The organism is Serratia sp. 121840015-1, from assembly GCF_053627655.1.
In genome coordinates this window covers 1-57,671 of sequence record NZ_JBSEYF010000004.1, presented here as the reverse complement: position 1 = coordinate 57,671, position 57,671 = coordinate 1, and the positions used below count along the sequence as shown (strand labels likewise).

The following is a 57,671-nucleotide window of genomic DNA, read 5'->3' as shown; positions in this document are numbered from 1 at the left end:
CGTGCCACACCTTGCGCAGCTGGCTGTCGTCCCGGGCACCGTAGGCGTGGCCCGAATGGGCTTCCACCGCATAAGCGAAGCCGTCGAGCGCATAGGCGGTGAACGTCAGCAGATTCATCAATACCGCGTTGACCGCCACCACGTCGCTCCCCAGACGAGCGCCGAAGATGGTCAGCGATGCAAAGCACAGCTGCAGCAGCAATGAACGCAACATGATGTCGCGGTTAAGCGCCAGCAGCCGACGCAGATCGCCACGCCAGGCCTGGCGCAGCATCGGCAGGGTGATACCGCGCAGGCGCATCACCCGCCACGCCAGCCACAGGCCGAGCAGCAGCGTGGCGTATTCGGCGATGGCGGTTGCCGCCGCCGCCCCTCGCACGTTCCAGCCCAGGCCCATCACCAGCCAGATATCCAGCACGATGTTCAGCAGGTTGCCGACAATCAGCAGGATCACCGGCGCACGCACATACTGCACGCCGAGCAGCCAGCCCAGCAGCACCAGATTAGCCAGCGCCGCCGGCGCGCTCAGCCAACGGATCTCAAGAAAACGCCGCGCCTGTTCCAGCACCTCGCCATTGCCACCGACGATCCGCAGCGCCAGTTCGATCAGCGGATAGCGCAACAGGACGATCGCCACCCCGGCCAGCAGCGCCAGCAGAAGCGGCTGCATAAAGGCGCGCGCCAGCGCCTGCGGGTTCTGTGCCCCCAGCGCCTGCGCCGCCAGGCCGGTGGTGCTCATGCGCAGGAACAACAGCAGCATGAACAGGAAGCTGGTCGCCACCGCGCCGATCGCGACGCCCCCCAGGTAGATCGGGCTGTCGAGGTGGCCGATCACCGCGGTGTCCACCAGCCCGAGCAGCGGTACGGTGATATTGGAGAAAATCATCGGCAGAGCCAGGCGCCACAGGGCTTTATCGGTGTCGCTGGTGAAGGCGGAAATCAAGCGCATGATGAGATGTTCCCGTAGCAGTGGCGAAGGGCAAGGTCAGAAACAAAAACGCCCCAGAACAGGGGCGATTGATACAAGAGGCGGCACTGAGAGTGCGACGATTAAATCCAGTCACCGTTGCGGATCACGCCGACCGCCAGCCCTTCGATAGTGAAATTCTGCTGGCGCAGATCGACCACGATCGGTTGGAATTCGTTGTTCTCCGGCAGCAGCTCGACCACGTTGCCGTGTTTTTTCAGGCGCTTGACCGTCACTTCGTCTTCGATGCGCGCCACCACGACCTGGCCGTTGCGCACGTCTTGCGTTTTGTGCACCGCCAGCAGATCGCCGTCCAGAATGCCGATGTCACGCATCGACATGCCGTTCACCCGCAGCAGGAAATCGGCGCTCGGTTTAAACAGGGAAGGATCCACCTGGTAGTGCCCTTCGATGTGCTGCTGCGCCAGCAGCGGCTCGCCGGCGGCGACGCGGCCGATCAGCGGCAGCCCTTCTTCTTCTTCCATCAACAGGCGGATACCGCGCGAGGCACCGGAGACGATTTCGATCACGCCTTTGCGTGCCAGCGCCTTCAGGTGTTCTTCGGCGGCGTTAGGCGAGCGGAACCCCAGACGCATCGCGATCTCGGCACGCGTTGGCGGCATGCCCGTTTGCGAAATATGATCGCGAATCAGATCGTAGACCTCTTGCTGTCTGGTAGTTAATGCTTTCATTCCGCCCCCTGTTTGTTTATACAGTCTTGCTGTGAGTATATACAGGTAAGCGCGGATTGGGAACCGAAGAATAAATAAAAATCAGTCAGTAGGCGCCTTTCGTCAGCCAAAATGCTGCCATAAGACCGTGCCCCAAACGAACAGCGCCAGCACGATCGCCAGCGACACCGCCGCCGATCCCATGTCCTTGGCCCGGCCGGACAGTTCGTGATGTTCGCTGCCGATGCGATCCACCACCGCCTCGATCGCGCTGTTCAGGATCTCGACGATCATCACCAGCGCTACCGATCCGATCAATAAAATGCGCGCTATCGCACCCACATCCAGCCAGACAGCCAGTATGATAGCCAGCAGGGTGACCACCAGTTCCTGGCGGAAAGCCGCTTCGTGCTGCCAGGCGGCGGAAAGCCCTTTATAGGAATAGCCGGCGGCCTTGATGATGCGGGTCAGTCCGGTTGCTTGGTTTGCCATGTTTTCGTGCCTTTCTCAGAGGTCGGTCATAATAAAAAGAGTCTAGAACAGTCCGCGCTGACGGCTCTCGGTTTTCGAACACCACAGATCTGCTACCCGGTTTCTGGTATGCTTGCGGCGCATTGCTAACAAGAGGCTTCACGTTGTTTATGTCAGGTTGGCGTAAAATTTATTATAAAATATTGAATTTACCACTTAAATTGTTGGTAAGAAGTAAGGTCATCCCTTCAGATCCGGTTACCGAGCTAGGGTTGGATCCCTCACGGCCGATTTTGTATGTTTTACCTTACAATTCCAAGGCGGATTTGCTGACGCTGCGCACCCAGTGCCTGGCGCAGGATCTGCCCGATCCGCTCAACTCGCTGGAGATCGACGGCACCGTGCTGCCGAGCTACGTGTTCATTCACGACGGCCCGCGCGTGTTCCGCTACTACACCCCGAAAGAAGAGTCGGTAAAGCTGTTCCACGACTATCTGGATCTGCACCGCAGCAATCCGGATCTCGACATTCAGATGCTGCCGGTTTCGGTGATGTTCGGCCGCTCGCCGGGCCGCGAAGGCCACGGCACGCCGCACCTGCGTCTGTTGAACGGCGTGCAGAAATTCTTCGCCGTGCTGTGGCTCGGCCGCGACAGCTTCGTGCGTTTCTCCAACACCGTTTCGCTGCGCCGCATGGCCACCGAGCACGGCACGGATAAAACCATCGCGCAGAAACTGGCGCGCGTGGCGCGCATGCACTTCTCGCGTCAGCGCCTGGCCGCGGTAGGCCCGAGCCTGCCGGCCCGCCAGGATCTGTTCAACAAGCTGTTGGCGTCCAAAGCGATCGAAAAAGCGGTCGAGGACGAAGCGCGCAGCAAGAAGATCTCGCACGAAAAGGCCCAGCAGAACGCCATCGCGCTGATGGAAGAGATCGCCGCCGATTTCTCCTACGAAACCGTGCGCCTGTCCGACCGCGTGCTGAGCTGGACCTGGAACCGGCTGTATCAGGGCATCAACGTCACCAACGCCGAGCGCGTGCGCCAGCTGGCGCAGGACGGCCACGAGATCGTCTACGTGCCCTGCCACCGCAGCCACATGGACTACCTGCTGCTGTCCTACGTGCTGTATCACCAGGGCCTGGTGCCGCCGCACATCGCCGCCGGCATCAACCTCAACTTCTGGCCGGCCGGCCCGATCTTCCGCCGCCTGGGCGCGTTCTTCATCCGCCGCACCTTCAAGGGCAACAAGCTGTACTCGACGGTGTTCCGCGAATACCTCGGCGAGCTGTTCACCCGCGGCTACTCGGTGGAATACTTCGTGGAAGGTGGCCGTTCCCGCACCGGGCGTCTGCTGGAGCCGAAGACCGGCACCCTGTCGATGACCATCCAGGCGATGCTGCGCGGCGGCACCCGTCCGATCACGCTGGTGCCGATTTACATCGGTTACGAACACGTGATGGAAGTGGGCACCTACGCCAAAGAGCTGCGCGGCGCCACCAAGGAAAAAGAGAGCCTGCCGCAGATGCTGCGCGGCCTGCGCAAGCTGCGCAATCTGGGCCAGGGTTATGTCAACTTCGGCGAGCCGCTGCCGTTGACCGCTTACCTCAACCAGCACGTGCCGCAGTGGCGCGAGTCTATCGATCCGATCGAAGCTCAGCGCCCAAGCTGGCTGACGCCGACGGTCAACGATCTGGCCGGCCAGATCATGGTGCGCATCAACAACGCCGCCGCGGCCAACGCCATGAACCTGTGTTCCACCGCGCTGCTGGCTTCGCGCCAGCGTTCGCTAACCCGCGAACAGCTGGTCGAACAGCTCGAGTGCTACCTGCAGCTGATGCGCAACGCGCCTTACGCACGTGACGTCACCGTACCGACGCAAACGCCGGACGAGCTGCTGGATCACGCGCTGAACATGAACAAGTTCGAGGTGGAAAAGGACAACATCGGCGACATCATCATCCTGCCGCGTGAGCAGGCGGTGCTGATGACCTATTACCGCAACAACATCCACCACCTGCTGGTGCTGCCGTCGCTGATCGCCAGCATCGTGATGCATCATCGCCGGGTATCGCGCGCCGAACTGCTGCGTCAAATCGGCATGATCTACCCGATGCTGAAAGCCGAGCTGTTCCTGCATAACGACAAGGAACAGCTGCCGGAGGTGCTGCAGCCGGTGATCGACGAGCTGATCCGCCAACAGCTGATCTGCGACAAAGGCGACGAGCTGGTGCTGAACCCGGCGCGCATTCGCCCGCTGCAGCTGCTGGCCGCCGGGGTGCGCGAAACCCTGCAACGCTACGCCATCACCATGTCGATCCTCAGCGCCAACCCGAGCATCAACCGCGGCGCGCTGGAGAAAGAGAGCCGCATCATGGCGCAGCGTCTGTCGGTGCTGCACGGCATCAACGCGCCGGAGTTCTTCGACAAGGCGGTGTTCTCCACCCTGGTGGCGACGCTGCGCGAAGAAGGCTATATCAACGATAGCGGGGATGCGATCCGCGAGCACACCCTTGAGGTGTACAACATGCTGAGCGAGCTGATCACGCCGGAAATCAAGCTGACCATCGAAAGCGTCAACATGCCGGCAGAGACCAACGCCCTGCCGCAAGCCGACGCGGAAGAAGAGCAGGACGAGTGATGTCGTCCGGCACCGAAACACAAAAGGCACCCCCTGGGGTGCCTTTTTTCTTGCTTTGCGAAACCGTTACGCCGGCAGATAGCTCAGCGCGATGCCGATAAATACCACCAAGCCGACATAGTTGTTCTGCAGGAAGGCCTTGAAGCAGGCTTCGCGCTCGCGGCCGGCGATCTGTTTTTGCTGGTGAATGAACAGCGCGCCCGCCAGCAACAGCGACCAGTAAAACGCCCCGCCGAGCTGCGCCAGATAACCGACCCACACCAGCAGCAGCAGCGTCGCGAACTGCAGCAGCCCGACGATCAGCTTGTCATAACGGCCGAACAGGATAGCGGTGGATTTGATGCCGATCTTCAAGTCATCGTCGCGATCGACCATCGCATACAGCGTGTCGTAGGCCACCGTCCAGCAGATGTTGGCCAGCAGCAGCAGCCAGCAGCTGAGCGGCAGCGATTCGCTGACCGCCGCATACCCCATCGGAATGCCCCAGCCGAACGCGGCGCCCAGCACGAACTGCGGCAGGTTGGTCACCCGCTTCATGAACGGATACACCCAGGCCAGCGCCAGCGCCGCCAGCGACAGCCAGATGGTCATCGCATTGAGCGTCAACACCAGGCAGAACGAGATCAGCACCAGCACCGCAAACAGCACCTTGGCCTCTTTCACGCTCACCCGACCGCTCGGCATCGGCCGCCCGGCGGTGCGTTTCACGTAGCCGTCCACCGCGCGATCGGCGTAGTCATTCACCACGCAGCCGGCGGCGCGCATCAGGAACACGCCGAGCACGAACACCAGCAAAATCGACAGCGGCGGCACGCCTTTCCCGGCCAGCCACAGCGCCCACAGCGTCGGCCACAGCAGCAACAGCGTGCCGATCGGTTTATCAATGCGCATCAAATGGCTGTAAGCCCGCCATTTACTTTGAGTCACGCTTCCCTCCAAGGTCTTGCTCTCCTCTCTTATGCAGGAACCGCTGAATACAGCGGCGAAGCCGGTAAAAACAATTCGGTCAGCAACAGCGGTTTGCCCGCCAGCCGCAGCCGTGAACGGCGCGCCCACAGCGCATCCTGTCGGCCGATATGGATATAGTCGCGGGTCAGATCGCCGCTGCTGAACAGGTAGCGCCCCAGCGGCAGCGTGCCCAGATCCACCAGCGCCTGGTCGGGGCCGGTCAGCGTATTTTCCGGGATCACCGTGCGCCCCAGCAGCCAGGGCTGGTCGTCGCCCAGCAGCACCACTTCGCGCAGCCAGTAGCGCGGGCTGTCGGGCAGGTGGTTCGCCTCGTCGCCCAGCGCCTCGCGCGTGACGAAGCATTCGCGCTGCGGTTCGACGCGCACCTGGGCACAATGGCGTTCAAATCGGCGGGTCATGGAGCCTAACTCCATCAGCCAGTCGCTGACGGCGGCGGGCGCCGGAGGATCCTGTTCGGACAACCACTCCAGCGGCGGCAGGATGGAATCCCTGATGCCAGACATTGCTTTACTCCTCGCCTGAACCGCGGCCGGTACGGCGCGCCAGACGATACAAACTGTTAACAGGCCCCCATTGTAGCGCAGAAATACGAAAGCGGCAGGCTGATTCGTGGCGAAAACGGCGGTGGCTTCCGCCGGAAAAACCGGGCTCCTGTCATCTTTTTGCCATCCGCGTTCTCTATCTTCGTTCCCCGGCACGATGACGATTCTGTGATCGCCTGCAAAGTTTCATCTTTGTCGCGTTGTTTTATCTACGCGCGTAGATACTCTGACACCGCAGCGTTGAATCGCCATGCGTCCGACATCATTTGTCGGCACACCTTTGTTGCCGGCACCAGGGAAACCATCTTTAACCGCGCCCCTCCAGGCGCAGAACAAAAGAGGATAGCACTGCCATGAGCGAAACAACGCTTGCCACTCCACAGACCGCCGACGCCGCGCTGGCGGCCGATGAACGCCTGGCAACCAAAGAGGGGCGCAGCCAATTTTGGCGCGCCACCTTCTCCTGCTGGCTCGGCACCGCCATGGAATACGTCGATTTCGCGCTGTACGGCCTGGCGGCCGGCATGGTGTTCGGCGACGTGTTCTTCCCCGAGGCCACGCCGCTGGTCGCCCTGCTGGCCAGCTTCGCCACCTACTCCGTCGGCTTCGTCGCGCGGCCGATCGGCGCGCTGGTGTTCGGTTGGATCGGCGATCGCAAAGGCCGCCGCGTGGTGCTGATCACCACCGTGGCGCTGATGGGCCTCTCCACCACGCTGATCGGCCTGATCCCGTCCTATGCGCAAATCGGCGTCTGGGCACCCACCTGCCTGGTGATCCTGCGCTTCGCGCAGGGGTTCGGCGCCGGCGCGGAGCTGTCCGGCGGCGCGGTGATGCTGGCGGAATACGCGCCGGCCAAGCGGCGCGGGCTGGTGGCGTCGATCATCGCCATCGGCTCCAACAGCGGCACCCTGCTGGCGTCGCTGGTGTGGCTGCTGGTGCTGCAGCTCGACAAGGAAGACCTGATGAGCTGGGGCTGGCGCATTCCGTTCCTCGCCAGCATTCTGATCGCCGGCGTGGCGCTGTACCTGCGCCGCCACGTGCGGGAAACGCCGGTCTTCGAGCGCGAGCTGCAGCAAAACCACCAGCGCATGCTGGACGCCGCCCAGGCCGCACCGGATACGCGCAGCTACCTGCAGCGCACCAAGGCGTTCTGGGTGATGCTCGGCCTGCGCATCGGTGAAAACGGCCCTTCCTACCTGTGCCAGGGCTTTATCGTCGGCTACGTCGCCAAGGTGCTGATGGTCGATAAATCGGTGCCGGCGCTGGCGGTGCTGATCGCCTCGCTGTGCGGTTTTCTGGTGATCCCGCTGGCCGGCTGGCTGTCCGATCGCTTCGGCCGCCGCGTCACCTACCGGTGGTTCTGCCTGCTGCTGGTGCTGTACGCCTTCCCGGCGTTCTGGCTGCTCGACAGCCGTGAGCCGGCGATCGTCATCTCGGTGATCGTGGTCGGCATGTGCATCGCGTCGCTGGGGATCTTCGGCGTGCAGGCGGCCTATGGCGTCGAACTGTTCGGCGTGAAGAACCGCTACTCCAAAATGGCGTTCGCCAAGGAGCTCGGCTCGATCCTCTCCGGCGGCACCGCGCCGCTGATCGCCACCGCACTGCTGTCCGGTTTCGGTCACTGGTGGCCTGTCGCCTGCTATTTTGTTGTAATGGCGGGCATCGGCTTAATCACCACCTTCTTTGCTCCCGAAACCCGCGGCCGCGATCTCAACCTGCCGCAGGATGCCGCGTAGCGAGAAGGCGAACAGGACCTCAATGTGGATAATCACTCCGCGCGACGCGTTACCCGCGCCGACGTGGCTCGCGTAGCGGGCACCTCCGTCGCCGTAGTCAGCTATGTGATCAACAACGGCCCGCGCCCGGTGGCGGAAGCCACCCGGCTGCGCGTGCTGGCGGCGATCGAGCAGACCGGCTACCGGCCGAACGACATCGCGCGGGCGCTGGCCTCCGGCAGCACACAAACCTACGGGCTGGTGGTGCCGGATATTTCCAACCCGTTCTTCGCCACCCTGGCGCGGGCACTGCAGCAGGAAGCCTTCAGCCGCGGCCGTGTGCTGCTGCTAGGCGACGCCGGCGACGATCGTCAGCGCGAGTATGAACTTATCAACAACCTGCTGCGCCGCCAGGTCGACGGCCTGCTGTACACCAGCGTCGATCGCCATCCGTGGTTCGATCTGATCCGCGCTTCCGGCACGCCCTGCGTAATGATAGACACCATCGACAGCCAGGCCGGCGTCTGCGCCATTCGCGTCGACGAGCGCGACGCCGCCTGCCAGGCAACCCGCCATCTGCTGCAACACGGCTACCGCGATATCGGCATTTTTATCGGCCCGCTGACCATGCTCAACGCGCAGGATCGCCTGAACGGCTGGCGCGATGCGCTGCTGGAGGCGGGCATCGCGCCACGCGACGAGTGGATTTTCGAAGTGCCCTACACCCGCCAAGGCGGTTACCAGGCCACCCAGCGCCTGGTGCAAGGCCCACGCCCGCGCGCCGTTTTCACCTCTAACGAGCAACAGGCGCTCGGCTGTCTGTCGGCGTTGGCGGAGCATGGGCTGCGCGCGCCGGACGATCTGGCGCTGATCTGTTTTAACGGCACGCAGCAATCCGAATTCAGCGTGCCGCCGCTCAGCGCGGTCGAGCAGCCGATCGACGCCATGGCCAAGCGGGCCATCGCCATGCTGGCCGCCGGTGCCGCGCCCGCCGAGCTGCATGAATTCGCTTTTCAACTGCGCATCCGCCGCTCCTGCGGCTGTTAGCGGTTTTTCAGGACACCTTATATGCGTTTAATCATTGATTGCGATCCCGGCAACGGCGTGCCCGGCGCCAACGTCGACGACGGCCTGGCGCTGGCCCTGGCGCTGGCGGCCAAACCGCAGCTGCAGCTGGAGCTGATCAGCATCGTGGCCGGCAACACCCCGCGAGAAGTGGGCTTCGCCGTCGCCACCGATCTGCTGGCGCAGAGCGGCTATCAGGTGCCGGTCGCCCTCGGCGCGGCGCGCGCCCTGAGCGAGCCGCCGGAGCCGTGGCGCGCACATCTGGACCGCCCGATCGCCGATCCGAAGCTGGCGGCGCTGTGGCGTGACCTGCCCGCGCCCTCGCTGGCCAACGCGCCCGCACCGGACGCCGCCATCGCCATCGGCGAACTGATCTGCCGACATCCCGGCGAGATCACGCTGGCGGCGATCGGCCCGCTGACCAACGTTGCGCACGCCATGCAGCTTTACCCGCAGATGGCGCAGGCGGTGAAAGAGATTGTGATCATGGGGGGCGTATTCAACGTCGACGGGTACATCAAGGACACCAATTTCGGTTTGGATCCGGAAGCGGCGCGGCTGGTGTTGAACAGCGGCGCCACCATCACGCTGGCACCGCTGGATGTCACCACCCAGACCATGCTGACCCAGGCGGATCTGGCCGCGTTGACCCAGCCGGATACCCCGCTGTGCCGCTATTTACGCGCCACCACGCGGCCGTGGATCGACTATTCGCGCCATACGCGGCACCTGCCGGGCTGCTGGATCCATGATGCGTTAGTGATCGCCTGGCTGCTGGCGCCGCAGCTGGTCACCACCGAGATGTTCCATGTGGATGTGGCGCTGGAAGGGACGTTGACGCGCGGCAGCTCACGCCGCTGGCGGCCGGACAGTCTGCGCCTGACGGTCGGCATGCCGCCGCCGCAGGGCAAGCCGGTGCGTGTCATGCAGCAGGTAGACAACGCCCGTCTGTTGGCGTTGATCGGCGCAACGCTGGCCCGCGGATGAAAAAAGGTGCGCCAAAGCGCACCAATCATCGAGCCAGCATCGGCAGCGCCGGGTGTTACCCCTTGCCTTTAACGCTGCTGATAAACGTTTTACGCGCGGTGGTCGAGCCCAGTTTCTCGGCCTCATTCATCAGTTTCAGCGCCTTGTCGATATCGCCCGCCTTCACCGCCTGTTTGATGCCGTTATTGAAGTAGCTTTCGGTATCGTTGAGCATCGGCTCCGCCGGTTTCTCCGGCGCCGGTGCCGGTGCCGCCACGGCGGCAGGGGCGGTCGAGCCCACCACCACCGGCGCCACGGTCGGCGCAGGCTGCAGCATGCCGATCATCACGTTGCCGGTGCCCTGTTCAGCGGTGACCTTAAGCTTCAGCGTGCCGGTCGTCGCGTGGCCGGCGATCGGATCCGGGATATCCGGTACCGCGTTGCCCACGCCCTGCGCATAGGCCTTGGCCGGGTTGGTCAACTGAGTGGTTTTCGCCAAGTCCTGGCGGGTGGTGTACACCAGCAGGTAAATCTGTTTTTGGCCGAGCGCCGGCGTCAGTTTCAGCGTACCTTCGAGGCGATCGGAGGACATAGCCCCCGGCGGCTGATACGGGAAGTAGCTGCTCGGGTAATACGCCGCCGGGCGCAGATGCTCGTCCAGCACCAGCACGCTCGGCGCATAAAGCGAATTGTTTTTGGCAAGGCTGCTCAGCGTCACTTCCAGCGAACCGCGATCGGCCGGCAGCGTATAGGCGGCGATCGCCCCCTGAATCTCGCCCTGATTGAGCTGCGGGCTGACGGCGTCCAGCTTCACCTCTTGCGACACCGGCGGCTGCAGCGGCTGCCACGGCAGGCTTTGCAGCGTGGCGGCGCTGATGGCCGGCGCGACGGAAACGTTGGCCGGCGTCTCGGCGTTGGCCGCCAAAGGCGCGCCGACGGTCAGCGCCAGCGACAGGCAGAGTGACAGCAGATTCTTTTTCATCGTTATATCCTCTTTCAGCGCTGCGGCGGATCAGGCAAGAGATCCGGCCGCGGCGAATGCGGTTGGGGGAGAGCCGCTGGCCCTCCCCGCCCTGTCGTCGTTACCACCAAATTTCCATCTGGGCGCCGAAGGTGACTTCGTCATCCTTGCCGCGGCTGAAGGTATGCATGCTGGTGTCGTTGTAAGCGGTGCCGGCGTTATACCCGGTGTCGTCACCGGTGGCGTAGCCCCACTTCTCATCCCACTTGGCGTAGGTGGCGAACAGACGGATGGCCGGGCGCGACCAGATGCTGTTGCCGGCCTGCCATTGCTGCGCCAGGGTCACTTTATACTGGCCGTTGCGATCGCCGGTGCGCTGGGATTTGACGTTGTCGTAGCCCGCTTCCAGCAGGGTGCTCATGATCGGCGTCCATTTGTACATCGGGCGCACGCCCACGGTGTACCAGGTGGTGCCGTTGTTGTTGTCGCGGTCGATGTCCTGGAACATGGCGACGTACATCAACGCCCATTGATCGTTGAAGTCGATGGCGCCGTGATCCAGCACGCGGATCATCTTGCCGTTGTTATCGATGGTGGCGCCTTCGTTGCGGCCGTTGTTCTGCGAGGTCATCGAGTCGGTGGCGTACTGCACCACAAACTTGTTGTAACCGTTCAGGATGCTTTGGGTGTGTTCCGCGGTGAACATCCAGCCGTCTTTGCTGGCGCCGTCGGCCAGGTGGTAGTGGTCCTGCGCATTGGCGCGGCCGTAGTCCACGCCCAGCTCCAGGGTGCCGCCCGGGTTCAGCTCCAGGCCGGCCAAGCGCACGTCGAAGGTGTCGTTGACGGTCGGACGCTGTTTCCATTCGTTATCCAGGTAGCCGTAAGAGCCGCCGGACTCCGAGTTGCGGGTCACGGCAGCGGAAAGCTTGCCGAAGCCCAGATCGATGTTTTCCAGACCGGCGCCCGGGCCGGAGATATCCCAGTAGTAGAAGTCGATCATGTGAACGTCATGACGCTGATAGAAGCGCTTACCGGCCCACAGCGTGGAGCCCGGCAGCCAGTCGATCAGGTTTTTACCCTGCACGTTGACTTCGCGGAAGCCCGGGGTCACGTCTTCCCAGTCGGAACGTTGCGAGACCGAATAGGCCAGGTTGGTGTCGAAGTAGAAGCTCTTGTCGCCTTCTTTCCACACTTCCTGCCCCAGTTTCAGCTCGGCGTAGGTTTCGCATTCGTTGCCGAGACGGTATTTGCTCGCGGCGCCGGTGGCCTTGAAGCACTGTTGCTCACCGCCGCTGCCGGTCCAGCCGATGCCGGAACGGGCGTAACCGTGGAAATCCACGGCCAGCGCCTGGGTAGAGAGAACACCGGCGGCGACAGCCAGTGCCAGAGGAAGTTTGCGCAGAGTAGTCATCATTATTCTCCTGTTATACCGACTTTGGTGCTTTAAACGCCCGGCTCCTGGTGCAGCCGTTTACATGCCGTACCGTCTTCACGGAACAGGTGGCAGCGGTGAGGCGGCAGGCCGATGGCGAATGTGGCACCTTCTTCTACCAGCACCACGTCATTCTGGCGGTACACCAGGTTTTGACGGATAGCCGGGATTTGGATGTGGATTTGCGTCTCGTTGCCGAGTTGCTCCACCACCTGTACGTCGCCGGTAAGCCGCACTTCAGAGGCTTCGCCAGGCAGCAGATGTTCAGGGCGAATGCCCAGTGACAGGTTGGCGCCGGGCTGAACGCCCGCGCCTTCCACCGGCAGCCAGACCAGCTGGCGGTTGGGCAGTTCGACCTGCACCTGTTGCGGCTGCGCCGCGGTCACCTTGACCGGCAGGAAGTTCATCTTCGGCGAGCCGATAAACCCGGCGACGAAGCGGTTGGCCGGGTAGTGGTACAGTTCCAGCGGCTTGCCGACCTGGGCCACGCGACCGGCGTCGAGCACCACGATCTTGTCGGCCAGCGTCATCGCTTCGACCTGATCGTGGGTGACGTAAATCATGGTGCGCTGCAGGCGCTTGTGCAGACGGGAGATCTCGATGCGCATCTGCACCCGCAGCGCGGCATCGAGATTGGACAGCGGTTCGTCGAGCAGGAACACGTCCGGCTCAGCGACCAGCGTGCGGCCGATCGCCACGCGCTGACGCTGCCCGCCGGACAGCGCCTTCGGCCGCCGATCGAGCAGGTGTGCCAGCTGCAGCACCTCGGAAACCTGGTTCACCCGTTGATTGATTTCCGCTTTCCTGGCGCCGGCCAGCTTCAGGCCGAACGACATGTTGTCCGCCACTGACAGGTGCGGATACAGCGCATAGGATTGGAACACCATGCCGATGCCGCGCTCGGAAGGCGGCACCTCATTCATACGTTTCTCGCCGATCAGCAGCTCGCCGGAGGTGATGTCCTCCAGCCCGGCGATCATGCGCAGCAGCGTCGATTTACCGCAGCCCGACGGCCCGACAAACACCACAAACTCGCCGTCTTCGATGGTCAGATTGACGTCTTTGGAAATCACGGCCTCACCGAAGGCCTTATAAACGCTGCGCAGTGTGACGCTAGCCATGCGTTACTCCCCTGCTTTCGCAGTTAACATGTCGTGTGAAAATGGCGGAGGCAAAGCCCGCCAAAACCCATTGATGACCCTCTTGCTGCGCGCCGTGCTGCCATGCCAACGGCAAGGTCGCCTCAGACGGCGCGGCCGCCTGAGTATAAGGCTGCAGGTTTATCAGCGCTTCAAGGCATTGATCCTGATGGGTAATAAGTAAGCGCACCACGCCGTCTCGCTGGCTGACCGCGCTCAGCTCGCCGCGCTGGATGAGCGGCGAACGGCGCAGGGCCAACAGCGCCTGGCAGTAACGTAAGGTGGAGTGGCTGTCATGCTGTTGGCGGCTGATGGCCAGCGCGCGGTGTTCGATCGCCACCTGCTGATACCAGCTGATTTCGCCGGCGGTGACCTGTTCGGGGGCCTCATGCCACGGCATCGGCGTTTGCGCGCCGCGCGGATCCTGCAGGCCAGCGGCATGCGGCAGCCCCAGCTCTTCGCCCTGATACAGGCAGATCGGCGCCGGCAACATCGCCAGCAGCGTCAGAAAGGCGGCGGCGGAGCGCAAATCGCCCTGCCCCCAGCGGCTGACCACTCGGGGCTGATCCGCGTCGCCGGTGCTCCACAGGCTGTCCGCCAACGAGGCGCGGCGGGCATGCAGCACCGCCACCAGCTTCTCCGCGCTGAACGGCATCACGTCCAGCGCCAATGCGCCGTGGGCGAACCGCTGCGGCGCGGCCGCATTGCGAACGCGGTTGGCTTCATCGGCGTACCACAGCGTCAGCCCTTCGCCCGTCACCGTCGCCTCGGTCTCCGGCGCCAGCGTCTGCGGCAGCAACAGGCCGTCGATCGACAGCGCTTTCAGGTACGGCAGCGCCGCCAGCATGCCGTGCGCGTCGCCCACTCCGTCCCCGTTTCCGTCACGGAAACTGGCCGGATGGATCCGGTACAGGGTGGGCTGGGTGGCGATAGGCATTGACGACATAAATCCGGTATCCCTGCTGCGCGTGGCGTTGAAAATCAATGGGCCGATAGTGCGGGAGTCGCCGGAAAGGGTAATCATCCGTAACAGGATTTTTCATGGGGGAGGAGACGGGAGGATGAGAGAACGACCACAGCGATGAGAAGTTCCGCGCTTAAGGCAAATCTGTGATCCGGCTGGCAAAAATCGCCCCCCTATTTTGTGCCTGACGCCACAGAATAGAGCGCAACGTTAACTGGATCACACTCCTCATCACAGGGGCGTAGAGGGGGGGAGGATGAGAATATGTCGCGTTGTGACCCACTATTACCGCGAAACGTCTCTCCTTGATTTATGTGCCCACAAAAAGAAGGACTGGATTATGACTCGCAGCATTACCCTCGCCCGCACGCTGGCGCTCTCGGCACTGGCCACCCTGGTGCTCTCTTCTTCCGCCTTCGCCAAGATCGAGGAAGGCAAACTGGTCATCTGGATCAACGGCGACAAGGGCTATAACGGCCTGGCCGAAGTCGGCAAGAAATTCGAAAAAGACACCGGCATCAAGGTCACCGTCGAGCACCCGGACAAGCTGGAAGAAAAATACCCGCAGGTGGCCGCCACCGGCGACGGCCCGGACATCATCTTCTGGGCCCACGACCGCTTCGGCGGCTATGCGCAGTCCGGCCTGCTGGCCGAAATCCACCCGTCCAAAGCCTTCCAGGACAAGCTGTTCCCGTTCACCTGGGACGCCGTGCGCTATGACGGCAAGCTAATCGGCTACCCGATCGCCGTCGAAGCGCTGTCGCTGATTTACAACAAAGACCTGGTCAAACAGCCGCCGAAGACCTGGGAAGAGATCCCGGCGCTGGACAAGCAGCTGCGCGCCAGCGGCAAAAGCGCCATCATGTGGAACCTGCAGGAACCCTACTTCACCTGGCCTATCATCGCCGCCGACGGCGGTTATGCCTTCAAGTATGAAAACGGCAAATACAACATCAAGGATGTCGGCGTCGCCAATGCCGGTTCGCAGGCCGGTCTGCAGTTCATCGTCGATCTGGTGAAAAACAAGCACATCAACGCCGATACCGACTACTCGATCGCCGAAGCCGCGTTCAACAAAGGCCAGACCGCGATGACCATCAACGGGCCGTGGGCCTGGAACAACATCGAGCAGAGCAAAATCAACTACGGCGTGACGCTGCTGCCAACCTTCAAAGGCAAACCGTCCAAGCCGTTCGTCGGCGTGCTAACCGCCGGCATCAACGCCGCCAGCCCGAATAAAGAGCTGGCGACCGAGTTCCTCGAGAACTACCTGCTGACCAACGAAGGGCTGGCGGACGTCAACAAAGACAAGCCGCTGGGCGCGGTGGCGCTGAAGTCCTATCAGGAAGCGCTGGCCAAAGATCCGAAGATAGCGGCCACCATGCAGAACTCGCAAAACGGGGAAATCATGCCAAACATCCCGCAGATGAGCGCCTTCTGGTACGCCGAACGCAGCGCGGTGATCAACGCCGTCAGCGGCCGTCAGACGGTGAAAGCCGCGCTGGACGACGTGCAGACCCGTATCACCAAGTAACGACGTCGTGCGGGATTAACATCCCCGAAATAATTGGAGTTACACCGCGACGGCAAGTACGCACATCCCCGGGAGCATAGATAACTATGTGACCGGGGTGAGCGGACGCAGCCAACAAAGGTGTAGCTTCAAGTATGAAGGGGACAAGTGCCCCGCCGTTGCTTCACAGAAAGGAACGCCCTATGCAATTCGCTCACGCCGGGACGCCTGCGCGTAAAAAATCGAAGTGGTGGCAAAGCGACGCGCTGAAATGGCTGGTGGTCGGCCTGTTCAGCCTGGTGACCTGCTACCTGATTGTGTTGATGTATGCACAGGGTGAATACCTGTTCGCCATCCTGACGCTGATCCTGGTCAGCGCCGGGCTTTACGTCTTCGCCAACCGCCGCGCCTATGCCTGGCGCTATGTGTATCCCGGCGTCGCCGGCATGGGGCTGTTCGTCCTGTTCCCGCTGATCTGCACCATCGCCATCGCCTTTACCAACTACAGCAGCACCAACCAGCTGACTTTTGAACGCGCGCAATCGGTGCTGATGCAGCGCCAATTCCAGAGCGGAAAAACCTTTACCTTCGGCCTCTACCCGGCGGAAAACCAACAGTGGCGCCTGCAGCTGACGCCACCGGACAGCGAACAGCCGCTGATCTCCGAACCTTTCCGCCTCGACGCCGCCGCGCCGCAAACCCTGAAGCTGACGGCGCAGAGCGCCGCGCCGCAGGGCGAACGCGCCACGCTGCGGGTGATCACCCAGAACCGGCAAGCGCTGAGCCAACTGGTGGCGCAACTGCCCGACGGCGGGGAATTGCGCATGAGCTCCCTGCGCCAGTTCTCCGGCACCCGCCCGCTGTATGCGCTGGACAAAGACGGCAGCACGCTGACCAATAACCAGACTCAGGTGCGCTACCGGCCGAACGGCGACACCGGCTTCTATCAGGCGATCAACGCCGACGGCGGCTGGGCGCAGGAAACACTGAGCCCAGGCTATACCGTCACCACCGGCTGGAAAAACTTCCTGCGGGTGCTGCAGGACGAGGGCATCAAGAAACCGTTCGTGTCGATCTTCATCTGGACCATCGTGTTCTCGGTGATGACGGTGATCCTCACCGTGGCGGTCGGCATGGTGTTGGCCTGCGTGGTGCAGTGGGAGGCGCTGAAAGGCAAGGCGATCTACCGCGTGCTGCTGATCCTGCCCTATGCGGTGCCGTCATTCATCTCGATCCTGATCTTCAAAGGTTTGTTCAACCAGAGCTTCGGCGAGATCAACATGATGCTCAGCCATCTGTTCGGCATCAAACCAGCCTGGTTCAGCGATCCGCTCACCGCCAAGAGCATGATCCTGATCGTCAACACCTGGCTCGGCTACCCGTACATGATGATCCTGTGCATGGGGCTGCTGAAGGCCATCCCGGACGATCTGTACGAGGCCTCGGCGATGGACGGCGCCAACCCGTGGCAAAACTTCTTCCGCATCACCTTACCGCTGCTGATCAAGCCGCTGACGCCGCTGATGATCGCCAGCTTCGCCTTCAACTTTAACAACTTCGTGCTGATCCAGCTGCTGACCAACGGCGGCCCGGACATGATCGGCACCACCACGCCGGCCGGCTATACCGATCTGCTGGTCAGCTACACCTACCGCATCGCCTTCGAAGGCGGCGGCGGGCAAGACTTCGGGCTGGCGGCCGCCATCGCCACGCTGATCTTCCTGTTGGTGGGCGCGCTGGCGATCCTGAATTTGAAAGCCAGCAAGATGAACTTCGATTAGGGAGAATAACGATGGCCATGGTTCAACCCAAGTCCCAGCGCCTGCGCCTGTGGATCACCCATATTTTGATGCTGTGCTTTATCGCCCTGATCATGTTCCCGCTGCTGATGGTAGTGGCCATCTCGCTGCGCTCCGGCAACTTCGCCACCGGCAGCCTGATACCGGAAACCCTCTCCTGGGATCACTGGCGGCTGGCGCTCGGCTTCAGCGTCACCCACGCCGACGGCAGCGTGACGCCGCCGCCGTTCCCGGTGCTGCTGTGGCTGTGGAACTCCATCAAGATAGCGGCGATCACCGCCATCGGCATCGTGACGCTGTCCACCACCTGCGCCTACGCCTTCGCCCGCATGCGTTTTCGCGGCAAGAGCACGCTGCTGAAAAGCATGCTGATATTCCAGATGTTCCCGGCGGTGCTGTCGCTGGTGGCGCTGTACGCGCTGTTCGATCGCCTGGGCCAGTACATTCCGTTTATCGGCCTGAACACCCACGGCGGCGTGATCTTCGCCTACATGGGCGGCATCGCGCTGCACGTCTGGACCATCAAGGGCTATTTCGAAACCATCGACAACTCGCTGGAAGAGGCGGCGGCGCTGGACGGCGCCACGCCGTGGCAGGCCTTCCGTCTGGTGCTGCTGCCGCTGTCGGTGCCGATTCTGGCGGTGGTGTTCATTCTGTCGTTTATCGCCGCCATCACCGAAGTGCCGGTAGCGTCGCTGCTGCTGCGCGATGTGAACAGCTACACGCTGGCGGTGGGGATGCAGCAATATCTCAACCCGCAGAACTACCTGTGGGGCGACTTCGCCGCCGCCGCGGTGCTGTCGGCGATACCGATTACCGCCGTGTTCCTGCTGGCGCAGCGCTGGTTGGTGGGCGGCCTGACGGCCGGCGGCGTGAAGGGGTAATTTGTGCCACTGCAGTGCGTTTGATGTCTTTCCTTATCTTTTACCCTATGGATTTCAAGTTACAGCGAGTGCAGTCAACAACGCTGTAGCTTGAAAGACGACGGGTAATGATATCCTGTGTCTTTGGCGGCCATTGGCCGCCATTTTTATCTCCGCTATTCCCGTTTCAGCCGATCGGTGTTGGCCAGATAGAGCGTCACCACCAGCACCAATATCGCCGCGGCGTAGATCAGGGTATCGATGGGATTCTTGTGGTCCACGATAATCAAACGAATAATCGCGGTAATGCCAATATAAATAAAATAGCGCAGCGGGAAATGATAACCCGACTCAAAATACTTGACGATCAAGGCGATAAATTCAAAGTACAAGAAATAAATCACGATGCCTTCAATCAACAGGTATGAAGAAGACTCTTCGTTGTTGATAAATAACACCTTCGCCAGGTGGAGGGTCTCCTTGACCAGAAACACCACCAGAATTGCCGCCAGCAGCAGCAAACCTACGTTCAGTACCCGCTGCAGCCCTTTCGCTATCATGATCGAACGCGACGTTTTTGCCATAAAACCTCTCTCTGAATACCGCTAATATGATTCAACCGTGCCAATATAGGCATTGTCTTAAAAATTATGCCCCGCGCGAAAGCACTTTAAACCCCATTTAATTCATAAAGTTATAATAAGATGTTTCTGGCTTATAGATTTGTAGCAAATCGAAATGTCAACTATCATGGGTCACAGAGATCTTTACATAAAACCAATAACCTCGAATTAACAAGGGAATTCTTTATGCGCGCTAAACTTAACGGACTGGTCGCTGCGGGCCTGTTTACCTGTGCATTGTCCGGCCACGCCGCCGGCCTGGTAACCCCTGACAACGATCTGCGTAACGATCTCGCCTGGTTGTCTGACCGCGGCGTTATCAACGTCAGCCTGTCCACCTGGCCGCTGAGCCAGGAAGAGATCAGTTCCGTTATCGCGCAGGCCAAGCCGGTGACCAATACCGAGAAAAACGTCATCGACCGCGTGCAGCGCCGTGTCGATGCCTTGAAAGCCAACATCCGCGTCAGCGGTTACGCGTCGACGGATAAACCCGGTACCCCGCAGGGCTTCGGCCAAAATGAGTACGCCGACGATCGCCTGACCATCGGTGCCGGCGCCAACGGCGAGTTCTGGGACGTACGTCTGCAGGGTTCGGTGGAAGGCGATCAGCGCGTCAGCGATGGCTCCAAATTCAATATGAACGGCTCCTACGGCGCGGTGAAAATCTGGAACCAGTGGCTCTCCTTCGGCGAAGTTTCCCAATGGTGGGGCCCTGGCTACGACGGCAGCCTGATCCGCTCCGACGCCGCGCGCCCGGTGGCGGGCTTCATGCTGCAGCGCGCCGACCAATCGCCGTTTGAAACCCCGTGGCTGTCGTGGATCGGCCGCTGGCAATACCAGCTGAGCGCCGGCCAGCTCTCGCAGTACAGTTCCGTCCCGCACACCAAATTGATCGGTGCCCGCTTCACCATGATGCCGACCGATTTCTTGGAGTTGGGTGCATCGCGCGTCATGCAGTGGGGTGGTGAGGGCCGACCACAGTCCTGGAGTTCGTTCTGGAAAGGCGTTAGCGGCCGTGATAATGATGATTCCGGCAGAGGTGATGATCCGGGCAACCAGCTCGCCGGTTTCGATTTCAAACTGAAAATGCAGCCGCTGATCGGTATGCCGGTTAGCCTGTATGGTCAATTGGTGGGTGAAGATGAGGCAGGCTATCTGCCATCGCAAAACACCTATCTGCTCGGTTTGGAAGGCCACCCGGAATGGGGCCCGACGACCATTAACTGGTATATCGAAGGGTCAGACACCCGTTCGGATATGAGCCGCAAAAACTATGTGTACACACACTATACCTACAAAGGCGGCTACTACCAGCAGGGTTACCCGCTGGGCCATGCCATGGGCGGCGACGGCCAGATGCTGTCCGGCCGCGTAGAGCTGGTGCTGGACGACAGCCAGCGCTGGAGCACCCGCGTGGTTTACGCCAAGGTGAACCCGCTGAGCCAAAGCATCAACCAGGCGTTCCCGAAATCCGATACGCTGAAGGGTATTCAGGTCGGCTGGGGTTATACCTTCCCGTCTCAGGTTAAGTTCGATACCAGCCTGTGGTACACCGATAACGATCACAGCACCGCCGATGACGTGGGCGCGGGCGTCAGCTTCGAAGTACCGATCAACCTGTAATTTGTTACAGACGTAAAAAAACCCGCCGCGGCGGGTTTTTTTATTGGCTTCAGCTCAGACGATTAGCGCCATTCCTTGAAGCGGTTGATCAGCGCATTGGTCGAGCTGTCGTGGCTGCTGATTTTCTCGCTGCCCGCCAGCTCAGGCAGGATGCGGTTAGCCAGCTGTTTGCCCAGCTCCACGCCCCACTGATCGAAGGTGAAGATGTTCAGGATCGCGCCCTGGGTGAAGATTTTGTGCTCGTACAGCGCGATCAGGCTGCCCAGGCTGAACGGGGTGATTTCGCGCAGCAGGATCGAGTTGGTCGGACGGTTGCCTTCAAACACTTTGAACGGCGCCACGTGCTTGACCTGCTCAGGGGTCTTACCCTGTGCCGCGAACTCGGCCTCCACCACTTCCAGCGACTTGCCGAACGCCAGCGCTTCGGTCTGGGCGAAGAAGTTGGACAGCAGTTTGGCGTGGTGATCGCCCAGCGGGTTATGGCTGATGGCCGGCGCGATGAAATCGCACGGCACCAGCTTGGTGCCCTGGTGGATCAGCTGGTAGAACGCGTGCTGGCCGTTGGTGCCCGGCTCGCCCCAGATGATCGGGCCGGTCTGGTAATCCACCGGATTGCCGTTGCGATCGACGTACTTGCCGTTGGACTCCATGTTGCCCTGCTGGAAGTAAGCGGCAAAACGGTGCATGTACTGATCGTACGGCAGAATGGCTTCGGTTTCGGCGCCGAAGAAGTTGTTGTACCAGATACCGATCAGCGCCAGCAGCACCGGCAGGTTTTTCTCCGCCGGCGTTTCGGCGAAGTGCTTATCCATGGCGTGCGCGCCGCTCAGCAGCTGCTCGAAGTTGTCATAACCGATGGACAGCGCGATCGACAGACCGATCGCCGACCACAGGGAGTAACGGCCCCCTACCCAGTCCCAGAACTCGAACATGTTGTCGGTATCGATGCCGAATTCGGCCACCGCTTTGCCGTTGGTGGACAGCGCGGCGAAGTGCTTGGCTACGTGCTGTTGATCGGCGGCGCTGCTCAGGAACCAGTCGCGCGCGCTGTGGGCGTTGGTCATGGTTTCCTGGGTGGTGAAGGTTTTGGAGGCCACCAGGAACAGCGTGGTTTCCGGGTTCAGCGGCTGCAGCGTTTCGGCGATATGGGTGCCGTCGACGTTGGAGACGAAGTGCATGTTCAGGTGATTTTTATATGGGCGCAGCGCTTCGGTCACCATGTAAGGGCCGAGATCCGAACCGCCGATGCCGATGTTCACCACGTCGGTGATCGGCTTGCCGGTGTAGCCTTTCCACTCGCCGCCGATGACGCGCGCGCAGAACTGTTTGATCTTGGCCAATACCGCGTTCACTTCCGGCATCACGTCTTTGCCGTCGACCAGGATCGGGCTGTTGCTGCGGTTGCGCAGGGCAATGTGCAGCACCGCGCGATCTTCGGTGCGGTTGATTTTCTCACCGGCGAACATCGATTTGATGGCGCCTTGCAGATCGGTTTCTTTCGCCAGCGCCTGCAGCTTCTCCAGGGTTTCCTGCGTGATACGGTTCTTGGAATAGTCCACCAACATTTGGTCGTTGAAGGTCGCGGAGAACCGGGAGAAACGATCGCTGTCCTGGGCGAACAGGTCGGCGATCCGTACGTCTTTCATCTGTGCATAATGTTGCTGCAGGGCTTGCCAAGCAGCGGTTTGACTAGGATTGATATTTTTCATAGCAACACTCTTAGGCTTGAGAATAAAAATGACGCGTTTGTCCGATTGTAGCCTGTTCGACTGTGATTATGATCTCTTTTCTTGCGATAGGCGCTAACTGTCAACGCATTGCCGCCTCGTTTCAGCTTTCACTCTATACTTTGGGCTAACGGCCTGTTATCGGGGTTGCCGAATTGTCATCAGGCTGTGTCATCGTTGCTTATTTCGTCATTTGAAAGGGATCTCGCTTATGGAATTATCCGCCCCGCTCATGTTGGTGCTTATCGGCCTGGCGTCGCTGCTGGCGCAGTGGCTGGCCTGGCTGCTGCGCCTGCCGGCCATTTTGCCGCTGTTGCTGTTCGGCATCGTGCTCGGCCCGACGGTGCATCTGGTGCAGCCGGATCTGCTGTTCGGCGATCTGCTGTTTCCGCTGGTGTCGCTGTCGGTGGCGATCATCCTGTTCGAGGGGGCGTTGACGCTGCGTTTCGAGGAGATACGCGGCCTCGGCGGCGTGGTACGCAATCTGGTCACCGTCGGCATGCTGGTTACCTTTCTGGTCATCAGCCTCGCCAGCTGGTGGCTGCTGGATTTCCCGCCGGAGCTGGCGGCGCTGATCGGCGCGGTGACGGTGGTGACCGGGCCGACGGTGATCGCCCCGCTGATGCGCGTGGTGCGGCCGAACGCCAACATTAACCAGGTGCTGCGCTGGGAAGGGATCGTCATCGATCCGGTCGGCGCCATCTTCACCCTGCTGGTGTTCGAATTCATCGTGCTGAAACAGAATGCGGAGTCCTATACCCACCTGTTTTGGACGCTGGGCGTGACCGCCGCCGTCGGCCTGATCGCCGGCGCGCTGTTCGGCTACCTGCTCGGCCTGGCGCTGCGCCGCGTCTGGCTACCGCGCTACCTGCAGAACCTGGCGGTGCTGGCGATCATGCTGGCCGCCTTCGGCGTTTCCAACGCCATCGCCGACGAATCCGGCCTGCTGACCGTCACGGTGATGGGCATCTGGCTGGCCAACATGCGCGACGTCGATACCAGCGATATTCTGGCGTTCAAAGAGGAGCTGTCGGCGATCCTGATCTCGGCGCTGTTCATCATTCTGGCGGCGCGGCTCGACATCCAGGCGCTGTGGAACATGGGCTGGCCGCTGCTCCTGCTGCTGCTGGCGGTGCAGTTCATCGCCCGGCCGCTGTGCATCGCGGTGTCGACCTGGCGCTCTTCCCTGCAATGGCGCGATCGGCTGCTGCTGTGCTGGATCGCCCCGCGCGGCATCGTCGCCGCGGCGGTCAGTTCGCTGTTCGCGCTGACGCTGCAGCGCAGCGGCTATCAGGGCGCGGACCGGCTGGTCACCGTGGTGTTCGCCATCATCATCGGCACCGTGGTGCTGCAAAGCCTGACCAGCGGCATGATGGCGCGCTGGCTGCGGGTACAGCAGCAAAAGCCGCGCGGCGTGCTGATCGTCGGCGCCAACAGCGTGGCGCGCATGCTGGCGCAGGCGCTGATCAAGCTGAACGTGCCGGTGATCGTCACCGACAGCAGTTGGGAATACTACCGCCAGGCGCGCATGGACGGCATTCCGGCCTACTATGGCCACGCCTACTCCGAACACGCCGAGAACTATCTCGACCTGAGCAATATCGCCCAGGTGTTGGCGCTGTCGCCCAATCGCCACCAGAACGCGCTGGCGGTCTACCACTTCGGCCATCTCTTCGGCGAGGATCACGTGTTTGCCATCCGTTCGGGGGCGCCGCTGAAAGGGCGCGGCGCCAGCGCGGAAAGTTCGCGTTTCCGCCGGCATGAAATTTTATTTAATCAGGAAGCCACCTACGGCCGCCTGAGCAGCCTGCTCGCCAAGGGGGCCACCATCAAGGCGACCAAATTGAACGAAAATTTCGGTTGGCTGGAGTATTTGGAGAAACATCAGGGCGTTATCCCGTTATTCAGCCAAAAGGAAGACGGTTCTCTGCAACCGATTGGCGCCGGTTCCACGCCCGCGATGCCCTGTACGCTTATCGCGCTGGTACAAGATGAAAATCCCTCACCGTCTGTACGTTGACAGAATGGCGATAACCGGCTATTCCTAACAGCCTACTTGCGCACCCGGTGCGCAAGCCAGAAGAGGCGCGTCGCCCAGGTAGAGTGTCAGAGGAGCCGTTTCTCCGTTGACGGCACCCGAGGGGGAGCGACGCCGAGGTACGATAATGGCCGGCCATTATCGTATCGACTACAGGGGCTGAATCCCCTGGGTTGTCACCAGGGGATCGCCCACAGGGCGATCGACAAGGTGGGGCGCTTCTGGGTGTATCGTAGCCTGACCTCTACGCCTGCCCCCTGTTTACCGCTCTCCCCTTGTGCCAAGGCTATGGAATTACAGTGCCCCCAAACGGGCATCCCTGACACGAGGTTTCTAGATGAACCAAGCAGCACCCCAGAATTCCACCGTGGTAGCCAAGTTCGGCGGCACCAGTGTCGCCGACTTTGAAGCCATGAACCGCAGCGCCGACGTCGTGCTGGCCAACCCGCAGGTCCGCCTGGTGGTGTTGTCCGCTTCGGCGGGCGTCACCAACCTGTTGGTCGCCCTGGCCGAGGGTTGCGAGGCCGACAAGCGCAATTACCAGCTTGATGAAATTCGCCGCATCCAGTACGCCATCCTCGATCGCCTCACGGCGCCGGCGGTGATCCGCGAAGAGATCGACCGGCTGCTGGAAAACATCGCCATGCTGTCGGAGGCCGCGTCGCTGGCCACCTCGACGGCGTTGACCGACGAGCTGGTCAGCCATGGGGAGCTGATGTCCACCCTGCTGTTCGTTGAAATCCTGCGCGCCCGCAACGTGCAGGCCGAATGGTTCGACGTGCGCAAAGTGATGCGCACCGACGATCACTTCGGCCGCGCCGTGCCGGACAGCGCCGCGCTCAGCGAACTGGCCCGAGCGCAGTTGCAGCCGCGCCTGCAGGAAGCGCTGGTGGTCACCCAGGGCTTTATCGGCAGCGAGCCGAAAGGCCGCACCACCACGCTCGGCCGCGGCGGCAGCGACTATACCGCCGCGCTGCTCGGCGAGGCGCTCGGCGTTGGCCGGGTGGATATCTGGACCGACGTGCCGGGCATTTACACCACCGATCCGCGCGTGGTACCGGCGGCCAAGCGCATCGACAAAATCGGTTTCGAAGAGGCGGCGGAAATGGCCACCTTCGGCGCTAAAGTCCTGCACCCCGCCACCCTGCTGCCGGCGGTGCGCAGCGATATTCCGGTATTCGTCGGCTCCAGCAAGGATCCGGCGGCCGGCGGCACGCTGGTGTGCAACACCACCGAAAACCCGCCGCTGTTCCGTGCGCTGGCGCTGCGCCGCAAGCAAACGCTGCTGACGCTGCACAGCCTGAACATGCTGCACGCGCGCGGTTTCCTGGCCGAGGTGTTCAATATTCTGGCGCGCCACAACATCTCCGTCGATCTGATCACCACCTCGGAGGTCAGCATTGCGCTGACCATGGACACCACCGGTGCCACCTCCGTCGGCGGCAGCCTGCTGACCACCTCGCTGCTGACCGAGCTGTCGTCGCTGTGCCGGGTGGAAGTGGAAGAAAACCTGGCGCTGGTGGCGATCATCGGCAACCAGCTGTCGCGGGCCTGCGGCGTAGGCAAAGAGGTGTTCGGCGTGCTCGATCCGTTCAATATCCGCATGATCTGCTACGGTGCCAGCAGCTATAACCTGTGCTTCCTGGTACCGGGCGAAGAAGCCGAGCAGGTGGTGCGCGCCCTGCACCACAACCTGTTCGAATAAGTCATTATCCCTGATTGCGGGCGCAGCACGCTGCGCCCCTGCGTCTAAAAAATTCGTTCAAAACCTGCAGGGGTTCAGCATGTTGAACCCGCAAAAAACACAACCACACCCACCGTTCTCAATCTGGCTAAGGAAAACCTGCATGTTGGCACTCTTCACGCGCTTATTCCCCCTGTGGGCGATACTGCTGTCCGTCACCGCCTATTACACGCCGACCTCCTTTACCGGCATCGGCCCCTACGTCAGCCCGCTGCTGATGCTGATCATGTTCGCCATGGGCGTCACGCTGCGGCTGGACGACTTCAAACGCGTGCTGGCGCGCCCCGGCCCGGTGGCGGCCGGCATCTTCCTGCACTATCTGATCATGCCGCTGGCGGCCTGGATCCTGGCGATGCTGTTCCGCATGCCGCCGGATCTGTCCGCCGGCATGGTGCTGGTGGGCAGCGTGGCCAGCGGTACCGCGTCCAACGTAATGATCTACCTGGCCAAGGGTGACGTGGCGCTGTCGGTGACCATCTCAGCGGTCTCGACGCTGGTCGGAGTGTTCGCCACGCCCCTGCTGACTCGCCTGTATGTCGACGCCAAGATCAGCGTCGATATCATGGGCATGCTGCTGAGCATTCTGCAGATCGTGGTGATCCCGATCGGCCTGGGCCTGATCGTCCACCACACCCTGACCAAGGCGGTGAAACGCATTGAGCCGCTGCTGCCGGCGCTGTCGATGGTGTGTATCCTCGCGATCATCAGCGCGGTGGTGGCGGGCAGCCAAAGCCACATCGCCTCGGTCGGTTTGGTGGTGATCGTCGCGGTGATCCTGCACAACGGCATCGGTTTGCTCAGCGGCTACTGGGGCGGCAAGCTGTTCGGCTTCGACGAATCCACCTGCCGCACGCTGGCGATCGAAGTCGGCATGCAGAACTCCGGGCTGGCAGCCACGCTGGGTAAAATCTACTTCTCACCGCTGGCCGCTCTGCCGGGCGCGCTGTTCTCGGTCTGGCACAACCTCTCCGGTTCGCTGCTGGCGGGGTATTGGTCCGGCCGCCCTATCAAGAAAAAATAAACCGCCTGTAGGGACGCAAACAATTGCGTCCCCGTTCTTCTCTGCGAAATTTCGTATTTCCCACTGGTCGGATTGTCATAATTCCTCTCATCCCCTATCATCCGTGAAAAATAAAAATTCAGATTCTTCCTAACCATGCCGATAATGTTGGCAAGAGGAAGAGACGTTCTACTTTTTTTAATTAATTAAGTCACCAGGGTTGCCCACCATAAAAGAAGCAGCCTAATTATTATTTAGATCTATACCCACCGTCTTATTTGCCGCGGCAAATCAAGATACCTCGCAATGTGCATGTCGCTCATTATTTCGGGCCGGCCGTCGGCCGCCCGTGGTTAACCTCATGGATTGGGCGGGCTGCCCCGGCGGCCTCTCATAATGGATTACAATGATAAAAAAAATAACCGCCTTGACGCTGCTGGTCAGCACGGCCCTTTCCGCCGAAACCCTGCCGGACGCCCACATGATGCGGGATATGTCGATGGGGGAGTCGCGCCGTGCGTTGCAAGATAGCACGCGTGAAGTCAACCAGTTGATTGAGCAACGCCGCTACCAGCAGCTGAAGCAGCAACGCTTGCTGGCGGAGCCGGAACCGCCCGCGCCCGCCCTGCCGCAGTCCGCGCAGTGCCTGCCAATCGCCGGCGTTTATCTGCAGGGCGTCACCCTGCTCTCGCCGACCGATTTATCCGTCCTGAGCGCGCTGCCGGAAAACTGCATCAGCAGCAATGATATCAATCGCCTGACCCGCGAATTAACGCGCCTTTATGTGCAAAAAGGCTATATCACCGCGCGCGTGCAAATTGTTCGCCCTAATTCACAGGGAGAATTGGGGTTAAGCGTCACCGAAGGATTTATCGAGAAAATAGAAGGCGGCGATCGCTGGGTCAACAGCCGTTTATTATTTCCGGGGCTGGAAGGCAAGCCGTTGAAATTAACCGAGCTCGACCAGGGATTGGATCAGGCCAACCGTTTGCAATCGAATACCACCAAGCTGGATATATTGCCCGGCCACCAGGTTGGCGGTTCGGTCATTCGTTTGCGCAATCAACATGCCAAGCCCTGGCTGATTACCGCCGGCACGGATAATTACGGCCAAAAAAGCACCGGCCAGTGGCTGGCGCGCGCCACCGCCACGCTGGACAGCCCGTTCGGCCTGTCGGACTTCGTCAGCCTGAACGCCAGCAGCACGCTGGAAAACCCGGCTCACCGCTATAACCGCGCCTATACCCTGCTCTATTCGCTGCCGTACGGCGCGTTCACCTTCAGCGGGTTCGCCAGCTTCTCGTCCTATGAGAACCACCAGCAGCTGCCGCACAACGTGGTCAAACTGCACGGCCAGACCCAACAGTACGGGCTGCGCAGCGACTATGTGTTTTACCGCGATCACGATCAGATAGACAGCCTGAGCGGCCAGTTGACCTACAAGCGCATCGACAACTACTTCGAAAGCGTGCGCCTCGAAGTCAGCAGCCCCACGCTGACCCTGGCCGAGCTGAGCGCCAGCCACCTGCAGATTCTGCCCAACGGGGTGTTCAGCGCCAATCTCAGCGTCGAACAGGGTCTGCCGTGGTTGGGGGCCGATCGCCACCCGAGCTCGGTGCACCTCGACAGCCAGTTCACCAAGGGCAAGCTGTTCGCCAACCTCAGCCAGCGCCTTCACCTGGGCGAGGCGACCTATCAGCTCAACAACCTGTTCTATGGCCAGTACAGCCGCGACCCGCTGCCCGGCGTGGAATGGCTGAGCCTTACCGATCGCAGCGCCGTGCGCGGCTTTAGCCGCAGCACCCAGTCCGGCGACAACGGCTGGTATCTGCAGAACACGCTGTCGCGCAGCTTCAATCTGGGCGCCACCACGCTGACGCCGCGCCTCGGCGCCGACGTCGGCCGCATTTTGCCGCGCCAGGACAACTCGGGGTGGCGCAGCAGCACCGGCCTGAGCAGCGGCGCCACGTTGCGCTATCGGCAGGCGCTGGTCGATCTCGAGGTCAGCCGCGGCTGGATCTTGTCAAATCACGCCACGCCGGAAGTCCCGTTCAGGTACTGGCGCGCTTTTCTTACACCTTTTAATTAATCAGCAGTTTTGCAGGACCCCACGGCAATATACGGAGAGACATGGATGAAAAATAATAACTTCAGGCTTTCAGCAGCGGGCAAACTGGCCGCCGCGCTGGCGATTATTCTCGCCGCTTCCGCCGGCGCCTATGCCGCGGAGATCGTGGCGGCCAACGGCGCCAACGGCCCCGGCGTTTCCACCGCCGCAACCGGCGCGCAGGTGGTCGACATCGTCGCGCCGAACGGTAACGGGCTGTCGCACAACCAGTATCAGGACTTCAACGTCAACCAGCCCGGCGCGGTGCTGAACAACTCCCGCGAGGCAGGGCTGTCGCAGCTGGCCGGCCAACTGGGCGCCAACCCCAATCTGGGCGGGCGCGAAGCCAGCGTCATCCTCAACGAAGTGATCGGCCGTAACCCTTCTCTGCTGCACGGCCAGCAAGAGATCTTCGGCATGGCGGCCGACTACGTGCTGGCCAACCCGAACGGCATCAGCTGCCAGGGCTGCGGGTTCATCAACACCAGCCGCTCCTCACTGGTGGTCGGCAACCCGCTGGTGGAGAACGGCCTGCTGCAGGGCTACAGCACCCTGGATAACCGCAATACCCTGAGCCTCAACGGTACCCTGAACGCCGGCGGCGTGCTGGATCTGATCGCACCGAAGATAGACAGCCGCGGTGACGTGATCGTACAAGACTTCACCCACCGCAATGGCAGCGTAACCCCGGCGGCGATCAACGCCATCAGCGGCCATAACCGCGTGGCGCGCGACGGCAAGGTGCTGGCCAGCGTGCAGCCGACCACCGCGCTGGACAGCTACTACCTCGGCAGCATGCAGGCCGGGCGCATCAACATCATCAACACCGCGCAGGGCAGCGGCGTGAAGCTGGCGGGCACGCTGGCCGCCCGCGACGATCTCAAGGTGAAGGCCTACGATATTCGCAGCGAAAGCCGCGTTGACGACGCCAGCAGCAACCGCAACGGCGGCGACAACTACCAGAACTACCGCGGCGGCATCTACGTCAACGACCGCAGCAGCAGCCAGAAGCTGACCCGCACCGAGCTGAAAGGCAAGAACATCAGCCTGGTGGCGGATAACCACGCGCACCTCACCGCTACCGATATTCGCGGCGAAGACATCACGCTGCAGGGCGGCAAGCTGACGCTCGACGGCCAGCAGCTGAAACAGACCCAGGGCCACACCGACGACCGCTGGTTCTACTCCTGGCAATACGACGTCACCCGTGAGCGCGAGCAGCAGCAGCAGGCAGGCAGCACCGTCGCCGCCAGCGGCAGCGCCAAACTCGTCAGTACCCGGGAAGACGTGAACCTGTTGGGCGCCAACGTCAGCGCCGATCGGGCGCTGAGCGTCAAGGCGGCGCGCAACGTGCACCTCGCCGGACTGGTGGAGAAGGATAAGTCCACCGAACGCGGCTACCAGCGCAATCACACTTCCAGCCTGCGCACCGGCAGCTGGAGCAGCAGCGACGAAAGCGAAAGCCTGAAGGCCAGCGAACTGCGCAGCCAGGGGGCGCTGACGCTGGAGGCCGGCAACAACGTCGCGACCCAGGGCGCCAAGCTGCACGCCGGCCGCGATTTGACGGTCAATGCCGGCAACCAAATCCAGATCGGGGTGCAGAAAACCGCCAACGCCAAAGCGGTGCGCGATGACAAAACCTCCTGGGGCGGCATCGGCGGCGGCGACAACAAAAACAACAGCAACCGTCGCGAGGTCAGCCACGCCTCCGAACTGACCAGCGACGGCACCCTGCGCCTGAACGGCCAGCAGGGCGTCACCATCACCGGCAGCAAGGCGCGCGGCAAGGAAGGCGGCCTGGTCACCGCCACGCAAGGTGGCCTGCGCATCGACAACGCGCTGAGCACCACCGTGGACAAAATCGACGCGCGCACCGGCACCGCCTTCAACATCACCAGCAGTTCACACAAGGCCGACAACAGCTACCAGAGCAGCACCGCCAGCGAGCTGAAGTCTGATACCAACCTGAAGCTGATCAGCCGTAAGGATACCGACGTCATCGGCAGCAAGGTCACCAGCGGCGGTGAGCTGAGCGTGACGTCACAGACCGGCAACATCAACGTCAAGGCCGCCGAACAGCAGCAAAAAATCGATGAGCAGAAGACCGCGCTGACCGTCAACGGCTACGCCAAAGAAGCCGGCGACAAGCAATACCGTGCCGGTTTGCGCATCGAACACACCCGCGACAGCGAAAAAACCACCCGCACCGAAAACCACGCCTCGACCCTCAGCGGCGGTAGCGTGAAGCTCGAGGCGGAGAAGGACGTGACCTTCAGCGGCTCCAAACTGGTCGCCGACAAAGGCGACGCCAGCGTCAGCGGCAACAAGGTCTCGTTCCTGGCGGCCGACGATAAAACCACCTCGAACACCGAGCAGACCAAGATCGGCGGCGGTTTCTACTACACCGGCGGCATCGACAAGCTCGGCAGCGGCGTGGAAGCCGGCTACGAGAACAGCAAAACGCAGGCGCAGAGCAGCAAGGCGGTCACCTCCGGCAGCGACGTCAAAGGCAACCTGACTGTCAACGCCCGCGACAAGCTGACCCAGCAAGGCGCGCAGCACAGCGTCGGCGGCACCTACCAAGAGAACGCCGCCGGCGCCGATCATTTGGCCGCCGCCGACACCGCCAGCAGCACCACCACCAAAACCGACGTCGGCGTGAACATCGGCGCCAACGTCGATTACAGCGCCGTGACCCGCCCGGTCGAGCGCGCAGTCGGCAAGGCGGCCAAGCTGGACGCCACCGGCGTCATCAACGACATCGGCGGCATCGGCGCGCCTAACGTCGGCCTGGATATCGGCGCACAGGGCGGCAGCAGCGAAAAACGCAGCAGCAGCTCGCAGGCGGTGGTCAGCTCGGTGAAAGCCGGCAGCATCGACATCAACGCCAAAGGCGAAGTGCGCGATCAGGGGACGCAATATCAGGCGAGCAAAGGCGCGGTCACGCTGACGGCGGACAGCCACCGCAGCGAAGCTGCGACGAACCGCCAGGAAGAGCAGAACCGCGATACCCGCGGCAGCGCCGGCGTGCGCGTCTACACCTCCACCGGCAGCGATCTGACCGTGGACGCCAAGGGCGAAGGCGGCACCCAGCGCAGCAACAGCAGCGCCAGCCAGGCGGTGACCGGCTCGATCGACGCGGCCAACGGCATCAACGTCAACGTGAAAAAAGACGCGGTCTATCAGGGCACCGCGCTGAACGGCGGCAGCGGTAAAACCACCGTCGACGCCGGCGGCGATATCCGCTTTGATCAGGCCAGCGACAAACAGAGTGAGAACCACAGCGGCTTTAACGTCAAGGCCTCTGCGAAGGGCGGCTTCACCGCCGACAGTAAAAACTTCGGCGCCGGCTTCGGCGGCGGCACCAACAAAGGCGAAAGCAGCGGCAGCACCGCACAGGTCGGCAACGTCAGCGGCCAACAGGGCGTTGAGCTGAAGGCGGGCCGCGATCTGACGCTTAAAGGCACCGACGTCAAAAGCCAGGGCGACATCACCCTGAGCGCGGGCAACAAGGTCGCGCTGCAGGCGGCGGAATCGACCCAAACGCGCAAGGAAAGCCAGCTGTCCGGCAATCTCGATCTGGGCGCCGGCAGCAGCGACAGCAAGGAAAAAACCGGTGGCAGTCTCTCCGCCGGCGGCGCGTTCGACATCGCCAAGGTGAATGAGTCCGCGACCGAACGCCAGGGCGCTACGCTCGCCTCAGACGGCAAGGTCACCCTGTCCGCCGGCGGCAAAGGCGATGACGCGCTGCATCTGCAGGGCGCCAAGGTCAGCGGCGGCAGCGCCGCGCTCGAGGCGAAAAACGGCGGCATCCTGCTGGAGTCCGCCAAGAACGAGCAGCATAAGGACAACTGGAGCCTGGGCATTAAAGCCAACGCCAAAGGCGGCCAAACGTTCAACAAGGACGCCGCCGGCAAGGTCGATCCGAACACCGGCAAAGACACCCATACGCTGGGCGCCGGTCTGAAGGTCGGCGTGGAACAGCAGGATAAAGCCACCCACGCCAACACCGGCATCACCGCGGGCGATGTGGCGCTCAACAGCGGCAAGGACACCCGCCTCGCCGGGGCGCGCATCGATGCCGACAGCGTACAGGGCAAGGTAGGCGGCGATCTGCACGTTGAAAGCCGCAAAGACGTCGAGAAAGGCGTGAAGGTGGATGTGGATGCCGGGCTGAGCCACAGCAACGATCCGGGCAGCAGTATCACCTCCAAGCTGTCGAAGGTGGGCACGCCGCGCTACGCCGGTAAGGTGAAAGAGAAACTGGACGCCGGAGTGAACAAAGTGGCCGACGCCACCACCGACAAATACAACAGCGTGGCGCGTCGCCTCGATCCGCAGCAGGACACCACCGGCGCGGTCAGCTTCAGCAAAGCCGACGGTAAAGTGACGCTGCCGGAAACGCCGGCCGGCGAGAAACCGCAGGGCCCGCTGTGGGATCGCGGTGCACGCACCGTCGGCGGCGCGGTGAAAGACAGCGTCACCGGGCCGGCGGGCCGCCAGGGGCAGCTCAAGGTCAATGCCGAGGTGGTGAGCAACAATGCGGTCGGCGAGCAATCGGCGATTACCGGTAAGCACGGCGTGGCGCTGCAGGTCGGCGGCCAAACCCAACTCACCGGCGGCGAGATCCGCAGCCAGCAGGGCAAGGTGGAACTGGGCGGCAGCCAGGTCAGCCAGCAGGACGTCAGCGGCCAACGTTATCAGGGCGGCGGCCGCGTCGATGTGGCGGCCACGGTAGGCGGCCTGGCCGCCGGTGCGGCGAAACAGGGCGTTGACGGCAACGTGCCGTTCGCCAGCGGCCATGCCTCAACGAAACAGGCGGACGCCAAAGCCGGCGTGTTCAGCGGCAAATAACGCGCCTCTCCTAGGCAATGCCCCCGGTGAAAACCGGGGGCATTTTTTTACAGCGTGCTTGGGGTGTCTTCCCAGTCGCGATCGTCGTCCTTCGCATCCTGATCCAACACGTTGTAAGCCACGGCACAAAACAGCGAGTTCAGGCGCTTCATGTCCCCCAACAACCCCAAATGCAGCGAACTGGTCTCGATGCTCTGCACGTTTTGCTGGTGCAGGCGATCGACGTGCGCGTGCGCGTAGCGGCGATCCAGAATGCGGAAGCGGTGCTTGGAACGGCGCAGGCGCTTGGCGCTGGTAACGTCGCCGGACAGGAACACCGACAGCCCCAGGCGCAGGTTGCCGATCAGCCGCTCGTGCAGCCCGTCCAGCTCCGCCAGCCCTTCCGTCGAGAAGGCACGGCGCGCGGCGTGCGACTTGGCGCCCACGTCGCCGGCCATGCGTTCGATAATGTCGCCCGCCTGTTCCAGGTTGAGCGCCATTTCGATGATCTCCGCCCAGCGGCGCGAATCTTCCTCGCCCAGATCCTCCTTCTGGATCTGCGCCAGATACAGCTTGATGGCGGTGTACAGCACGTCGACGTCGTCATCCAGACGCCGCACCTCTTTATCCACCCCTTGCTTGCCGTGCAGCACTTCGCGCTGCAGGATCATCATGTGTTCCACCACGTCGCCCATCCGCAGCGTTTCGCGCGCCGCGTTGGCCAGCGCCAGCGTCGGCGTGTCCAGCGCGCTGGCGTCCAGATGGCGCGGCCGCATGCGCGGATCGTCGGCCGCCACGTCGACGATCAGCCGCTCGCACAGCGTGGCCATCGGCCCGGCCAGCGGGATCATCACCAAGCAGCGGATCAGGTTGTAGAACACGTGGAAATAGATCACCAGTTCTTCGCTGCCGCCAGGCAACTGAGCCATCACGTCCGCCAGATAAGCGACGAACGGCAGCACCAGCACGCACCCCACCAGCTTGAACAGCAGGCTGCCGAGCGCCACGCGCCGCCCGGCGGCGTTCTGGCCGCTGGCGTTGATCATCGCCAGCAGGCCGCTGCCGAGGTTGGCGCCGATCACCAGGCAGAGCGCCACCTTCAGCGAAATCACGCCGGACGCGGTCAGGGTGGCGGTCAGCAGCACCGCCGCCAGGCTGGAATAACTGACGATGGCGAACAGCGCGCCAGTCAGGGCGTCCAGCATCACGTCGCCGGTCAGCGACGAGAACAGCACTTTGACCCCGGCCGCCTGGGTGATCGGCGTGGCGGCGGCCACGATCAGCTCCAGCGCCAACACGATCAGCCCAAGGCCGATCAGGACGCGCCCGATCTGGCCGATCCGCATCTGTTTGCGGCTGAGGAACAGGAAGACGCCGACCAGGATCAGCAGCGGCGACAGCCAGGAAAGATCGAAGGTCAGCACGCGCGCCATCAGCGCGGTGCCGACGTCGGCGCCGAGCATGATCACCAGCGCAGGCGCCAGCCCCACCAGCCCCTGAGCGACGAAAGAGGTCACCAGCAGCGCCGTGGCGTTGCTGCTTTGCACCAGCGCGGTCACGCCAATGCCGGAAACGAACGCCAGCGGCTTTTTCTCAACGCTGTCGCTCAACACGCGCCGCAGATTGGCGCCGTAAACCCGCATGATCCCGGTGCGCACGATGTGGGTACCCCACACCAACAGCGCCACGGAGGAAAGCAGGTGAAGAAGGGTCAGCACGGAAGATACGCTCCATTAACGCCCGGCCAAAGGAGGCTGATACCCGATGCCTGTCAGGCGGTGCGGACGGACGGAACGGTTCTGTTCGCCTTAGCCACAGCCGGTAGGCCAAAAGATGACGGATACAGCGCGCGGTCCCGCCTGCCGGGCGTAGGTCTGGCAGGACAGCGGGCGGGCGGCAGACCGCAGAAAAGAAGGGTTAATGCGGCGGCGGAAAGGCCCCGGCGCCACGCTGCGAAGTCATGCAACTTCCCGCAATACAACAGGTTCCAAGTGTAGCCCAATTTCCGCGCCGTCGGGCCGCAGGTCGGCCACCGACCGGTTGAGCACGTCAACCAGCAATTCTACACCGCGAACCTGAATCCGATAGCGTACCACATTCCCGAGCAAACTGTGGCCCAGGATCACCCCGCCGATCCCCTGCCCGGCCGGCAACAGGCCGATAGACTCGGGCCGGATCGCCACCTTGCCGGCATAGCTGCGCCCGGTCAGCTGGGCGGCCTGTTCGGCGGTCAGCAGGTTATAGTTGCCGATAAACCCGGCGGCGAAGGCGTCCGCCGGCTGGGTATACAGGGTTTCCGCATCGCCGCTCTGCACGATCTGCCCCTTGTTCATCAGCACGATGCGATCCGACAGGGTCAACGCCTCTTCCTGATCGTGGGTAACGAAGATCGCCGTCAGGTTCAGCTCGCGTTGAATGCGCCGAATCTGCTCGCGCAGGTGTTTGCGGATACGCGCGTCCAGCGCCGACAGCGGTTCGTCGAGCAGCAGCAGCCGCGGGCGGGTGACCAGCGATCGCGCCAGCGCCACGCGCTGACACTGGCCGCCCGACAGCTGATGCGGATAGCGCTTCGCCAGATCGCTCAGCTCCACCAGCGCCAGCACCTCCTGCACCCGCTGGCCGATCTGCCCGGCCGCCAGCTTCTGCATTTTCAGACCGAAGGCCACGTTGCCTTCCACCGTCATATTGGGAAACAGCGCATAGCTTTGGAACACCATGCCGATGCCGCGCTTTTGCGGCGCCAGCGGCACCAGATCCTGGCCCTGCAGCAAAATGTGCCCGCTGTCGACCGGGGTCAGGCCGGCCAGGCAGCGCAGCAGCGTCGATTTGCCGCAGCCGCTCGGCCCCAGCAGGGTGACGAACTCCCCCTCTTCGGCGGTGAAATCGATATCCTGAAACACCTGGGTCTGGCCATAGTGTTTGTTCAGGCGGGTGACGTTGAGATAAGCCATCGGGTTAACCCTTGTTTTTATTCAGCAGGTTCGCCAGCCAGGTGACGAGCAGTACCACGGCGAAATAGGAGATGACCAGCGCGCTGGTGAAATGCCCGCTGCCGTTGCGCATGTTGAACAGGTAGACCTGCAGCGTTTCATACTGGCTGCCCACCAGCAGGTTGGCGAACACGAACTCGCCGATCAGAAACGAGAACGACAGCAGCACGGCGATCGTTCCGCCCTTGCGCAGGTTCGGCAGCACCACCAGCAGCGCCGCCTGCCAGGTGCTGGCGCCGAGCAGGTGTGCGGCGTCCATCAGATCGCGCAGGTTGATCGCCTGCATGTTATTGCTGATGGCGCGGTAGATAAACGGCAGCGCGATGGTGAAATAGCAGCCCACCAAAATCCACGGAGTGCCGAGCAGCGGCAGCGGATCGGCGGCGAACAGCTGCATTAACCCCACCGCCGACACCACCGGCGGCACGGCGAACGGCAGCAGAATCAGCACGTTCATCACCGCGTCCAGCTTGGGAAAGTAGTAAGCGATCACAAACATCGCCGGCAGGATCACCACCACCGACAGCAGCAGCGTGCCGAAGCAGATCAACAGCGAGTGCCACAGCGCCTGCAAAAAGCGCGGGTCGCTCCACAGCGCCGTCAGCCACTTCAGGGTAAAACCGTCCGGCAAAATGGTGGCGCCCCACTGGGTGGCCAGCGCATAAATCAGCGTCGCCGCCAGCGGCAACAGCAGGATCAGCAGCAGCAGGCCGGTCACCGTGCGATGGTACAGGCGTTCAGCACGCGACATGAGCATTCTCCATCCGATTATGAGCGCGCATTGAGGTAGCTCCTGCGCAGCATCCATTGGTGGATCACCGTGATAAACGCCATCATCACCACCAGCAGCATCGCCAGCGCGCTGGCCAGGTTCGGATCGAGGGAGATGTCCCCCGCCACCAGCGCCGAGATACGGATCGGGATCACGTTGAAGTTGCCGGTGGTCAGCGCGTAGACCGTAGCGTAGGCGCCCAGCGCGTTAGCCAGCAGAATGACGAAGGTGCCCATCAGCGCCGGCGCCAGCACCGGCAGGCCGATATGCCGCCAGTAGCGCCAGGGACCGGCGCCGAGCAGCGCCGCCGACTCGCGCCAATCGGCGCGCAGCGCGTCGAACGCCGGATACAGCAACAGCACCCCCAGTGGGATCTGGAAGTAGGTATACAGCACGATCAGGCCGCTCTTCGAATAGAGGTTGAAACTCTCCATCAGACCGTATTTGCGCAGCAGCAGCGTCAGGCAACCGTTCAGCCCCAGCAGGATGACGAAGGCAAACGCCAGCGGCACCCCGGCGAAGTTGCTGGTCATGTTGGTGAACGACATCACGAAGTCATGAAATCGGGTCTGGCCGAGCTGGCGCAGCGAGTAACTGCCCACTAACGCAATCAGCAAGCCGTAGACGCTCGACCACAGCGAGATCTCCAGCGAGAACTGAAAGGCCTGCAGGTAGAACGGCGAGGTGAGGATATCGACATAGTTGCCCCATCCCCAGCCGCTGCTCTCACTGAAAAAGCTGTGAACGGCGATCCACACCAGCGGGGCGATCTGAAACGCGCCGAACAGCACGATAAACGGCAGCAGGCACAACGCGGCGATCCATTTGGTTTTGCCGTTCATCGCGCATCCTGCGCCAGCAGCGCCCGGCAGCGCGGCTTGTCGTGCGGTGCCTGCAGCAGATCGCAAATCGTGCCGCACAGCTCGGTTTGCTGCGGATCGGCGTCGTCCAGGCTGAAGCCCGTGCCGAACACGAACAGCGGCACCTGGCGCTCTTCCGGCAACACACCGCCGTGGCTGCGATCGTCGTTCATGCCATGGTCGGCAGTGACCAGCACCTGATAACCGGCGGCCAGCCACTCGGGCAGATAGCGCGACAGCGAACCGTCGGCGCGGCGTGCCGCATTGCGGTACTGCGGCGAAGAGAGGCCGAAGCGGTGCCCGGCGTCGTCGATGTTCATCGGATGGACCAGCAGAAAGTCCGGCTGATGACGCTGGCGCAGGCTTTCGGCGTCGTCGAACAGATGGCTGTCGGGATAGCCGTCGTCGTAATAGAAATGCCCGTGCTGGATCGGCAGCTCAGGCGCGTCGGTATGGCGGTCGCGCGCGGCGTCGAACGGCGTGCGGTTATACAATTCGCTGAACCAATGATACGCGGCGGCGGCGGTGGTCAGCCCGGCGGCGCGCGCGTAATGAAACACGCTTTGTTGATGAGAAAGGCGCGAGACGTGGTTGTGCACCACGCCGCTCTCCACCGGCGTGACGCCGGTGAGGATGCATTCATACAGCGGCCGGGAGAGCGAGGGCAGCTCGCTCTCCAGCAGGTACAACCGTCCGCGTCCCGCCGCGCATTCGGCCTGCAGATAGCCCATGGCGTCGTGCGCCACCCGGTAGTTGAGGCCGTCCAGCAGCACGAGGATCGTTTTCATGGTGCGTTAACTCACTGCTGCATAAACATAATGACGTTTTCCTGCCACAGACGCGGCAGCGCTTTGGCGCTCTGTTCCCAGGCCGCCGGATCGGCGATCGGGTGCGCGTTCTTGTACTGCTCGGCCGGCAGCAGCTTGGCCTTGACGTCGTCCGGCAGCGTCAGATGTTCGGCGCGGATCGGGCGGGCATAGCCGCGCGCCAGGTTGATCTGGCCGGCGTCGGAGAAGATGTATTCGCGCGCCAGCTTGGCGGCGTTCGGGTGCTTGGCGTATTTGTTGATGATGGTGGTGTAGCCGGAGGTGATCGAGCCGTCCGACGGGATCAGCACTTCAAAGCGGGTTTTGTCGATCTGGTCGCGGTAGTTCAGGCCGTTGAAGTCCCACACCACGCCGACCTGCACTTCCCCTTTCTCCAGCGATGCGATCACCGGGTTACTCAGGCTCAGGCGGCCGGCCTTGGCCAGCTTGCCGAAGAATTCCAGGCCCGGCTTGAGGTTTTTCTCGTTACCGCCCATGGCGTAGGTGGCCGCCAGCACGCCGCTGGCCGCCTGCGACGCAGTGCCGACGTCGCCGATGGTGACCTGATAGCTGCCCTTCAGCAGATCGGCCCAGCTGTGCGGGATATCTTTCACCTGCTGTTTATTGATGATGAAGGCGATGGTGCCGGTGTAAGCCAGCGCCCAGTGGCCGTCTTTGTCTTTCGCCCAGTCCGGCACCTGATCCCAGGTAGAGGGTTTGTACGGCTGCGTTACGCCCTTCTGCACCGCCACCGGGCCGAAGGCCGCGCCGACGTCACCGATGTCCGCCGTGGCGTTGTTCTTTTCCGCATCGAATTTGGCGATCTCCTGTGCGGAGCTCATGTCGGTATCGACATGCTTCAGGCCATATTTGCTCAACAGATCTTGCCAGGTGCCTTTCCAGTTGGCCCAGCTGTCCGGCATGCCGACGCTGTTGACTTCGCCTTCTTTTTTAGCGGCCTGCTCCAGCGCCGCCAGATCGGTATCCGCGGCCCAGCTCATCTGGCTGGATAACACGATGGCACTGGTTAACACAGAAGCGCACAAACGTTTCATAACTGATGCTCCAGGTGGTAGTGTGGGGATGGCTGGACTAGTCCAGCAAGGACCAAACCAATCTAACGGACGAATGTGATAATTATATGTCAGCTTAAAAAAGCGACAGTTTTATCACCCATTGCAACGGCGAAAACGCGACGCTGGTCTACCTTAAGGGAGGCCAAACGCACTGAAACGGGACACCCGCTGTATGAGTGAAGCACCGACGACCGTAGCGACCATCTGCCAAACGCTGAACGCCCGCATCACCGCAGGCGAGTTTGCCGTGGGCGGCAAGCTGCCCTCCGAACGCGCCCTGAGCGAACAGTTCGCCACGACCCGCATTACCTTGCAGGAGGCGCTCGGTCAGCTGGAGGCGCAGGGCGTCATCTACCGCCAGGTGCGGCGCGGCTGGTTCATCTCGCCCCCGCGTCTTATCTACAACCCGCTGCAGCGCAGCCATTTTCACGCCATGGCGCAGCAGCAGGGACGCGCCGCCCATACCGAGGCGATCGACAGCGCGCTAGTCACGCTCGACGCGCCGCTGGCCGGCCGCCTGGCGCTACCCCCCGGCGCCGAGGCCTATCGCATTCGCCGGCTGCGCTATATCGACGGGCGCGCGGTGCTGTACTGCGAGCACTACCTCAACCCGGCCTATTTCCCCGGCATTCTGGAGGAAGACCTGACCCAGTCGCTGACCGCGCTGTACGCCGCGCGCTACGGCATCCACTACGGGCGGGTGCGTTTCGACATGCTGCCCACCCTGCTGCCGCAGCAGGCCGCCGCCATGCTGAAGGTGACCTACGGCAGCCCGGCGCTGTTCATTACGCGGGTGAACCGCGATCAGCACGACCGGGTGATCGATTGCGACCTGGAGTATTGGCGTTACGATGCGCTGCACATCGACGTGGAAGCGCAGTAAATGACAAGGGCGCATCGCTGCGCCCTTAAAGAGGAAATCAGTCGGCGTCGTAGCCGAGGTTAGGCGCCAGCCAGCGTTCGACCTCGCTCACGCTCATCCCTTTACGCACCGCGTAGTCTTCCACCTGATCGCGCTGGATCTGCGCCACCGCGAAGTACTTGCTTTCAGGATGGCTGAAGTACCACCCGGACACCGCCGCCCCCGGCCACATGGCGAAGGACTCCGTCAGCTCCATGCCGGTGTGGCGGTTAACGTCCAGCAGCTGCCAGATGGTCGCTTTTTCGGTGTGCTCCGGGCAGGCCGGGTAACCCGGTGCCGGCCGGATGCCCTGATAGTTTTCGCGGATCAGCTCTTCGTTGCTCAGGCTCTCGTCGGCGGCATAGCCCCAGTGCAGCTTGCGCACCTGCTCATGCAGGTATTCGGCGAAGGCCTCCGCCAAGCGATCCGCCAGCGCTTTGACCATGATTTTGTTGTAATCGTCGTGCTGCGCGTCGTAGGCCGCCGCCAACGCGTCCTCCTCCAGCCCGCCGGTCACCGCGAAGGCGCCGAAGTAGTCGGCCTTGCCGCTGCTTTTCGGCGCCACGAAGTCCGCCAGGCAGTAGTTCGGGAAGTCGGTTTTTTCCGTCTGCTGGCGCAGATGGCGGCTCACCGCCAGCACCTCGTCACGCCGTTCGTCGCGGTATACTTCCACGTCGTCGCCGACGCGGTTGGCCGGGAACAGGCCGTAAACGCCGCGCGGGTTGAGGCTGCGCTCGGCGGCCAGCCGATCCAGCATCTGATTGGCGTCGTGGAACAGGCGCTTGGCCTCTTCCCCCACCACCTCGTCTTCCAGGATGCGCGGGTATTTGCCCGCCAGCGACCAGGTCATGAAGAACGGCGTCCAGTCGATGTAGTGGCGCAGCGTCTCGATGCCGGCCGCCACCGGGAACACGCCGAGCTGCCGCGGCGCCGGCGGCTGATAATCGGCCCAGTCCAGCGCCATGGCGTTGGCGCGCGCCTTCTGCAAATCGACCGGCGGCGTGCGCGGCTTTTTACGCGCGTGCTGAATGCGCACCGTTTCATACTCTTTGCGGGTGCGCGCCACAAACTCGTCGCGCTGGGTGGCGGACAGCAGCGCCGACACCACGCCCACGGTGCGCGAGGCGTTTTGCACGTAGGTGGTCGGGCCGCTGTAGTTCTGCTCGATTTTCACCGCGGTGTGCGCCTTGGAGGTGGTGGCGCCGCCGATCAGCAGCGGCAGGGTAAAGCCCTGGCGCTCCATCTCTTTGGCCACGTTGACCATCTCGTCGAGCGACGGCGTGATCAGCCCCGACAGGCCGATGATGTCCACGTTCTCCTCGCGCGCGGTGCGCAGGATTTTCTCCGTCGGCACCATCACGCCCAGATCGACGATTTCATAGTTGTTGCACTGCAGCACCACGCCGACGATGTTCTTGCCGATGTCATGCACGTCGCCCTTCACCGTCGCCAACAGGATTTTCCCCGCAGAGGTGCCCTGCTGCTTGCTGGCCTCGATGTACGGTTCCAGATAGGCCACCGCCTGCTTCATCACGCGGGCGGATTTCACCACCTGCGGCAGGAACATCTTGCCCTCGCCGAACAGATCGCCGACCACGTTCATCCCCGCCATCAGCGGCCCTTCGATCACTTCGATCGGGCGTTCGGCCTGCTGCCGCGCTTCTTCGGTGTCCAGCTCGATAAACTCGGTGATGCCCTTCACCAGCGAATACTCGAGCCGTTTCTCCACCGGCCAGCCGCGCCATTCGGCCTGCTGCACCGCCACGTCATTATCTTTGCTGCCGCGGTACTTTTCCGCCAGCTCCAGCAGGCGTTCGGTGCCGTCTTCGCGACGGTTGAGGATCACGTCCTCTACCGCCTCGCGCAGCTCGGTAGGCAGATCGTCATAAATCGCCAGCTGCCCGGCGTTGACGATGCCCATGTCCATGCCGTTGCGAATGGCGTGATACAGGAACACCGCGTGGATCGCTTCACGCACCGGATCGTTGCCGCGGAACGAGAACGACACGTTAGACACGCCACCGGAGATCATCGCGTGCGGCAGGTGGGTTTTGATATCGGCGCAGGCTTCGATAAAGTCGACGGCGTAGTTGTTGTGCTCTTCAATGCCGGTAGCGACAGCGAAAATGTTCGGGTCGAAAATGATGTCTTCCGGCGGGAAGCCGACGCGCTCGGTCAAAATTTTATAGGCGCGGCGGCAGATCTCGAACTTGCGCTCGCGGGTGTCCGCCTGCCCCACTTCGTCGAACGCCATCACTACCACCGCGGCACCGTAGCGGCGCACCAGTTTGGCGTGATGGATAAAGGCCTCTTCGCCCTCCTTCATCGAGATCGAGTTGACGATGCCCTTGCCCTGAATGCACTTCAGGCCTTTCTCGATAACGGACCACTTGGAGGAGTCGATCATGATCGGCACCCGGGCGATATCCGGCTCGCCGGCGATCAGGTTAAGGAAGCGCACCATCGCCGCTTCGGCGTCGAGCATCCCCTCATCCATGTTGATGTCGATGATCTGCGCGCCGCTCTCGACCTGCTGGCGCGCCACGTCGAGCGCCTCGCTGTATTTCTCTTCTTTGATCAGGCGTTTGAATCGCGCCGAACCGGTGACGTTGGTGCGCTCGCCGACGTTGACGAACAGGGTGTTGGCGTCGATGGTCAGCGGCTCCAGGCCCGCTAGGCGGCAGGCGACCGGGATCTCCGGCAGCCGGCGCGGCGGCACGCCTTCGACCGCGTTGGCCATCGCGGCGATATGTTCCGGCGTGGTGCCGCAGCAGCCGCCGATGATATTGAGGAAGCCGGCCTGCGCCCACTCCCCGACCTGGCGCGCCATCTCGGCTGCATCCAGATCGTACTCGCCGAAGGCGTTCGGCAAACCGGCGTTCGGGTGCGCGGTGACGTAGGTCTCCGAAATGCGCGCCAGCTCGGCGACGTACTGACGCAGTTCGTCCGGGCCCAGGGCGCAGTTCAGGCCGAAGGTCAGCGGCTTAACGTGGCGCAGCGAATTGTAAAACGCTTCGGTGGTCTGGCCGGACAAGGTGCGGCCGGAGGCGTCGGTGATGGTGCCGGAAATCATGATCGGCAGTTCCACCCCCAGCGCTTCGAATTCGGTTTCCACCGCAAAAGCGGCGGCCTTGGCATTCAGGGTGTCGAAGATGGTTTCGATCATGATCAGATCGACGCCGCCCTCCACCAGCGCACGCGTCGATTCGCGGTAAGCCGCCACCAGCTCATCGAACGAAATGTTGCGGAACGCCGGATCGTTGACGTTCGGCGAGATGGAGGCGGTGCGGTTGGTCGGCCCCAGCACCCCGGCGACGTAGCGCGGTTTTTCCGGCGTGCGCGCCGTCCACTCATCGGCGCAGGCGCGCGCCAGACAGGCGGCCTGATAGTTAATCTCGGCGGACAGCGACTCCATGTGGTAGTCGGCCATGGCGATGGAGGTGGAGTTGAAAGTATTGGTCTCAAGGATATCGGCGCCCGCCTCGAGATAGGCGTAATGAATGGCGGTGATCACTTCCGGCTTGGTCAGCACCAGCAGATCGTTATTGCCTTTCAGATCGCTGCGCCAGTCGGCGAAACGCTCACCGCGGAAATCGCGCTCGTCCAGACGGTAGCTCTGGATCATGGTACCCATGCCGCCGTCCAACACCAAAATGCGCTGCGCTAACTGGCGGCGCAGTTGTTCTACTCGATTCGTCACTGTAACCCCTTCCATTGCCATCCAGCCCATCGCTCAACTGCCGCAAAAACCAACGAGTCATCCTAGCACAGCTTGTAGGGACAAAGGGCCAGGCGACAATTGAGAGTTTTTCAGGTTGTGCGCCAACACCTCCGATGAGCTGGCGGCGACTTGCAATTCATCGACAAAAAACGAAAATGAATTCCATCATACGGAAAAAGGAATCTCACCCATGGCCACCCCTGCTCCCGCCAAACGCGGCAAGAAGCCCCGCGCAGCAGCCCCGGCCGCCAGTGCGGCGACCGGCCAGGTACAATCGTTGACCCGTGGCCTGAAGCTGTTGGAATACATTTCGGAAGCCCAGGGCAACGTGGCGCTGACCGATCTGGCGCAGCAGGCCGGCCTGCCGAATTCCACCACTCACCGCCTTCTCACCACCATGCAGCAGCAGGGATTCGTGCGCCAGGTCGGCGATCTCGGCCTGTGGACCATCGGCTCGCACGCCTTTGTGGTCGGCAGCAGCTTCCTGCAAAGCCGCAACCTGCTGGCGATGGTGCATCCGACGCTGCGGCGCCTGATGGAAGAGTCCGGCGAAACCGTCAACCTGGCGGTGCTGGATACCAGCGAGTACCAGGCAATCATCATCGATCAGGTGCAGTGTACGGCGCTGATGCGCATGTCGGCGCCGATCGGCGGTAAACTGCCGATGCACGCCTCCGGCGCCGGCAAGGCGTTCCTCGCCACCCTGCCGGACGATCAGGTGACCAAACTGCTGCACAAGAAAGGCATGCATACCTACACGCCGCACACCCTGACGCCGCACAACCTGAAAGAGGGGCTGGCGCAGATCCGCAAACAGGGCTTCTCCTTTGACGACGAAGAGCACGCGCTCGGCCTGCGCTGCGTGGCGGCCTGTATCTTCGACGAGCACCGTGAAGCCTTCGCCGCCATCTCCATCTCCGGCCCGGTGTCGCGCATCACCGACGATCGCGTGATCGAACTGGGGGCGCTGGTGATCCACGCGGCGAAAGAGATCAGCCTGGCCTACGGCGGCGTGCGCTGATCCTACCCCTCCGAGGGCGCCCCTGCGCGCCCTCTCTCCCGATTCCTTGCTCTGTTGTCAGCATGTAACAGGCTATCGGCATCCTGTTTAGCACACGGGAAAAAAGCTTGAAGCCGATCACAGTTAACGATCCTCACGGCGAAAGCCCATTGCAACCGCTCACACTTCCCTCGACAATGTTACCGATAACATGTTACCGGTAACAATCAAGCTGAACGAAGGTAACGTCACCCGGTGTTTTGGAGCCAAGCCATGATCAACAATCAAAATCGCATTTACGTCGTTATGGGCGTTTCCGGCAGCGGTAAGTCCGCCGTCGCCGCCGCCGCGGCCCGCCAACTCTCCGCCGGCTTCCTCGACGGCGACTTCCTGCATCCGCGCAGCAACATCCTGAAAATGGCCGCCGGCGACGCGTTGAACGACGACGATCGCGCCCCATGGCTGGCCGCGCTCAACGATGCCGCCTTTGCCATGCAGCACACCAACAACGTGTCGATCATCGTCTGCTCGGCGCTGAAAAAGCAGTATCGCGACCGCCTTCGCGCCGGCAACGGCAACCTGTCGTTTATCTACCTGCACGGTGAGTTCCCGGTGATCGAATCCCGCCTGGCGGCGCGTAACGGCCACTTCTTCAAACCGCAGATGCTGGTCACCCAGTTCGCCGCGCTGGAGCAACCGGGCGCCGACGAAAGCGACGTGATGGCGATCGACATCAACCAACCGCTGGACGCGGTGATCGCCGATACCGTGCGCCATATCCAGAGCTTCCTGCCGCAGGACGTGTGCGCGTGAGTACCGTTACGCTGGTCGGTACCGCAGTCGGCTCGGTTTTACTGCTGTTATTCCTGGTGATGAAGGCGCGCATGCACGCCTTCGTCGCGCTGATGCTGGTGTCCATCGCCGCCGGCATTTTCTCCGGCATGCCGCTGGACCATATCGCCGACACCATGCAAAAAGGCATGGGCGACACGCTGGGCTTTCTGGCGATCGTGGTGGCGCTGGGGGCGATGTTCGGCAAGATCCTGCATGAAGTCGGCGCGCTGGATCAAATTGCGGCGCAATTGCTGAAACGATTCGGACAAAGCAAGGCGCACTATGCGCTCGGCATCGCTGGCCTGATCTGCGCGCTGCCGCTGTTCTTCGACGTGGCAGTGGTGCTCCTGATCGGCATCGTGTTCGCCGTGGCGCGCCGCACCGACGGCAATATCGTCAAGCTGGCGATCCCGCTGTTCGCCGGCGTGGCCGCCGCCGCCTCCTTCCTGCTGCCGGGGCCGGTGCCGATGCTGCTGGCTTCGCAGATGAAGGCCGACTTCGGCTGGATGATCGCCATCGGCCTGGTGGCGGCGGTGATCGGCATGCTGATCGCCGGCCCGCTGTACGGCAGCTTTATCAGCCGTTTCGTCAACTGGCCAATGCCGCCGGAAGAGAACGAGCCGACGCTGACCAAGGGCAATCTGCCGTCATTCGGCTTCAGCCTGGCGCTGGTGCTGTGCCCGCTGGTGCTGGTCGGCATGAAAACCATCGGCGCGCGGCTGGTCACTCCGGGTTCACAGCTGCAGCAGTGGCTGGAGTTTATCGGCCACCCGTTCACCGCCATCCTGCTGGCCTGCCTGATCGTGATTTACGGCCTGGCGAAACCGCGCGGCATGAGCAACGAACAGACGCTGGCCATCTGCTCCGCCGCGGTGCAACCGGCCGGGATCATCCTGCTGATGACCGGCGCCGGCGGGGTGTTCAAACAGATCCTGGTGGATTCCGGCGTAGGGCCGGCGCTGGGTGACGCCATGATCGGCGCCGGCCTGCCGATCGCCGTGGCCGCCTTTGCGCTCTCCGCCATGGTGCGGGTGATTCAGGGCTCGGCCACCGTAGCCTGCCTGACCACCGTCGGCCTGGTACTGCCGGTCACCAGCCAGCTCGGATTGAACGGCGGGCAGCTGGCCGCGCTGGCTATCTGCATCGCCGGCGGCTCCATCGTGCTGAGCCACGTCAACGACGCCGGTTTCTGGCTGTTCGGCAAATTCACCGGCGCCAACGAACTGCAAACGCTGAAAACCTGGACGGTGATGGAAACGATTCTGGGCAGCGTCGGCGGCGCTATCGGCATGATGGCATTCACGATGTTTTAAATCCCAAATCGCCCCCGGCCTTGCACACCAGGGCTGCAAATCACCACCGGGGGCACCGCCACAGGCGGCGACTATAACAACAGCAATGTGAGGAAGGCATGATTAACCCAACCTTGTCCCGTGTCACACAGCGCATCACCCACCGTTCCCAGGCCAGCCGTGCCGCCTATCTGGCGCGTATCGAAGCGGCCCGTTCCCAAACCGTCCACCGCGCGCAGCTGGCCTGCGGCAACCTGGCCCACGGCTTCGCCGCCTGTCAGCCCGATGACAAGACGGCGCTGAAAAACATGGTGCGCAGCGATATCGCCATCATCACCGCCTATAACGACATGCTGTCGGCCCACCAGCCGTACGAACACTACCCGCAGCGGCTGAAACAGGCGCTGCAGGCGGTGGGCGCCGTGGGCCAGGTAGCCGGCGGCGTGCCGGCGATGTGCGACGGCGTGACGCAGGGGCAGGACGGCATGGAGCTGTCGCTGATGAGCCGTGACGTGATCGCCATGTCGGCCGCCGTCGGCCTGTCGCACAACATGTTCGACGGCGCGCTGTTCCTCGGCATCTGCGACAAGATCGTGCCCGGGCTGGTGATGGCCGCCCTCTCCTTCGGCCACCTGCCCGCGCTGTTCGTGCCGGCCGGCCCGATGAGCAGCGGTTTACCCAACAAGGAAAAGGTGCGCGTGCGCCAGCTGTACGCCGAGGGCAAGGCCGATCGTCTGGCGCTGCTGGAAGCCGAGGCCGCGTCCTATCACGGCATCGGCACCTGCACCTTCTACGGCACCGCCAACACCAACCAGATGGTGATGGAAGTGATGGGCCTGCACCTGCCGGGCGCCTCTTTCGTACATCCGGACACGCCGCTGCGCGACGCGCTGAACGACGCCGCCGCGCGCCAGGTGACGCGACTGACCGACACCGCCGGCAACTACCTGCCGATCGGCCGCCTGGTGGACGAGAAAGTGGTGGTAAACGGCATCGTCTCGCTGCTGGCCACCGGCGGCTCCACCAACCTGACCATGCATCTGGTGGCGATGGCGCGCGCAGCGGGCATCATCATTACCTGGGACGATTTCTCGGAACTGTCGGAGGCGGTGCCGCTGCTGTGCCGCATCTATCCGAACGGCCCGGCCGACATCAACCAGTTCCAGGCCGCCGGCGGCGTGCCGCTGGTGGTGCGCGAGCTGCTGCAACATGGGCTGCTGCACGAAGACGTGCACACCGTGGCCGGTTTCGGCCTGCACCGCTACACCCAGGAACCCTGGCTGGATAATGGCCAGCTGGTGTGGCGTGAAGGCGTGGCCGGTTCGCTCGAAGCCAGCGTGATCGCCAGCGTCGCTCAGCCGTTTGAGCATCACGGCGGCACCAAAGTGATGGCCGGCAATCTAGGCCGTGCGGTGATGAAAACCTCAGCGGTGCCCGCCGACAACCAGATTATCGAAGCGCCGGCGGTGGTGTTCGACAGCCAGCACGACATCGTGCCGGCGTTCGAAGCCGGCAAGCTGGATCGCGATTGCGTGGTGGTGGTGCGCTTCCAGGGGCCACAAGCCAACGGCATGCCGGAGCTGCACAAGCTGATGCCGCCGCTGGGCGTGCTGATGGATCGCGGCTTCAAAGTGGCGCTGGTGACCGACGGCCGCCTGTCAGGCGCCTCCGGCAAGGTGCCTTCCGCCATCCACGTCACCCCGGAAGCCTATACCGGCGGCCTGCTGGCGAAAGTGCGCGACGGCGATCCGATCCGCGTCAACGGCCGCAGCGGCGAGCTGCAGGTGCTGGTCGACGCCGACGAACTGGCCCAGCGCGCGCCATGCCAGCCCGATCTGAGCGCAGAACACATCGGCTGCGGCCGCGAGCTGTTCGGCGCGCTGCGCAGCCAGCTGTCCGGCGCCGAGCAGGGCGCCTGCTGCATCAAATTTTAATCGATAGCCTGGCCGCATCGCCGCCTGGCGGCGGCCACAGAGGAGAACGTCATCATGAACCAATGGAAAACAAGTGCCGAGCAGATCCTGACGGCGGGGCCGGTGGTGCCGGTCATCGTGATCAACAAGCTGGAACATGCGGTACCGCTGGCGAAAGCGCTGGTCGCCGGCGGCGTGCGGGTGCTGGAAGTGACGCTGCGCACCGCCTGTGCCATGGACGCCATTCGCGCCATCGCCCAAGAAGTGCCGGAAGCGATCATCGGCGCCGGTACCGTGATCAATCCCCAGCAGCTGCGTGAAGTGACCGAGGCCGGTGCGCAGTTCGCCATCAGCCCAGGATTGACCGACGAGCTGCTCAAGGCAGCCATCGCCGGTTCCATTCCCTTAATCCCAGGCATCAGCACCGTTTCCGAGCTGATGCTGGGCATGGATTACGGCCTGCGTGAGTTTAAATTCTTCCCGGCGGAAGCCAATGGCGGCGTAAAAGCGCTGCAGGCGATCGGCGGCCCGTTCCCGCAGGTGCGCTTCTGCCCGACCGGCGGTATCTCGCCGGACAACTACCGCAGCTACCTGGCGCTGAAAAGCGTGCTGTGCATCGGCGGCTCCTGGCTGGTGCCGGCGGACGCGCTGGAAAGCGGCGACTACGCCCGCATCACCGAACTGGCGCGCGCCGCCGTCGCGGGTGCCCAGGCCTGATTTACATCGCAGCGGTGGCGGCCGGCAGCGCCGCCCCGCTGCGCTGGCTGAACCGCTGCTTCTTGCGGTAAGCGAACACGTCTTCCACGTGCCCCTCGCGGATGCGCTGCTGCAACCCGCGCCAATACTCAGCGGTAAACAGATCGCTGTGCAACTCCTCAAACACCTGCCGAATGCGCCGATCGCCGCACAGGAAGTGGCGGAACTCCTCCGGGAACACGTCATTGGGCGCGATGCTGTACCACGGCTCGCTGGCCAGCTCGTCCTCCGGATAACGCGGCGGCGGAATGTCGCGGAAGTTAACCTCGGTCATGTAGCAAATTTCGTCGTAGTCGTAGAACACCACCCGCCCGTGGCGCGTCACGCCAAAGTTCTTGAACAGCATGTCGCCGGGGAAGATATTGGCGGCGGCCAGCTGCTTGATGGCATTGCCGTACTCTTCGATCGCATCGCGCATCTGCTGGTCGTTGGCCTGCTCCAGATACAGGTTCAGCGGCGTCATGCGCCGTTCCATATACAGGTGCTTGATCACGATGCGATCGCCGAGATCTTCCAGTTTGCCCGGCACTTCGCGCTGCAGTTCCACCAACAGCGCCGGGCTGAGGCGCGCCTTGTCGACGACGAAATTCTCGTACTCCTGGGTATCCGCCATGCGCCCGACGCGATCGTGCTCTTTCACCAGCTGATAGCAGGCCATCACCTGCGCCTGCGTCACCTCTTTTTGTGGGGCGAACTCGTCCTTGATCACTTTGAATACCCGATCGAAGGACGGCAAGGTGAACACCAGCATCACCATGCCCTTCACCCCCGGCGCGATGATAAATTGCTCCTGCGACTGCGCCATAAAGGTCAGGTATTCGCGATAGCATTCGGTTTTGCCGTGCTTCTGGCAGCCGATCGCCATGTACAGCTCGGCGGTGGTCTTGCCCGGCAGGATCTCGCGCAGCCACTCCACCATCGCCGCCGGCAGCGGCGCGTAGACCATGAAATAAGAACGGGCGAAGCCGAAGACGATGCTGGCCTCGGCCTTACCGGTCAGGCAGGCGTCGATAAACAGCGCGCCCGATTCGCTGTGGTGGATAGGCAGCAAGAACGGATAAACACCGTCGGCCAGGCGCAGCTTGCCGACCAGCCAGGCGGCCTTGTTGCGGTAGAACAGTTCGTTGGCGATCTGGAAGGTTGCCCCCGCCAGCTGCTGTGCGCTGAAGGCGCGTTGCAGCGCCTGAGTGATGTAGCGAATATCGCGCGTCAAATCCTCCCACGGCAGCCGCAGCGGCAGATCGCTCAGTACGCTGCGCAGCATCGCCGGCAGATCGCCATTGGGCGTGAAATCGCGCGCCAGCGGACGCGGGATGTCGCGAAAGCGCCGCTCCGGCTGCGAACTGAAGACGAACAGCTTGTCTGGCGTCAGATCGCGGTGCTTGAACAGCCGGCAGTAGACCGAGTTAAAGAAGCTTTCGGCGATCTCGAAACGCGGATAGTCCGGCAGCAGGTCGATATAGACCGCTTTGACCCGGCTGGGGAAGTCGGCGTCGAAGTATTTCTGCCCGGTGATGCATTTGAGCTGCTCCACCACCAGGCCGACGTGATGGTCGTACAGATGGATGCGCTTTTTCATCGCCTGCTGCACCGCCGGCCAGTCCGCCTGCTCGAAGCGCTGCTGCGCGCCGGCGGTCACTTCCAGAAAGCGGCCGTACTGCGCATCGAAGCCCTGCAGGATCGTCTGTGCGATCAACAACTCCAGTTTTGCCGCCATCCTTACCCCCGCCAGAAAAAGAAGCCTGCGCATGCAGGCTCCGGGTGAAACGTCTTCAAGCTTGCCGCATCAGAACTGCTGTTCTTCCGTCGAACCGGTCAGCGCGGTGACCGAAGAGGCGCCGCCCTGAATGATGGTGGTGACCTTGTCGAAGTAGCCAGTGCCCACCTCTTGCTGGTGCGACGCGAAGGTGTAGCCGCGATCCACCGCGGCGAACTCCGCCTGCTGCACCTTCTCGACGTAGTGTTTCATGCCCTCGCCCTGCGCATAGGCGTGCGCCAGGTCGAACATGTTGAACCACATGCTGTGGATGCCCGCCAGCGTAATGAACTGATACTTGTAGCCCATGTCCGACAGCGCCTGCTGGAAGCGGGCGATGGTCTGGTCGTCGAGGTTCTTCTTCCAGTTGAACGACGGCGAGCAGTTGTAGGCCAGCAGCTTGCCCGGGTATTTGGCGTGGATGGCGTCGGCGAAGCGCTGAGCGGCATCCAAATCCGGCGTTGAGGTTTCGCACCACACCATATCCGCGTAAGGAGCATAGGCCAGGCCGCGGCTGATCGCCTGCTCGACGCCGGCATGGGTGCGGAAGAAGCCTTCCGCCGTGCGCTCGCCGGTGACGAAGGCGCTGTCATACGGATCGCAATCGGAGGTCAGCAGGTCGGCCGCATCGGCGTCGGTACGGGCGATCACCAGCGTCGGCACGCCAAGCACGTCAGCCGCCAGGCGTGCGGCGACCAGTTTCTGGATCGCTTCTTGTGTCGGCACCAGCACTTTGCCACCCATATGGCCGCATTTCTTCACCGCCGCCAGCTGGTCTTCAAAGTGCACCCCGGCGGCGCCGGCGGTGATCATCGCTTTCATCAGCTCGAAGGCGTTCAGCACGCCGCCGAAGCCGGCTTCCGCATCGGCGACGATCGGCAGGAAATAATCGGTGTAGCCTTTGTTGCCCGGCTCAATCTGGTTAGCCCATTGGATCTGATCGGCGCGGCGGAAGGTATTGTTGATGCGCTCGACGACCTTCGGCACCGAGTCCACCGGATACAGCGACTGGTCAGGGTACATGGCCGCCGCGCTGTTGGCGTCCGCCGCCACCTGCCAACCGGACAGGTAGATAGCCTCGACGCCGGCTTTGGCCTGCTGCAGCGCCTGGCCGCCGGTCAGCGCGCCCAGGCAGTTCACGTAGCCTTTGCGCGCCTTGCCGTTCAACAATGCCCACAGTTTGGCGGCGCCGTTTTGCGCCAGGGTGCATTCCGGGTTGACCGAACCGCGCAGGTTGATCACGTCTTCGGCGCTGTAAGGGCGGGTAATGCCTTCCCAACGGGCCGATTTCCATTCCTGTTCCAGCTGCTGGATCTGTTGAGAGCGAGAGGTAGACATAATTTTTATCCTTTCAGTCGTGTAGGGTTGATTGGGAAAACTCAGGCCAGCAGCTCATAGCCGGGCAGCGTCAGGAAATCGATTAATTCATCTTGCGTGGTGATGCGCTCCATCAGGCGCGCCGCCTCTTCGAACCGGCCGGCGTTAAAGCGCGCTTCCCCCACTTCTTCACGCACCACCAACATCTCTTCTTGCAGCATCTGGCGGAACAGCGCCTTGGTGACCGGGCGCCCGTCGCTCAGGCTCTTCTCGTGGTGGATCCACTGCCAGATTGACGTACGGGAGATTTCCGCCGTCGCCGCATCTTCCATCAAACCGTAAATCGGCACGCAACCGTTGCCGGAGATCCAGGCTTCGATGTACTGCACCGCCACGCGGATATTGGCGCGCATCCCCGCCTCGGTGCGTTCGCCGTCGCACGGTGCCAGCAGCTGTGCGGCGCTGATCGGCGCGTCTTGCTCACGCAGCACCTCCAGCTGGTTTTGGCGATCGCCCAATGCTTTGCCAAATACCTCCATCACCGTATCCGCCAGCCCCGGGTGCGCCACCCAGGTGCCGTCGTGGCCGTTGCTGGCCTCCAGCTCTTTGTCCGCCCGTACCTTATTCAACACCCAGTCATTTTTCTCGGCGTCTTTGCTCGGGATAAACGCCGCCATACCGCCCATGGCGAACGCGCCGCGCTTGTGACAGGTTTTGATCAACAGACGCGAATAGGCGCTGAGGAAAGGTTTCTCCATGGTCACCGACTGACGATCCGGCAGCACGCGATCGCCATGATTCTTCAGCGTTTTGATGTAGCTGAAGATGTAATCCCAGCGGCCGCAGTTCAGGCCGACGATGTGGTCGCGCAGGTGGTAGAGAATTTCGTCCATCTGGAACACCGCCGGCAGGGTTTCGATCAGCACGGTCGCTTTGATGGTGCCGCGCGGCAGATCGAAACGATCCTCGGTAAAGCTGAAGACATCACTCCACCAGGCCGCCTCTTCCCAGGACTGGGTTTTCGGCAGATAGAAATACGGCCCGCTGCCCTTGGCCAGCAGCTGGCGATAGTTGTGGTAGAAGTACAGCGCGAAATCGAACAGGCCGCCGGGAATGGCTTCATCACGCCACAGCACGTGTTTTTCCGGCAAATGCAGGCCGCGCACGCGAGCGATCAATACCGCCGGGTTCGGTTTCAGCTGGTAGATTTTGCCTGCTTCATTGGTGTAGGAAATGGTGCCGTTAACCGCATCGTGCAGGTTAATTTGGCCGTCGATGACTTTGTCCCAGCTTGGCGCCAGCGAGTCTTCGAAGTCCGCCATGAATACTTTTACGTTGGCATTAAGCGCATTGATCACCATCTTGCGCTCAACCGGCCCGGTGATCTCGACCCGGCGGTCACGCAAATCTTGTGGAATGCCGCGGATCTGCCAGTCACCTTCACGAATGGAAGTGGTTTCCGAAATAAATCCCGGCAGTTCGCCGCGATCGATATTTTGCTGCCAGCGGACACGCGCCGCCAGCAGCTCGTTGCGCCGCGGCGTGAATTTCCCCACCAGTTCCGCCAGGAATTCAACCGCTTCATCGGTCAACACCTGGCGCTCCGCTGCGGCGAAACCCTGCGTAAACCTTAACTCCGTGCCTGCTATCTGTTGTGTCATGACCTTGCTCCTTCCCATCGTTGCGCTCGCGCGACCGGCGCATTTTCATCAGAAATCACTGTGGATCAGGGTGGATGAAACGATCCTCAACTGGTCAGATCTCATCCCGATAGCTCTAAGAATACTCAACAAAAAATAAAAATCAAAAACCATTTCCATTTTATTATTAAATATTTTATTAACACTTTATTATCAATTGGTTAGATAAAATAACAATAATGACAGGTAAGGAAATCGCTTCCATCAGAGTGATAAAGATGCGCTAACGCCTTGTTTAACAATGGACTTTAAGGAGGTGTGACGGAGAAAAAGAGGATCGTTCAGAGGATCAACGGCGCGGCGGCCTCGATTCAGCCGCCGGCGAGCAGAAAAAATCAGTCGAGCGTCGGATTCATATGGCGCAGATCATACGGCGTGATCTGGTAGACGTAATAATTGAGCCAGTTGGAAAACAGCAGATGGCCATGGCTGCGCCAGGTGGCTTTCGGTGTCAGTGCGGGGTTGTCATCGGGGAAGTAGTTGAGTGGAACGGCGGGATCGAGGCCGGCTTCGTTGTCGCGACAATACTCTCCTGCCAGGGTCAGCGTATCGTATTCCGGATGGCCGGTGACAAACGCCAGGCGCTTGTCCTTGCTGGCAAACAGGTAGGCGCCAGCCTGCTCGGATTCGGCCAGAACATCCAGGTCGGTATATTGACGAATCACCTCGGTCGGGAAATCGGCATAGCGTGAATGCGGCGCCAGGAAGCTTTCGTCGAAGCCGCGTGTCAGCAACGCATGCTGCTGCAGCGTTTGGTGCGGATAAACGCCGGAGAGCTTCACCTCGCGCGTCATCTTGGGAATGCCATACAGAATATTCAACGCCGCCTGTACCGCCCAGCACACGAACAGCGTGGAGGTAACGTGGTGCTTGGCCCAGTCGATCACGCGTTCGATCTGCGGCCAGTAGGCAACATCGCAGAAATCGACCAGCCCCAATGGCGCGCCGGTAACGATCAAACCATCGAAGTTCTCGTTCTGGATATCCTCGAAGTCGCAGTAGAAGTTATTCAGATGCTCGGCCGGCGTGTTCTTCGATTCGCGGCTATCGATACGCAGCAGCTGGATATCAATCTGCAGCGGCGAGTTGGACAGCAGGCGCAAAAACTGGTTTTCCGTTTCGATCTTCTTTGGCATCAGGTTGAGGATCAGCACTTTCAGTGGCCTGATTTCCTGTGTTTTTGCCCGCGAGGATGTCATCACGAAGACATTCTCACCGCGCAAGAAATTGACCGCAGGTAACTCATCAGGAACACGAATCGGCATTGCTTAACCCTCACACATCCATTTATACGTTTAGACTTCTAGATGCCCGAAGATAGCGTTTTTTTCCGTCGATGTCGAGCATTCGGCGGAAAGGTGAAAATGTTTCATTGCGCGCTCTGCGCCAAGATATGAGGAGCGGGAGTAAAGGAACTGAAAAGCAAAAAGGCCACGCTCGTGCAGAACGCCAGATAACAGACAAAACAAAAAGCCCCATGCTTTCGCATGAGGCTTGTTGTTTTATTTGATGCTTGGCAGTGTCCTACTCTCGCATGGGGAGACCCCACACTACCATCGGCGCTACGGCGTTTCACTTCTGAGTTCGGCATGGGGTCAGGTGGGACCAC

At 62.1% G+C, this 57,671-nt stretch carries 40 protein-coding genes, 1 rRNA gene, 1 pseudogene and 1 riboswitch (1 of these 43 running past the window's edge); of the genes and pseudogenes, 19 read left to right on the top strand and 23 right to left on the bottom strand.

The features are described 5' to 3' along the window. The 3 genes from dinF to ACUXAC_RS18470 form a co-directional block, all read right to left on the bottom strand. On the bottom strand, window positions 1-949 hold the 5' portion of the coding sequence (gene dinF / locus ACUXAC_RS18480) for an MATE family efflux transporter DinF (protein WP_060425155.1). The gene continues 389 nt to the left of window position 1, outside the view; 949 of the gene's 1,338 nt are visible here — the first part of the coding sequence; the start codon lies at window positions 947-949; its stop codon lies off the left edge, out of view. A 101-nt stretch (window positions 950-1,050) separates the two neighbouring features. After that, the gene (lexA, locus tag ACUXAC_RS18475) at window positions 1,051-1,659 is read right to left on the bottom strand and encodes a transcriptional repressor LexA (RefSeq protein WP_025160136.1); all 609 of its coding nucleotides are present in this window, start codon (window positions 1,657-1,659) and stop codon (window positions 1,051-1,053) included. Window positions 1,660-1,761: 102 nt separating this feature from the next. Continuing rightward, a complete protein-coding gene (locus tag ACUXAC_RS18470) occupies window positions 1,762-2,130 on the bottom strand; it encodes a diacylglycerol kinase (RefSeq protein ID WP_015379225.1) in 369 nt (122 codons plus the stop codon). 149 nt (window positions 2,131-2,279) lie between these two features. On the opposite strand from ACUXAC_RS18470, the gene plsB reads away from it, so the two are divergent. Then, window positions 2,280-4,745 (top strand): glycerol-3-phosphate 1-O-acyltransferase PlsB, encoded by a 2,466-nt coding sequence (gene plsB, locus ACUXAC_RS18465; RefSeq protein WP_193158445.1) that lies wholly within the window; start codon window positions 2,280-2,282, stop codon window positions 4,743-4,745. Between the two features lie 66 nt (window positions 4,746-4,811). On the opposite strand, the gene ubiA is transcribed toward plsB, so the two are convergent. Further along, the gene (ubiA, locus tag ACUXAC_RS18460) at window positions 4,812-5,684 is read right to left on the bottom strand and encodes a 4-hydroxybenzoate octaprenyltransferase (RefSeq protein WP_342120796.1); all 873 of its coding nucleotides are present in this window, start codon (window positions 5,682-5,684) and stop codon (window positions 4,812-4,814) included. A gap of 17 nt (window positions 5,685-5,701) precedes the next feature. Continuing rightward, window positions 5,702-6,217: a chorismate lyase gene (ubiC, locus tag ACUXAC_RS18455; protein ID WP_038874327.1), complete on the bottom strand. Its 516-nt coding sequence runs from the start codon at window positions 6,215-6,217 to the stop codon at window positions 5,702-5,704. A 392-nt stretch (window positions 6,218-6,609) separates the two neighbouring features. Between ubiC and ACUXAC_RS18450 the strand changes: the two genes are divergently transcribed. From ACUXAC_RS18450 to ACUXAC_RS18440, 3 genes are read left to right on the top strand one after another with little or no spacing between them, the layout of a single operon-like run. After that, window positions 6,610-7,992, top strand: coding sequence for an MFS transporter (locus ACUXAC_RS18450; protein ID WP_060425154.1), 1,383 nt, complete (start codon window positions 6,610-6,612; stop codon window positions 7,990-7,992). A 24-nt stretch (window positions 7,993-8,016) separates the two neighbouring features. Then, window positions 8,017-9,018 (top strand): LacI family DNA-binding transcriptional regulator, encoded by a 1,002-nt coding sequence (locus ACUXAC_RS18445; protein ID WP_060425151.1) that lies wholly within the window; start codon window positions 8,017-8,019, stop codon window positions 9,016-9,018. 21 nt (window positions 9,019-9,039) lie between these two features. After that, complete coding sequence (locus tag ACUXAC_RS18440) at window positions 9,040-10,023, top strand: nucleoside hydrolase (RefSeq protein WP_342120799.1); 984 nt, start codon at window positions 9,040-9,042, stop codon at window positions 10,021-10,023. A 55-nt stretch (window positions 10,024-10,078) separates the two neighbouring features. On the opposite strand, the gene malM is transcribed toward ACUXAC_RS18440, so the two are convergent. The 4 genes from malM to ACUXAC_RS18420 form a co-directional block, all read right to left on the bottom strand. Then, window positions 10,079-10,984, bottom strand: coding sequence for a maltose operon protein MalM (gene malM / locus ACUXAC_RS18435; RefSeq protein ID WP_038874335.1), 906 nt, complete (start codon window positions 10,982-10,984; stop codon window positions 10,079-10,081). Between the two features lie 100 nt (window positions 10,985-11,084). Continuing rightward, window positions 11,085-12,377 carry a maltoporin gene (locus tag ACUXAC_RS18430; protein WP_049288181.1) on the bottom strand — a complete coding sequence of 431 codons (1,293 nt, stop codon included), beginning with the start codon at window positions 12,375-12,377 and terminating at the stop codon, window positions 11,085-11,087. Window positions 12,378-12,406: 29 nt separating this feature from the next. Continuing rightward, window positions 12,407-13,516 carry a maltose/maltodextrin ABC transporter ATP-binding protein MalK gene (malK, locus tag ACUXAC_RS18425; RefSeq protein ID WP_038874339.1) on the bottom strand — a complete coding sequence of 370 codons (1,110 nt, stop codon included), beginning with the start codon at window positions 13,514-13,516 and terminating at the stop codon, window positions 12,407-12,409. Beyond that, window positions 13,509-14,480: an alpha-amylase family glycosyl hydrolase gene (locus ACUXAC_RS18420; RefSeq protein WP_060425181.1), complete on the bottom strand. Its 972-nt coding sequence runs from the start codon at window positions 14,478-14,480 to the stop codon at window positions 13,509-13,511. The genes malK and ACUXAC_RS18420 overlap by 8 nt, the downstream gene beginning before the upstream one ends. A 358-nt stretch (window positions 14,481-14,838) precedes the next feature. Here ACUXAC_RS18420 and malE point away from each other — a divergent pair, with 358 nt between their 5' ends. The 3 genes from malE (at window position 14,839) to malG (ending at window position 18,694) form a co-directional block, all read left to right on the top strand. Continuing rightward, complete coding sequence (gene malE, locus ACUXAC_RS18415; protein ID WP_019453233.1) at window positions 14,839-16,032, top strand: maltose/maltodextrin ABC transporter substrate-binding protein MalE; 1,194 nt, start codon at window positions 14,839-14,841, stop codon at window positions 16,030-16,032. A 182-nt stretch (window positions 16,033-16,214) separates the two neighbouring features. Beyond that, window positions 16,215-17,792, top strand: a complete 1,578-nt coding sequence (gene malF, locus ACUXAC_RS18410) for a maltose ABC transporter permease MalF (protein ID WP_087762600.1) — start codon at window positions 16,215-16,217, stop codon at window positions 17,790-17,792. Window positions 17,793-17,803: 11 nt separating this feature from the next. After that, entirely contained in the window at window positions 17,804-18,694 is an 891-nt protein-coding gene (gene malG, locus ACUXAC_RS18405) for a maltose ABC transporter permease MalG (protein WP_004936696.1), read from the top strand. A gap of 155 nt (window positions 18,695-18,849) precedes the next feature. Here malG and psiE read toward each other — a convergent pair whose 3' ends face one another. Then, a complete protein-coding gene (gene psiE / locus ACUXAC_RS18400) occupies window positions 18,850-19,257 on the bottom strand; it encodes a phosphate-starvation-inducible protein PsiE (RefSeq protein WP_004936694.1) in 408 nt (135 codons plus the stop codon). 225 nt (window positions 19,258-19,482) lie between these two features. Here psiE and ACUXAC_RS18395 point away from each other — a divergent pair, with 225 nt between their 5' ends. Continuing rightward, the gene (locus tag ACUXAC_RS18395; protein WP_047729729.1) at window positions 19,483-20,919 is read left to right on the top strand and encodes a capsule assembly Wzi family protein; all 1,437 of its coding nucleotides are present in this window, start codon (window positions 19,483-19,485) and stop codon (window positions 20,917-20,919) included. Between the two features lie 62 nt (window positions 20,920-20,981). On the opposite strand, the gene pgi is transcribed toward ACUXAC_RS18395, so the two are convergent. Continuing rightward, entirely contained in the window at window positions 20,982-22,628 is a 1,647-nt protein-coding gene (pgi, locus tag ACUXAC_RS18390; RefSeq protein WP_033639258.1) for a glucose-6-phosphate isomerase, read from the bottom strand. 229 nt (window positions 22,629-22,857) lie between these two features. Here pgi and ACUXAC_RS18385 point away from each other — a divergent pair, with 229 nt between their 5' ends. The 5 genes and pseudogenes from ACUXAC_RS18385 (at window position 22,858) to ACUXAC_RS18365 (ending at window position 34,389) form a co-directional block, all read left to right on the top strand. Further along, window positions 22,858-24,666 (top strand): cation:proton antiporter, encoded by a 1,809-nt coding sequence (locus ACUXAC_RS18385; RefSeq protein WP_454266815.1) that lies wholly within the window; start codon window positions 22,858-22,860, stop codon window positions 24,664-24,666. 52 nt (window positions 24,667-24,718) lie between these two features. After that, window positions 24,719-24,913: riboswitch (Lysine riboswitch) on the top strand. A 108-nt stretch (window positions 24,914-25,021) separates the two neighbouring features. Continuing rightward, a complete protein-coding gene (gene lysC, locus ACUXAC_RS18380; protein ID WP_084827463.1) occupies window positions 25,022-26,389 on the top strand; it encodes a lysine-sensitive aspartokinase 3 in 1,368 nt (455 codons plus the stop codon). A 142-nt stretch (window positions 26,390-26,531) separates the two neighbouring features. Continuing rightward, complete coding sequence (panS, locus tag ACUXAC_RS18375) at window positions 26,532-27,449, top strand: ketopantoate/pantoate/pantothenate transporter PanS (protein ID WP_049201525.1); 918 nt, start codon at window positions 26,532-26,534, stop codon at window positions 27,447-27,449. Between the two features lie 385 nt (window positions 27,450-27,834). After that, a pseudogene (locus ACUXAC_RS18370) lies at window positions 27,835-29,513 on the top strand (ShlB/FhaC/HecB family hemolysin secretion/activation protein). Window positions 29,514-29,562: 49 nt separating this feature from the next. Further along, window positions 29,563-34,389 (top strand): hemagglutinin repeat-containing protein, encoded by a 4,827-nt coding sequence (locus tag ACUXAC_RS18365; protein WP_454266814.1) that lies wholly within the window; start codon window positions 29,563-29,565, stop codon window positions 34,387-34,389. A 47-nt stretch (window positions 34,390-34,436) separates the two neighbouring features. Here the strand turns inward: ACUXAC_RS18365 and ACUXAC_RS18360 are convergent, their stop codons facing one another. The 6 genes from ACUXAC_RS18360 to ACUXAC_RS18335 form a co-directional block, all read right to left on the bottom strand. Further along, complete coding sequence (locus ACUXAC_RS18360; RefSeq protein ID WP_049201530.1) at window positions 34,437-36,086, bottom strand: Na/Pi cotransporter family protein; 1,650 nt, start codon at window positions 36,084-36,086, stop codon at window positions 34,437-34,439. 240 nt (window positions 36,087-36,326) lie between these two features. Beyond that, window positions 36,327-37,319, bottom strand: a complete 993-nt coding sequence (locus tag ACUXAC_RS18355; protein ID WP_038874358.1) for an ABC transporter ATP-binding protein — start codon at window positions 37,317-37,319, stop codon at window positions 36,327-36,329. 4 nt (window positions 37,320-37,323) lie between these two features. Beyond that, window positions 37,324-38,109 (bottom strand): ABC transporter permease, encoded by a 786-nt coding sequence (locus ACUXAC_RS18350; protein WP_049201534.1) that lies wholly within the window; start codon window positions 38,107-38,109, stop codon window positions 37,324-37,326. A 17-nt stretch (window positions 38,110-38,126) separates the two neighbouring features. Next, on the bottom strand, window positions 38,127-38,972 hold the full coding sequence (locus tag ACUXAC_RS18345) for an ABC transporter permease (RefSeq protein ID WP_039569690.1): 846 nt from the start codon (window positions 38,970-38,972) through the stop codon (window positions 38,127-38,129). Next, window positions 38,969-39,778: an alkaline phosphatase family protein gene (locus ACUXAC_RS18340; protein ID WP_064290475.1), complete on the bottom strand. Its 810-nt coding sequence runs from the start codon at window positions 39,776-39,778 to the stop codon at window positions 38,969-38,971. The genes ACUXAC_RS18345 and ACUXAC_RS18340 overlap by 4 nt, the downstream gene beginning before the upstream one ends. Window positions 39,779-39,789: 11 nt before the next feature. After that, on the bottom strand, window positions 39,790-40,851 hold the full coding sequence (locus tag ACUXAC_RS18335) for an ABC transporter substrate-binding protein (RefSeq protein WP_004936660.1): 1,062 nt from the start codon (window positions 40,849-40,851) through the stop codon (window positions 39,790-39,792). Between the two features lie 193 nt (window positions 40,852-41,044). On the opposite strand from ACUXAC_RS18335, the gene ACUXAC_RS18330 reads away from it, so the two are divergent. Continuing rightward, entirely contained in the window at window positions 41,045-41,755 is a 711-nt protein-coding gene (locus ACUXAC_RS18330) for a UTRA domain-containing protein (RefSeq protein WP_060425131.1), read from the top strand. Window positions 41,756-41,792: 37 nt separating this feature from the next. Here ACUXAC_RS18330 and metH read toward each other — a convergent pair whose 3' ends face one another. Continuing rightward, window positions 41,793-45,488: a methionine synthase gene (gene metH, locus ACUXAC_RS18325; protein WP_147840682.1), complete on the bottom strand. Its 3,696-nt coding sequence runs from the start codon at window positions 45,486-45,488 to the stop codon at window positions 41,793-41,795. A gap of 196 nt (window positions 45,489-45,684) precedes the next feature. Here metH and iclR point away from each other — a divergent pair, with 196 nt between their 5' ends. The 5 genes from iclR to ACUXAC_RS18300 all read left to right on the top strand — a co-directional run bounded on the left by iclR (window position 45,685) and on the right by ACUXAC_RS18300 (window position 51,250). Then, entirely contained in the window at window positions 45,685-46,515 is an 831-nt protein-coding gene (iclR, locus tag ACUXAC_RS18320) for a glyoxylate bypass operon transcriptional repressor IclR (protein WP_004936648.1), read from the top strand. Between the two features lie 252 nt (window positions 46,516-46,767). Continuing rightward, entirely contained in the window at window positions 46,768-47,307 is a 540-nt protein-coding gene (gene gntK, locus ACUXAC_RS18315) for a gluconokinase (RefSeq protein WP_387445539.1), read from the top strand. After that, window positions 47,304-48,641, top strand: coding sequence for a gluconate transporter (gntU, locus tag ACUXAC_RS18310; protein WP_060425180.1), 1,338 nt, complete (start codon window positions 47,304-47,306; stop codon window positions 48,639-48,641). The genes gntK and gntU overlap by 4 nt, the downstream gene beginning before the upstream one ends. A 98-nt stretch (window positions 48,642-48,739) precedes the next feature. Further along, window positions 48,740-50,554: a phosphogluconate dehydratase gene (gene edd, locus ACUXAC_RS18305; protein ID WP_387445535.1), complete on the top strand. Its 1,815-nt coding sequence runs from the start codon at window positions 48,740-48,742 to the stop codon at window positions 50,552-50,554. A 54-nt stretch (window positions 50,555-50,608) separates the two neighbouring features. Next, on the top strand, window positions 50,609-51,250 hold the full coding sequence (locus ACUXAC_RS18300; RefSeq protein ID WP_060440936.1) for a bifunctional 4-hydroxy-2-oxoglutarate aldolase/2-dehydro-3-deoxy-phosphogluconate aldolase: 642 nt from the start codon (window positions 50,609-50,611) through the stop codon (window positions 51,248-51,250). A 1-nt stretch (window position 51,251) separates the two neighbouring features. On the opposite strand, the gene aceK is transcribed toward ACUXAC_RS18300, so the two are convergent. From aceK to rrf, 5 genes are all read right to left on the bottom strand, one after another. Next, window positions 51,252-53,006: a bifunctional isocitrate dehydrogenase kinase/phosphatase gene (gene aceK / locus ACUXAC_RS18295; protein ID WP_169318806.1), complete on the bottom strand. Its 1,755-nt coding sequence runs from the start codon at window positions 53,004-53,006 to the stop codon at window positions 51,252-51,254. A 69-nt stretch (window positions 53,007-53,075) separates the two neighbouring features. Next, window positions 53,076-54,383: an isocitrate lyase gene (gene aceA / locus ACUXAC_RS18290; RefSeq protein WP_060425046.1), complete on the bottom strand. Its 1,308-nt coding sequence runs from the start codon at window positions 54,381-54,383 to the stop codon at window positions 53,076-53,078. A 41-nt stretch (window positions 54,384-54,424) separates the two neighbouring features. Next, window positions 54,425-56,023: a malate synthase A gene (aceB, locus tag ACUXAC_RS18285; protein ID WP_049201549.1), complete on the bottom strand. Its 1,599-nt coding sequence runs from the start codon at window positions 56,021-56,023 to the stop codon at window positions 54,425-54,427. A 374-nt stretch (window positions 56,024-56,397) separates the two neighbouring features. Next, window positions 56,398-57,327, bottom strand: a complete 930-nt coding sequence (gene metA, locus ACUXAC_RS18280; RefSeq protein ID WP_049201551.1) for a homoserine O-acetyltransferase MetA — start codon at window positions 57,325-57,327, stop codon at window positions 56,398-56,400. Between the two features lie 246 nt (window positions 57,328-57,573). After that, a 5S ribosomal RNA gene (gene rrf / locus ACUXAC_RS18275) occupies window positions 57,574-57,671 on the bottom strand; the annotation flags it as partial.

What these genes read in the sequence shown, in the direction of transcription:
- lexA (WP_025160136.1), bottom strand. Translation starts at nt 1,659, where the DNA reads ATGAAAGCATTAACTACCAGACAGCAAGAGGTCTACGATCTGATTCGC.
- ACUXAC_RS18470 (WP_015379225.1), bottom strand. Translation starts at nt 2,130, where the DNA reads ATGGCAAACCAAGCAACCGGACTGACCCGCATCATCAAGGCCGCCGGC.
- plsB (WP_193158445.1), top strand. Translation starts at nt 2,280, where the DNA reads ATGTCAGGTTGGCGTAAAATTTATTATAAAATATTGAATTTACCACTT.
- ubiC (WP_038874327.1), bottom strand. Translation starts at nt 6,217, where the DNA reads ATGTCTGGCATCAGGGATTCCATCCTGCCGCCGCTGGAGTGGTTGTCC.
- ACUXAC_RS18450 (WP_060425154.1), top strand. Translation starts at nt 6,610, where the DNA reads ATGAGCGAAACAACGCTTGCCACTCCACAGACCGCCGACGCCGCGCTG.
- ACUXAC_RS18440 (WP_342120799.1), top strand. Translation starts at nt 9,040, where the DNA reads ATGCGTTTAATCATTGATTGCGATCCCGGCAACGGCGTGCCCGGCGCC.
- malM (WP_038874335.1), bottom strand. Translation starts at nt 10,984, where the DNA reads ATGAAAAAGAATCTGCTGTCACTCTGCCTGTCGCTGGCGCTGACCGTC.
- ACUXAC_RS18430 (WP_049288181.1), bottom strand. Translation starts at nt 12,377, where the DNA reads ATGATGACTACTCTGCGCAAACTTCCTCTGGCACTGGCTGTCGCCGCC.
- malK (WP_038874339.1), bottom strand. Translation starts at nt 13,516, where the DNA reads ATGGCTAGCGTCACACTGCGCAGCGTTTATAAGGCCTTCGGTGAGGCC.
- ACUXAC_RS18420 (WP_060425181.1), bottom strand. Translation starts at nt 14,480, where the DNA reads ATGTCGTCAATGCCTATCGCCACCCAGCCCACCCTGTACCGGATCCAT.
- malE (WP_019453233.1), top strand. Translation starts at nt 14,839, where the DNA reads ATGACTCGCAGCATTACCCTCGCCCGCACGCTGGCGCTCTCGGCACTG.
- malF (WP_087762600.1), top strand. Translation starts at nt 16,215, where the DNA reads ATGCAATTCGCTCACGCCGGGACGCCTGCGCGTAAAAAATCGAAGTGG.
- malG (WP_004936696.1), top strand. Translation starts at nt 17,804, where the DNA reads ATGGCCATGGTTCAACCCAAGTCCCAGCGCCTGCGCCTGTGGATCACC.
- psiE (WP_004936694.1), bottom strand. Translation starts at nt 19,257, where the DNA reads ATGGCAAAAACGTCGCGTTCGATCATGATAGCGAAAGGGCTGCAGCGG.
- ACUXAC_RS18395 (WP_047729729.1), top strand. Translation starts at nt 19,483, where the DNA reads ATGCGCGCTAAACTTAACGGACTGGTCGCTGCGGGCCTGTTTACCTGT.
- pgi (WP_033639258.1), bottom strand. Translation starts at nt 22,628, where the DNA reads ATGAAAAATATCAATCCTAGTCAAACCGCTGCTTGGCAAGCCCTGCAG.
- ACUXAC_RS18385 (WP_454266815.1), top strand. Translation starts at nt 22,858, where the DNA reads ATGGAATTATCCGCCCCGCTCATGTTGGTGCTTATCGGCCTGGCGTCG.
- lysC (WP_084827463.1), top strand. Translation starts at nt 25,022, where the DNA reads ATGAACCAAGCAGCACCCCAGAATTCCACCGTGGTAGCCAAGTTCGGC.
- panS (WP_049201525.1), top strand. Translation starts at nt 26,532, where the DNA reads ATGTTGGCACTCTTCACGCGCTTATTCCCCCTGTGGGCGATACTGCTG.
- ACUXAC_RS18365 (WP_454266814.1), top strand. Translation starts at nt 29,563, where the DNA reads ATGAAAAATAATAACTTCAGGCTTTCAGCAGCGGGCAAACTGGCCGCC.
- ACUXAC_RS18355 (WP_038874358.1), bottom strand. Translation starts at nt 37,319, where the DNA reads ATGGCTTATCTCAACGTCACCCGCCTGAACAAACACTATGGCCAGACC.
- ACUXAC_RS18350 (WP_049201534.1), bottom strand. Translation starts at nt 38,109, where the DNA reads ATGTCGCGTGCTGAACGCCTGTACCATCGCACGGTGACCGGCCTGCTG.
- ACUXAC_RS18345 (WP_039569690.1), bottom strand. Translation starts at nt 38,972, where the DNA reads ATGAACGGCAAAACCAAATGGATCGCCGCGTTGTGCCTGCTGCCGTTT.
- ACUXAC_RS18340 (WP_064290475.1), bottom strand. Translation starts at nt 39,778, where the DNA reads ATGAAAACGATCCTCGTGCTGCTGGACGGCCTCAACTACCGGGTGGCG.
- ACUXAC_RS18335 (WP_004936660.1), bottom strand. Translation starts at nt 40,851, where the DNA reads ATGAAACGTTTGTGCGCTTCTGTGTTAACCAGTGCCATCGTGTTATCC.
- ACUXAC_RS18330 (WP_060425131.1), top strand. Translation starts at nt 41,045, where the DNA reads ATGAGTGAAGCACCGACGACCGTAGCGACCATCTGCCAAACGCTGAAC.
- metH (WP_147840682.1), bottom strand. Translation starts at nt 45,488, where the DNA reads ATGGAAGGGGTTACAGTGACGAATCGAGTAGAACAACTGCGCCGCCAG.
- iclR (WP_004936648.1), top strand. Translation starts at nt 45,685, where the DNA reads ATGGCCACCCCTGCTCCCGCCAAACGCGGCAAGAAGCCCCGCGCAGCA.
- gntK (WP_387445539.1), top strand. Translation starts at nt 46,768, where the DNA reads ATGATCAACAATCAAAATCGCATTTACGTCGTTATGGGCGTTTCCGGC.
- edd (WP_387445535.1), top strand. Translation starts at nt 48,740, where the DNA reads ATGATTAACCCAACCTTGTCCCGTGTCACACAGCGCATCACCCACCGT.
- ACUXAC_RS18300 (WP_060440936.1), top strand. Translation starts at nt 50,609, where the DNA reads ATGAACCAATGGAAAACAAGTGCCGAGCAGATCCTGACGGCGGGGCCG.
- aceK (WP_169318806.1), bottom strand. Translation starts at nt 53,006, where the DNA reads ATGGCGGCAAAACTGGAGTTGTTGATCGCACAGACGATCCTGCAGGGC.
- aceA (WP_060425046.1), bottom strand. Translation starts at nt 54,383, where the DNA reads ATGTCTACCTCTCGCTCTCAACAGATCCAGCAGCTGGAACAGGAATGG.
- aceB (WP_049201549.1), bottom strand. Translation starts at nt 56,023, where the DNA reads ATGACACAACAGATAGCAGGCACGGAGTTAAGGTTTACGCAGGGTTTC.
- metA (WP_049201551.1), bottom strand. Translation starts at nt 57,327, where the DNA reads ATGCCGATTCGTGTTCCTGATGAGTTACCTGCGGTCAATTTCTTGCGC.